The sequence below is a fragment of the Kitasatospora purpeofusca genome, assembly GCF_000718025.1.
Taxonomy (GTDB): domain Bacteria; phylum Actinomycetota; class Actinomycetes; order Streptomycetales; family Streptomycetaceae; genus Kitasatospora; species Kitasatospora purpeofusca.
This window is the reverse complement of the sequence record NZ_JODS01000038.1, coordinates 1-55,683: the sequence shown is the minus strand read 5'-3', so window position 1 is coordinate 55,683 and position 55,683 is coordinate 1. Positions and strand designations below refer to the sequence as shown.

At 74.0% G+C, this 55,683-nt stretch carries 52 protein-coding genes and 4 tRNA genes (1 of these 56 only partly in view); 24 read left to right on the top strand and 32 right to left on the bottom strand.

Annotated elements, in window-relative coordinates; translation table 11 throughout:
* The 5 genes from IF01_RS0135835 to IF01_RS0135815 form a co-directional block, all read right to left on the bottom strand.
* A protein-coding gene (locus IF01_RS0135835; protein WP_030397810.1) for a glycoside hydrolase family 65 protein crosses the window boundary here: on the bottom strand, positions 1 to 46 show its 5' end (the start). The gene continues 2,366 nt to the left of window position 1, outside the view; the window shows 46 of its 2,412 coding nt (coding positions 1-46); its start codon is at positions 44 to 46; its stop codon lies beyond the left edge, outside the window.
* On the bottom strand, positions 43 to 825 hold the full coding sequence (locus tag IF01_RS0135830) for an HAD family hydrolase (protein WP_037782434.1): 783 nt from the start codon (positions 823 to 825) through the stop codon (positions 43 to 45). Before IF01_RS0135830 ends, IF01_RS0135835 begins: the two co-directional genes overlap by 4 nt.
* A 153-nt stretch (positions 826 to 978) precedes the next feature.
* Positions 979 to 1,764, bottom strand: a complete 786-nt coding sequence (locus tag IF01_RS0135825; protein WP_030397808.1) for a VOC family protein — start codon at positions 1,762 to 1,764, stop codon at positions 979 to 981.
* A gap of 186 nt (positions 1,765 to 1,950) precedes the next feature.
* Positions 1,951 to 3,777 (bottom strand): LCP family protein, encoded by a 1,827-nt coding sequence (locus IF01_RS0135820; protein WP_078880598.1) that lies wholly within the window; start codon positions 3,775 to 3,777, stop codon positions 1,951 to 1,953.
* 307 nt (positions 3,778 to 4,084) lie between these two features.
* A tRNA-Lys gene (locus IF01_RS0135815) sits at positions 4,085 to 4,157 on the bottom strand.
* 422 nt (positions 4,158 to 4,579) lie between these two features.
* Here IF01_RS0135815 and IF01_RS0135810 point away from each other — a divergent pair.
* The 7 genes from IF01_RS0135810 to IF01_RS0135780 all read left to right on the top strand — a co-directional run bounded on the left by IF01_RS0135810 (position 4,580) and on the right by IF01_RS0135780 (position 12,292).
* Entirely contained in the window at positions 4,580 to 5,491 is a 912-nt protein-coding gene (locus IF01_RS0135810; protein WP_030397806.1) for an aromatic prenyltransferase, read from the top strand.
* Between the two features lie 162 nt (positions 5,492 to 5,653).
* Positions 5,654 to 6,691, top strand: coding sequence for a mevalonate kinase (gene mvk / locus IF01_RS0135805; protein WP_078880597.1), 1,038 nt, complete (start codon positions 5,654 to 5,656; stop codon positions 6,689 to 6,691).
* Entirely contained in the window at positions 6,681 to 7,742 is a 1,062-nt protein-coding gene (gene mvaD, locus IF01_RS0135800; protein WP_037782429.1) for a diphosphomevalonate decarboxylase, read from the top strand. The genes mvk and mvaD overlap by 11 nt, the downstream gene beginning before the upstream one ends.
* Positions 7,739 to 8,980, top strand: coding sequence for a phosphomevalonate kinase (locus tag IF01_RS0135795; RefSeq protein ID WP_063764386.1), 1,242 nt, complete (start codon positions 7,739 to 7,741; stop codon positions 8,978 to 8,980). Before mvaD ends, IF01_RS0135795 begins: the two co-directional genes overlap by 4 nt.
* Complete coding sequence (gene fni / locus IF01_RS0135790; protein ID WP_037782427.1) at positions 8,977 to 10,059, top strand: type 2 isopentenyl-diphosphate Delta-isomerase; 1,083 nt, start codon at positions 8,977 to 8,979, stop codon at positions 10,057 to 10,059. Before IF01_RS0135795 ends, fni begins: the two co-directional genes overlap by 4 nt.
* Entirely contained in the window at positions 10,056 to 11,114 is a 1,059-nt protein-coding gene (locus IF01_RS0135785) for a hydroxymethylglutaryl-coenzyme A reductase family protein (protein ID WP_030397801.1), read from the top strand. The genes fni and IF01_RS0135785 overlap by 4 nt, the downstream gene beginning before the upstream one ends.
* A gap of 2 nt (positions 11,115 to 11,116) precedes the next feature.
* On the top strand, positions 11,117 to 12,292 hold the full coding sequence (locus IF01_RS0135780; protein WP_030397800.1) for a hydroxymethylglutaryl-CoA synthase: 1,176 nt from the start codon (positions 11,117 to 11,119) through the stop codon (positions 12,290 to 12,292).
* Positions 12,293 to 12,465: 173 nt separating this feature from the next.
* Here IF01_RS0135780 and IF01_RS48695 read toward each other — a convergent pair whose 3' ends face one another.
* The 12 genes from IF01_RS48695 to IF01_RS0135720 form a co-directional block, all read right to left on the bottom strand.
* Positions 12,466 to 12,621 (bottom strand): hypothetical protein, encoded by a 156-nt coding sequence (locus IF01_RS48695; protein WP_157855447.1) that lies wholly within the window; start codon positions 12,619 to 12,621, stop codon positions 12,466 to 12,468.
* Positions 12,622 to 12,644: 23 nt separating this feature from the next.
* Positions 12,645 to 13,181, bottom strand: coding sequence for a hypothetical protein (locus IF01_RS0135770; RefSeq protein WP_233290090.1), 537 nt, complete (start codon positions 13,179 to 13,181; stop codon positions 12,645 to 12,647).
* 137 nt (positions 13,182 to 13,318) lie between these two features.
* Entirely contained in the window at positions 13,319 to 13,801 is a 483-nt protein-coding gene (locus IF01_RS0135765; protein ID WP_030397798.1) for a PhzA/PhzB family protein, read from the bottom strand.
* Between the two features lie 55 nt (positions 13,802 to 13,856).
* The gene (gene phzG / locus IF01_RS0135760; protein WP_078880596.1) at positions 13,857 to 14,561 is read right to left on the bottom strand and encodes a phenazine biosynthesis FMN-dependent oxidase PhzG; all 705 of its coding nucleotides are present in this window, start codon (positions 14,559 to 14,561) and stop codon (positions 13,857 to 13,859) included.
* Positions 14,554 to 15,390 carry a PhzF family protein gene (locus tag IF01_RS0135755; RefSeq protein ID WP_030397796.1) on the bottom strand — a complete coding sequence of 279 codons (837 nt, stop codon included), beginning with the start codon at positions 15,388 to 15,390 and terminating at the stop codon, positions 14,554 to 14,556. Before IF01_RS0135755 ends, phzG begins: the two co-directional genes overlap by 8 nt.
* Before the next feature lie 275 nt (positions 15,391 to 15,665).
* Positions 15,666 to 17,666 (bottom strand): anthranilate synthase family protein, encoded by a 2,001-nt coding sequence (locus tag IF01_RS0135750; RefSeq protein ID WP_078880595.1) that lies wholly within the window; start codon positions 17,664 to 17,666, stop codon positions 15,666 to 15,668.
* Positions 17,663 to 18,286, bottom strand: a complete 624-nt coding sequence (locus IF01_RS0135745) for an isochorismatase family protein (protein WP_030397794.1) — start codon at positions 18,284 to 18,286, stop codon at positions 17,663 to 17,665. The genes IF01_RS0135750 and IF01_RS0135745 overlap by 4 nt, the downstream gene beginning before the upstream one ends.
* Before the next feature lie 92 nt (positions 18,287 to 18,378).
* The gene (locus tag IF01_RS0135740) at positions 18,379 to 19,554 is read right to left on the bottom strand and encodes a 3-deoxy-7-phosphoheptulonate synthase (RefSeq protein WP_030397793.1); all 1,176 of its coding nucleotides are present in this window, start codon (positions 19,552 to 19,554) and stop codon (positions 18,379 to 18,381) included.
* 36 nt (positions 19,555 to 19,590) lie between these two features.
* Positions 19,591 to 20,079: a PhzA/PhzB family protein gene (locus IF01_RS0135735; RefSeq protein WP_030397792.1), complete on the bottom strand. Its 489-nt coding sequence runs from the start codon at positions 20,077 to 20,079 to the stop codon at positions 19,591 to 19,593.
* Between the two features lie 332 nt (positions 20,080 to 20,411).
* Positions 20,412 to 21,677: an NAD(P)/FAD-dependent oxidoreductase gene (locus IF01_RS0135730; protein WP_030397791.1), complete on the bottom strand. Its 1,266-nt coding sequence runs from the start codon at positions 21,675 to 21,677 to the stop codon at positions 20,412 to 20,414.
* Complete coding sequence (locus tag IF01_RS0135725) at positions 21,677 to 22,000, bottom strand: 2Fe-2S iron-sulfur cluster-binding protein (RefSeq protein ID WP_030397790.1); 324 nt, start codon at positions 21,998 to 22,000, stop codon at positions 21,677 to 21,679. Before IF01_RS0135725 ends, IF01_RS0135730 begins: the two co-directional genes overlap by 1 nt.
* A 249-nt stretch (positions 22,001 to 22,249) precedes the next feature.
* Positions 22,250 to 23,173, bottom strand: coding sequence for a LysR family transcriptional regulator (locus IF01_RS0135720; RefSeq protein WP_030397789.1), 924 nt, complete (start codon positions 23,171 to 23,173; stop codon positions 22,250 to 22,252).
* A gap of 248 nt (positions 23,174 to 23,421) precedes the next feature.
* Here IF01_RS0135720 and IF01_RS0135715 point away from each other — a divergent pair, with 248 nt between their 5' ends.
* The 4 genes from IF01_RS0135715 to cydC all read left to right on the top strand — a co-directional run bounded on the left by IF01_RS0135715 (position 23,422) and on the right by cydC (position 29,538).
* Positions 23,422 to 24,717: a cytochrome ubiquinol oxidase subunit I gene (locus IF01_RS0135715; protein ID WP_030397788.1), complete on the top strand. Its 1,296-nt coding sequence runs from the start codon at positions 23,422 to 23,424 to the stop codon at positions 24,715 to 24,717.
* Positions 24,718 to 24,777: 60 nt separating this feature from the next.
* Positions 24,778 to 25,860, top strand: coding sequence for a cytochrome d ubiquinol oxidase subunit II (locus tag IF01_RS0135710; protein ID WP_030397787.1), 1,083 nt, complete (start codon positions 24,778 to 24,780; stop codon positions 25,858 to 25,860).
* An 82-nt stretch (positions 25,861 to 25,942) separates the two neighbouring features.
* Positions 25,943 to 27,739: a thiol reductant ABC exporter subunit CydD gene (gene cydD, locus IF01_RS0135705; RefSeq protein WP_037782424.1), complete on the top strand. Its 1,797-nt coding sequence runs from the start codon at positions 25,943 to 25,945 to the stop codon at positions 27,737 to 27,739.
* An 89-nt stretch (positions 27,740 to 27,828) separates the two neighbouring features.
* Positions 27,829 to 29,538, top strand: coding sequence for a thiol reductant ABC exporter subunit CydC (gene cydC, locus IF01_RS0135700; protein ID WP_037782455.1), 1,710 nt, complete (start codon positions 27,829 to 27,831; stop codon positions 29,536 to 29,538).
* 102 nt (positions 29,539 to 29,640) lie between these two features.
* Here cydC and IF01_RS0135695 read toward each other — a convergent pair whose 3' ends face one another.
* Positions 29,641 to 30,300: a DUF4097 family beta strand repeat-containing protein gene (locus IF01_RS0135695; RefSeq protein ID WP_030397784.1), complete on the bottom strand. Its 660-nt coding sequence runs from the start codon at positions 30,298 to 30,300 to the stop codon at positions 29,641 to 29,643.
* 240 nt (positions 30,301 to 30,540) lie between these two features.
* On the opposite strand from IF01_RS0135695, the gene IF01_RS0135690 reads away from it, so the two are divergent.
* The 3 genes from IF01_RS0135690 to IF01_RS0135680 all read left to right on the top strand — a co-directional run bounded on the left by IF01_RS0135690 (position 30,541) and on the right by IF01_RS0135680 (position 34,722).
* Positions 30,541 to 31,341 carry a MarR family transcriptional regulator gene (locus tag IF01_RS0135690; protein ID WP_051756869.1) on the top strand — a complete coding sequence of 267 codons (801 nt, stop codon included), beginning with the start codon at positions 30,541 to 30,543 and terminating at the stop codon, positions 31,339 to 31,341.
* Between the two features lie 82 nt (positions 31,342 to 31,423).
* Positions 31,424 to 34,018 carry a DUF11 domain-containing protein gene (locus tag IF01_RS0135685; RefSeq protein ID WP_030397782.1) on the top strand — a complete coding sequence of 865 codons (2,595 nt, stop codon included), beginning with the start codon at positions 31,424 to 31,426 and terminating at the stop codon, positions 34,016 to 34,018.
* Positions 34,003 to 34,722, top strand: coding sequence for an SdrD B-like domain-containing protein (locus IF01_RS0135680; protein WP_030397781.1), 720 nt, complete (start codon positions 34,003 to 34,005; stop codon positions 34,720 to 34,722). Before IF01_RS0135685 ends, IF01_RS0135680 begins: the two co-directional genes overlap by 16 nt.
* A gap of 291 nt (positions 34,723 to 35,013) precedes the next feature.
* Here the strand turns inward: IF01_RS0135680 and IF01_RS0135675 are convergent, their stop codons facing one another.
* Positions 35,014 to 36,351 carry an AfsR/SARP family transcriptional regulator gene (locus IF01_RS0135675; protein ID WP_030397780.1) on the bottom strand — a complete coding sequence of 446 codons (1,338 nt, stop codon included), beginning with the start codon at positions 36,349 to 36,351 and terminating at the stop codon, positions 35,014 to 35,016.
* Between the two features lie 152 nt (positions 36,352 to 36,503).
* Here IF01_RS0135675 and IF01_RS0135670 point away from each other — a divergent pair, with 152 nt between their 5' ends.
* A complete protein-coding gene (locus tag IF01_RS0135670; RefSeq protein WP_030397779.1) occupies positions 36,504 to 37,361 on the top strand; it encodes a macro domain-containing protein in 858 nt (285 codons plus the stop codon).
* 107 nt (positions 37,362 to 37,468) lie between these two features.
* Here the strand turns inward: IF01_RS0135670 and IF01_RS0135665 are convergent, their stop codons facing one another.
* The 4 genes from IF01_RS0135665 to IF01_RS0135650 form a co-directional block, all read right to left on the bottom strand.
* Entirely contained in the window at positions 37,469 to 38,170 is a 702-nt protein-coding gene (locus IF01_RS0135665; protein WP_030397778.1) for a TIR domain-containing protein, read from the bottom strand.
* 73 nt (positions 38,171 to 38,243) lie between these two features.
* Positions 38,244 to 39,842: an AbeC-like domain-containing protein gene (locus IF01_RS0135660; RefSeq protein WP_051756863.1), complete on the bottom strand. Its 1,599-nt coding sequence runs from the start codon at positions 39,840 to 39,842 to the stop codon at positions 38,244 to 38,246.
* A gap of 89 nt (positions 39,843 to 39,931) precedes the next feature.
* Complete coding sequence (locus IF01_RS48690) at positions 39,932 to 40,717, bottom strand: hypothetical protein (protein ID WP_157855446.1); 786 nt, start codon at positions 40,715 to 40,717, stop codon at positions 39,932 to 39,934.
* Between the two features lie 310 nt (positions 40,718 to 41,027).
* The gene (locus IF01_RS0135650; protein WP_051756858.1) at positions 41,028 to 41,759 is read right to left on the bottom strand and encodes a nucleotidyltransferase domain-containing protein; all 732 of its coding nucleotides are present in this window, start codon (positions 41,757 to 41,759) and stop codon (positions 41,028 to 41,030) included.
* Positions 41,760 to 41,863: 104 nt separating this feature from the next.
* Between IF01_RS0135650 and IF01_RS0135645 the strand changes: the two genes are divergently transcribed.
* From IF01_RS0135645 to IF01_RS0135635, 3 genes are all read left to right on the top strand, one after another.
* Positions 41,864 to 43,114: a DNA glycosylase AlkZ-like family protein gene (locus tag IF01_RS0135645; RefSeq protein WP_063764385.1), complete on the top strand. Its 1,251-nt coding sequence runs from the start codon at positions 41,864 to 41,866 to the stop codon at positions 43,112 to 43,114.
* Between the two features lie 10 nt (positions 43,115 to 43,124).
* The gene (locus IF01_RS0135640; RefSeq protein WP_051756856.1) at positions 43,125 to 43,913 is read left to right on the top strand and encodes an SDR family oxidoreductase; all 789 of its coding nucleotides are present in this window, start codon (positions 43,125 to 43,127) and stop codon (positions 43,911 to 43,913) included.
* Positions 43,914 to 44,056: 143 nt separating this feature from the next.
* Positions 44,057 to 44,785: a tyrosine-protein phosphatase gene (locus tag IF01_RS0135635; protein ID WP_051740628.1), complete on the top strand. Its 729-nt coding sequence runs from the start codon at positions 44,057 to 44,059 to the stop codon at positions 44,783 to 44,785.
* A gap of 59 nt (positions 44,786 to 44,844) precedes the next feature.
* Here the strand turns inward: IF01_RS0135635 and IF01_RS0135630 are convergent, their stop codons facing one another.
* Together IF01_RS0135630 and IF01_RS0135625 are read right to left on the bottom strand one after the other, a co-directional pair.
* Entirely contained in the window at positions 44,845 to 45,309 is a 465-nt protein-coding gene (locus IF01_RS0135630) for an RICIN domain-containing protein (protein WP_051740626.1), read from the bottom strand.
* Positions 45,306 to 46,511 (bottom strand): low temperature requirement protein A, encoded by a 1,206-nt coding sequence (locus tag IF01_RS0135625; RefSeq protein WP_051740625.1) that lies wholly within the window; start codon positions 46,509 to 46,511, stop codon positions 45,306 to 45,308. Before IF01_RS0135625 ends, IF01_RS0135630 begins: the two co-directional genes overlap by 4 nt.
* Before the next feature lie 245 nt (positions 46,512 to 46,756).
* On the opposite strand from IF01_RS0135625, the gene IF01_RS42815 reads away from it, so the two are divergent.
* Both IF01_RS42815 and IF01_RS0135615 read left to right on the top strand, forming a co-directional pair.
* On the top strand, positions 46,757 to 47,977 hold the full coding sequence (locus IF01_RS42815) for a hypothetical protein (RefSeq protein WP_063764389.1): 1,221 nt from the start codon (positions 46,757 to 46,759) through the stop codon (positions 47,975 to 47,977).
* 178 nt (positions 47,978 to 48,155) lie between these two features.
* Positions 48,156 to 48,491: a hypothetical protein gene (locus IF01_RS0135615; protein WP_051756851.1), complete on the top strand. Its 336-nt coding sequence runs from the start codon at positions 48,156 to 48,158 to the stop codon at positions 48,489 to 48,491.
* Between the two features lie 46 nt (positions 48,492 to 48,537).
* On the opposite strand, the gene IF01_RS0135610 is transcribed toward IF01_RS0135615, so the two are convergent.
* The 6 genes from IF01_RS0135610 to crcB (IF01_RS0135585) all read right to left on the bottom strand — a co-directional run bounded on the left by IF01_RS0135610 (position 48,538) and on the right by crcB (IF01_RS0135585) (position 54,420).
* Positions 48,538 to 49,380: a TIGR02452 family protein gene (locus IF01_RS0135610; protein ID WP_030397767.1), complete on the bottom strand. Its 843-nt coding sequence runs from the start codon at positions 49,378 to 49,380 to the stop codon at positions 48,538 to 48,540.
* A gap of 169 nt (positions 49,381 to 49,549) precedes the next feature.
* Complete coding sequence (locus IF01_RS0135605; protein WP_030397766.1) at positions 49,550 to 51,907, bottom strand: DEAD/DEAH box helicase; 2,358 nt, start codon at positions 51,905 to 51,907, stop codon at positions 49,550 to 49,552.
* A 209-nt stretch (positions 51,908 to 52,116) separates the two neighbouring features.
* Positions 52,117 to 52,950, bottom strand: coding sequence for a hypothetical protein (locus IF01_RS51230; RefSeq protein WP_157855445.1), 834 nt, complete (start codon positions 52,948 to 52,950; stop codon positions 52,117 to 52,119).
* Positions 52,951 to 53,144: 194 nt separating this feature from the next.
* Positions 53,145 to 53,519, bottom strand: a complete 375-nt coding sequence (gene crcB, locus IF01_RS0135595) for a fluoride efflux transporter CrcB (protein ID WP_030397764.1) — start codon at positions 53,517 to 53,519, stop codon at positions 53,145 to 53,147.
* Complete coding sequence (locus IF01_RS0135590; RefSeq protein WP_051756849.1) at positions 53,516 to 53,944, bottom strand: DUF190 domain-containing protein; 429 nt, start codon at positions 53,942 to 53,944, stop codon at positions 53,516 to 53,518. Before IF01_RS0135590 ends, crcB (IF01_RS0135595) begins: the two co-directional genes overlap by 4 nt.
* A complete protein-coding gene (gene crcB / locus IF01_RS0135585) occupies positions 53,941 to 54,420 on the bottom strand; it encodes a fluoride efflux transporter CrcB (protein WP_078880589.1) in 480 nt (159 codons plus the stop codon). Before crcB (IF01_RS0135585) ends, IF01_RS0135590 begins: the two co-directional genes overlap by 4 nt.
* 80 nt (positions 54,421 to 54,500) lie before the next feature.
* Between crcB (IF01_RS0135585) and IF01_RS0135580 the strand changes: the two genes are divergently transcribed.
* The 4 genes from IF01_RS0135580 (at position 54,501) to IF01_RS0135565 (ending at position 55,321) form a co-directional block, all read left to right on the top strand.
* Positions 54,501 to 54,842 (top strand): metallopeptidase family protein, encoded by a 342-nt coding sequence (locus IF01_RS0135580; protein WP_030397761.1) that lies wholly within the window; start codon positions 54,501 to 54,503, stop codon positions 54,840 to 54,842.
* 166 nt (positions 54,843 to 55,008) lie between these two features.
* A tRNA-Glu gene (locus tag IF01_RS0135575) sits at positions 55,009 to 55,081 on the top strand.
* 65 nt (positions 55,082 to 55,146) lie between these two features.
* A tRNA-Asp gene (locus IF01_RS0135570) sits at positions 55,147 to 55,220 on the top strand.
* Between the two features lie 27 nt (positions 55,221 to 55,247).
* Positions 55,248 to 55,321: transfer RNA gene (locus IF01_RS0135565), tRNA-Phe, on the top strand.
* A 241-nt stretch (positions 55,322 to 55,562) separates the two neighbouring features.
* Here IF01_RS0135565 and IF01_RS0135560 read toward each other — a convergent pair.
* On the bottom strand, positions 55,563 to 55,683 hold a 121-nt coding region (locus tag IF01_RS0135560; protein WP_030397760.1), incomplete at its 5' end, for a cold shock domain-containing protein.

Here is a 55,683-nt window from a genome sequence, read left to right as displayed (position 1 = left end):
CGACCTGCCACGGGTCGACGACGAAGGGCTGCTCCTGGCCGCTCATGCCGGTGTCTCCTCGGGCTTGCCGGGGGCCTGCGGCCCGGGGTCGGGGATCAGTTCGGCGAGGTCCTGGACCACCACGGTGGCGCCGTCGCGGCGCAGTTCGGCGGCCTGGCCGACCCGGTCCACCCCGACCACCGCGCCGAAGCCGCCGGCCCGGCCGGAGGCGACCCCGGCCAGCGCGTCCTCGAACACGGCGGCGTGCGCGGGCTCGACGCCCAGGGCCCGGGCGGCGGCCAGGTAGGTGTCCGGCGCGGGCTTGCCCGGCAGTCCGTCCCGGGTGGCGACGAGGCCGTCCACGATCACGTCGAAGTAGCCCTCGATGCCCGCGGCGCGCAGCACGTCCCGGCAGTTGGCGCTGGACGAGACCACGGCGGTGGGCAGGCCGAGCGCGCGCAGCCGGCGCACGTAGTCGACCGAGCCCCGGTACGGGGCGACGCCCTGCTCGCGGATCATCCGCAGCACGGTGTCGTTCTTGGCCCGGCTGATGCCCTGCACGGTGCGGGTGCCCGGCGGGTCGGTGTCGGTGCCCTCGGGCAGCTCGATCCCCCGGCTGTCGAGGAAGGCGCGGGTGCCGTCGAGTCTGGGCCGCCCGTCCACGTACGCGTCGTAGTCGGCGACGGCGTCGAAGGGGGTGAACGGCCCGCCGGTGCGCGCGGCTTCGGCGCGCAGGAAGTTGTCGAAGGTGTCCTTCCAGGCCGCGGCGTGCACCGTGGCGGTCTGGGTGAGCACCCCGTCGAGGTCGAACAGGAAAGCGCGGATGTCGTCCGGTAGCCCCAGCATGGGTGCAGTCTTACCCCGCAGAGCGCGTTCGACCGCCCATTCCCGGCGGCGCGTCGCGGGAACGGGCGGCCGGGGCGGCACGGGCGGGACGCCCGTGGCCCGGGAGGCGTCCGGGGCCCAGGAGATGTCCGGGCCCCGGGGGGAGCGTGGGGCTCAGGGTGAGTCCGGGGTGGAGGTGAGCGCGAAGACCGCGCCCTGCGGGTCCCGCACCACCGCCATCCGCCCGGCCTGCATGTCGAACGGCGGCTGGACCACCGAGCCGCCGGCCTTCACCAGGGCGTCCACCGTGGAGTCGGTGTCGTCCACCGAGAAGTAGGTCATCCAGTGCGAGGGGGTGCCCGGCGGCAGGTACTCGGCGACCGGCTGCATGCCGCCCACCGTGTGGTCGCCGACGTTGAGCGAGTAGAAGCCGTCCATGCCCTGGACCGTGGCGGGGCGCAGGCCGAGCGCCTGCTGGTAGAACCGGCCGGCCGCCCCGGTGTCGGTGGTGTTGAGCTCGTTCCAGACCAGCGCTCCGGGCTCGTTGACGACGCCCGCGCCGATGAACTCCAGCTTCTGCCAGACGCCGAAGACCGCACCGGTCGGGTCCGCCGCGACCAGCATCCGGCCGGTGTCGCCCACGTCCATCACCGGGTAGAGGATGGTGCCGCCGGCGCCGGAGATGGCCTGCCCGGCCGCGTCGGCGTCGTCGGCGGCGAGGTAGGTGGTCCAGGAGACCGGGGGCAGCGGCTGCCCCTCCGGGCCGGAGCGGGCCATGATCCCGGCGACCGGCCTGCCGTTGAGCGAGCACACGGCGTAGCCGCCGAACTCGGGCGGGCCGACTTCGCCCTGCCAGCCGAACAGGTCGCGGTAGAAGTCGAGCGCGGCCTGCTGGTCGCTCGCCATCAGGTCCACCCAGCACGGGGTGCCGGGCTTGTACGGTGCGGTGACTACGGGCATTCCTGGGCCTCCAAGCGATGGTCCTCCGCCGGACGGGCCACCGGGCGCAGGCCCGCTCGGGCCGCGCGGCCGGACGGCCGTACACCGCCCACGATCGCCGTGCCTCCGCGATCCCGCCACCGGACGGCGTCCCACCGCCTCCCGCCGCCGCCTCCGGCCCCGCCGCGGGGCCGGGGCCGGGGCGGGTCAGCCGCCGGAGCCGTAGGTGGTGTTGTCGCAGATGTTGTCGTCCGCCGAGCGGGCGTCGGCGACGATGCTGCTGGGCAGCGGCTGCGGCACGGCGGGGGCGGACGGGCCCGTCGCCGGGGCGCTGCCGGAGGCACCCGGGGTGGTGGCGCCGTTGGCCGCCGCGAAGTCCTGGCCGACGATCACGGTGATCCCGGCCGAGGTGCTGGGCTCGACCACCGCGCCGGGGAACACCGCGGCGACCTTCTCCGCGTTCGCCTTCTGCCCGGAGCCGTACTGGACCATCGTGGTCGTGTACTTGAGGTTGTCGGCCCGGCCGACGGCGGTGGCGGTGAACTTGGCCGCCTTCAGCTGCTCGGCCGCCTTGCCGGCCATGCCGGTGGCGCTGGTGCCGGTGTAGACCGACACCTTGATGTTCTTGGTGTCGGCGAGCGGGGAGCCGGCCGCGGCGGCGTGGGCCGCGGCCGCCGGGGTGGTCGCGGTGGTCGCCGCCACGGCCGGCGGGGCGGTCGGGGACGGGGCCTCCGCCGGCTGTTCGCCGGTGGCGTTCTGGCCGTCGATGGTCTGGTCGGCCTTGAGGGTGGCCCAGAGCTTCTTGGCGTCCGCGTCGACGATGTCGATGTTCTTGTCCACGGTGCGGTAGCGCCAGGGCAGGGTGACGAACTTGAGGTCGTGCAGGTCGATGTTGCGCAGCGAGAGGCCGAAGGACATCAGCTTGTCGGCGCTGTCGAGCCCCGGGTCCACGGTGAGCGAGCTGGTGGCGGCGTTGGCGAGCGGCAGCAGGGTGGTCGGGTTGAGCCCCTGCTTCTTGATCTTGGCCGCCAGCGAGCTGATGAAGGCCTGCTGGCGCTTCATCCGGCCGATGTCGGAGCCGTCGCCGATGCCGTGCCGCAGCCGCACGTAGTCGAGCGCCTGCTGACCCTCCACCTTCTGCGGACCCTTCTTCAGGACCACGGCGCCCTTGGCGGGCAGCTTGTCGTTGAGGTCCTTCTCGTGGATGTCCTCGGGCAGGCAGATGTCCACGCCGTCGACCGCCTTGGTCATCGCCGCGAAGCCCTGGAAGTCCACCACCATGGTGTGGTCGACCCGGATCCCGGTGAGCTTCTCCACGGTGTTCTGGGTGCAGGCGGGGTTGCCCTCGTCGGTGCCGCCGACGGAGAAGGCCGCGTTGAACAGGTCGCTGTTCGAACCCTTGGTCCACTTGCCGTTGGGCAGCTTGCAGGACGGTATCGCCACCATCGCGTTGCGCGGTATCGAGATGCCCACGGCGTGCTTGTGGTCGGCGTAGACGTGCAGCAGGATCGTGGTGTCCGAGCGGGCGCCACCGTCCTCGCCGCCGCCGAGGTCGGAGTTGTTCTTGCCCCGGCTGTCGGAGCCGATCAGCAGCAGGTTGACGGGCTTGTTGCCGTCCGCGTCGGCCTGCGCCTCCGGCGGGCGGTCCTTGGCTATCGCGTCCGCGTCGAAGGACTTGATGTTGCCGTTGAGTTGGTAGTAGATCAGCCCGCCGGCACCCGCCAGCAGCACCAGCACGCCGGCGGCGGACCAGGCGACGATCTTCTTGACGTCCCGCTTCGGCTTGCGGGCGGCGGCCCTGGCCGCGGCCCGTCCGCCGCCACCGGCCGCGGCCGCACCGGCCTGGGCCGGACCCGCCTTGGCCGGCCCCGGCTTGCCCTGGGCGGCCCGTCGGGCCTCGGCGCGGCCGCCGGGCCTGGGCCCGGGCACCGGGGCACCGGGTGCCCCGGACGCACCGCCGCCGGCACCGTCGGCCGTGAGCGCACCGGGCGCGTCGTCACCGCGAGCCGGACCCTCGCCCCACTGACCTGACATGCCTGAACCTTTCACCGGCGGACGCTGCGCCCTCTACGGCCGGACGCACTGCACACAGAGAGACGGTCGAGACCGCTCCCGGGTTGCACGTACGACGGTCGCAATAACCGACGAACACCCCCGGCTGCGCCGTCCGCGGCCCTCCGTGCGGGTCCGATGTCCCCCAACGGACCCGGCTTGGATCATACAAACCGATCGTCAGAACGCATCGTTCGCATGCTCTGCGTCACCGGCCGCGCCCCGTTCGGCGCCGGTGGAACGACGAAGGCCCGGGTCGGAGGTCTCCGGCCCGGGCCTTTCGCGTCGGTGGGGCGCCAGGGGCTCGAACCCTGAACCTACGGATTAAAAGTCCGCTGCTCTACCCATTGAGCTAGCACCCCGACACCGGGGACATCATGCCAGACCGGGCCGTCCCGTGCCGCCGAATACCACCCCGCGTCCGGGGCCCCGGGGCCGGGCGGGGGGAGCGTGACCCAGGTCACTTTCCGGGGGCCTTGGCCGGCGGGCGGGGCGCGTGTCACTATTTCTGCACGCCCACCCTGCCCAAAACCCGTTCCGGGGGCGGGTGTTGAGTGCCAGAACCGCCGGTCCGCGCAGGTCGGACCAGGTCTTCGGTCGGCACGGCAGTGATTCCCCTCGGTTCGTCCGTCACCCGCGTGTGCCTCGGCGTACGCACCCGCCCGGTGTCCGGTGCGGGTGTCCGGCCCGCGGCTGACGGCTGTGCGACGTCGCGGCGTGCACGACCCCCGCGACGAACCCCCCAGATCCACGCAGACGCCACGATTGGACAGGTGGAAGAAGAATGTCGGAAAGCGCCTTCCTGGAGAACTTCTACGCGGCCGTCGAGGGAACCGCCCGTGTGGTGGACGTGCCCTTCGAGCGCGAGACGGTGTGGCCGATCCTGACCGCCTACCAGGACGTGCTGCCGGAGTCGGTGATCTCCTTCCGGGTGCAGAACAGCCCACTCGGTGCCGATGACCTCGACTGCCGGTTCACCATGCTCCCCCGGGGCCTCGACCCCTACGCCGTCGCGCTGGCGAACGGCCTGGCCGAGAAGACCGACCACCCGGTCGGCAAGCTGCTGGCCGAGGTCCACGGCGAGCTCCCGATCGACAGCTGCGGCGTCGACTTCGGTGTCCGGGCCGGGTTCACCAAGACCTGGTCCTTCCCCACCATCGAGCGGCTGCTGACGGTCCGCGAGGTCGCCGCGCTGCCGTCGGCACCGGAGGGCATCACCGCCAACCTGGAGCTGTTCGACCGCTACGGCCTGTCGGACATCGTCAGCACCGTCGGCATCGACTACGGCAGCCGGACCGTCAACCTCTACTTCGGCGGCGGGGCCTCCGGCCGGGTGCCGCGGGAGACCTTCGCGCCCGAGGGCGTCCGCTCGCTGCTCGCCGAACTGGGCCTGCCGGCCCCGAGCGAGGAGCTGCTGACCTTCAACGAGAAGGCGTTCGTCATGTACGCCACGCTGAGCTGGGACTCCCCGAAGATCTCGCGGATCACCTACTCGGTCATGACGCCCGAGCCGCTGGCACTGCCGGTGACCGTCGCCCCGCAGATCGTCCGGCTGGTCCAGGACGCCCCGTACAGCACCGAGGGCCGCAACTTCGTCTACGGCGTGACGGTCACACCCAAGGGCGAGTACCACAAGATCCAGTCGTACTACCAGTGGCGCCGACCGGTCGAGAAGATGCTCGTCGCCGAGTCGTAACCCGTCGCGGAGTCGCAACCCGCGGCACCCGCGGCACCCGCACCACCTGCGGCACCAGCACCACCCCGGGCCTGCCGGGGACCCGAACAGGGTCCCCGGCGGGCCCTTTTCCGTCCCGCCACCGGATTCCTTCCTTCCGAGAACTCTGGATGAGCGATCTCCATGCAGAAACGAAACGGGGAGCTGAGTTCGTTGTCCCTACCCGCCGCACCCGAGGGGTTGTCGGAGAACCGCGGCGCCCGGCCGGTCGGCACCGGCCGGGCCCGGGCCAAGGCGATCGTGCTGGGTGAGCACGCGGTCGTCTACGGAGCCCCGGCGCTCGCCCTCCCGCTCCCGCAGCTGGGCGTCACCGCCACCGCCGGGTACTCCGCGCAGTCCCCGGCCGACCCGGACGACTTCTCCCTCACCATGACCGGCTCCGAGTCCCGGCCCAAGCCCGCCCAGGCCTCCGACGGACTGCACCGGCTGACCGCCGAGTTCCGGGCCGCCATGGGCGTGCCCGACAGCCTGCACCTCGATGTGATCATCGACTGCGCGATCCCGGTCGGCCGCGGCCTCGGCTCCAGCGCCGCCTGCGCGCGGGCCGTGGTGCACGCGCTGGCCGACCTGTTCGAGCGCGAGGTCACCCCGCAGCTGGCGTTCGACCTGGTGCAGACCGCCGAGAACGTGGCGCACGGCCGGGCCAGCGGCGTCGACGCGATGGCCGTCGGCGCGACCGCGCCGCTGCTGTTCCGGGCCGGTCGGGCGGAGGAGCTGCCGATCGGCTGCGACGGCCTGTTCATCGTCGCCGACAGCGGCGTGGCGGGCCGGACCAAGGACGCCGTCGAGCTGCTCCGCGAGGGCTTCCGGCAGCGGCCGGGCACCCAGGAGGCCTTCCTGCGCCGGGCCTCCGAGCTGACCGGGACCGCCCGGACGGCACTCGCCGAGGGCCGGCCCGAGCAGCTCGGCGCCCAGCTCACCGACTACCACGAGCTGCTCCGCGCGGGCGGCCTGAGCACCGACCGGATCGACGGGATGGTCTCGGCCGCGCTGGCCGCCGGCGGCCTCGGGGCCAAGATCACCGGCGGCGGCATGGGCGGCTGCGTGATCGCCCTGGCCGCCGAGGAGTCGGCCGCGGAGGTCACCCGCGCGCTGCTCGCCGCCGGCGCCGTCCAGACCTGGTCCGTACCGCTGAGGGAGTACCCCGGCCATGGCCGCTGAGCAGCCGACCGCCACCACCCGCCCGCGTCCCGCCCCCGGCAGCGCCGCCGGGGACGCCACCGCGGTCGCCCATCCGAACATCGCGCTGGTCAAGTACTGGGGCAAGCGGGACGAGCAGCTCGTCCTGCCCTGGACCGACAGCCTCTCGATGACGCTGGACGTGTTCCCGACCACCACCCGGGTCCGGCTCGACCCCGGGGCCGGCGAGGACACCGTGACGCTGGACGGCGCCCCCCTGGAGGGCGAGCCGCGCCGCCGGGTGACCGCCTTCCTCGACCTGGTCAGGGAGCGCGCCGGAAGCCCGCTGCGGGCCGTCGTGGACACCCGCAACACCGTCCCCACCGGCGCCGGACTGGCCTCCTCCGCGAGCGGCTTCGCCGCGCTGGCGACCGCCGCCGACGCCGCGTACGGACTCGGCCTGGACGCCACCGGACTGTCCCGGCTGGCCCGGCGCGGCTCCGGCTCGGCCTCGCGCTCCGTCTTCGGCGGCTTCGCGATCTGGCACGCCGGGCAGCCGGACCGCGGCGGCGACCCCGACCTCGGCTCCTACGCCGAGCCCGTCCCGGTGCCGGTGGCCGCGCTGGACCCGGCGCTGGTGGTCGCGGTGGTCGACGCCGGGCCGAAGGCGGTGTCCAGCCGCGAGGCCATGCGGCGCACCGTCGCCACCTCGCCGCTGTACCGGCCGTGGGCCGCCTCCAGCCAGGCCGACCTGGCCGAGATGCGGGAGGCGCTGCGGCGGGCCGACCTGGACGCGGTGGGCGAGGTCGCCGAGCGGAACGCGCTCGGGATGCACGCCACCATGCTGGCGGCCCGTCCGGCGGTGCGCTACCTGTCCGCGGCCACCCTGACCGTGCTGGACGCGGTGCTGGAGCTGCGCCGCGCCGGGGTGTCGGCCTGGGCGACCATGGACGCCGGACCCAACGTCAAGGTGCTCTGCCGGCGGTCCGAGGCGGACCGGGTGGCCGGGGTGGTCCGCGAGGCCGTCCGCGGCGGTTCGGTGCACATCGCCGGCCCCGGACCTGCCGCCCGGCTGCGGGACGCGGACGCGTGACCACCGGCCGCCCGCCGGTGGTCCGGCGCGCGCCGGGCAAGCTGTTCGTCGCGGGCGAGTACGCGGTGGTGGAGCCGGGCAACCCGGCGATCCTGGTGGCGGTCGACCGCCGGGTCACCGCGACCGTCACCGAGCCCTCCGGGGACGGGACGCTGGTCTCCTCCGACCTGCTCGCGGCGCCGGTGCGCTGGCTCCGCCGGGGCGACCGGCTCGACCCGGTCGGGGTCGAGGACGCCGACCGGGCCCGCCGGGAGCTGGCCCATGTGCTCGCCGCGCTCCGGACCGTCACCCGGCTGCTGGCCGAACACGGCCGTCCGGCACCGGAGCTGGACATCGCCATCAGCAGCGAACTGCACCGGGACGGGGTCAAGTTCGGCCTCGGGTCCAGCGGTGCGGTGACCGTGGCGACCGTCGCGGCCGTGGCCGCCCACTGCGGTCTGGCGCTGTCGGCCGAGGAGCGGTACCGGCTGGCGCTGCTGGCCTCGGCCGAACTCGACCCCAAGGGCTCCGGCGGCGACCTGGCCGCCAGCACCTGGGGCGGCTGGATCGCCTACCGGTCGCCCGACCGGGCCGCCGTGCTCGACCTGGTCCGCCGGCGTGGCGTGGCCGGGGCGCTGGCGGAGCCCTGGCCGGGCTTCGAGGTGCGCCGGCTGCCGCCGCCCGCGGGGGTGGCGCTGGAGGTCGGCTGGACCGGCACCCCCGCCTCCACCACGGAGCTGGTGTCCGGGCTGCACCGCCGGGCCTGGCGCGGCACCCCGCCGCACCGCCGGTTCGTGGCCGCCAGCGCCGACCTGGTGCGGGCCGCCGCCGACGCGATCGAACACGGCGACCGGGCCGCGCTGCTGGACGGCGTCCGGCGCGCCCGCCGGGAGCTGGCCCGGCTCGACGAGGAGGCCGGGCTCGGCGTCTTCACGCCCGCCCTGACGGCGCTGTGCGACGCCGCCGAGGCCGTCGGCGGCGCGGCCAAGCCCTCCGGCGCGGGGGGCGGTGACTGCGGCATCGCCCTGCTGGAGCTGCCGGACACCCGCGCCCGCCCCGACACCCCGGACGTCGCCGACGCCGCCGACGCCCCCGACGCCGCGGACACCCGGACCGCCCCGGGCACCGCGCCGTCCAGCAACTCCCGGGCCGGGGCCACCGCCGCCCCGCCGGACATCGACCACCTACGCGAACGGTGGACCGCGGCCGGGGTGCGACCCCTGGACCTGCGACCCGCCACCGAAGGGAACGAGGAATGATCTCTCAACGCAAGGACGACCACGTCCGGCTCGCGGTCGAGCAGCAGCACGGCCACGTCGGACGCAACCAGTTCGACGAGGTGACGTTCGTCCACCACGCCCTGGCCGGGATCGACCGTCCGGACGTGTCGCTGGCCACGGAGTTCGCCGGCTTCTCCTGGCCGGTCCCGCTGTACATCAACGCCATGACCGGCGGCAGCGAGATGACCGGCAGAATCAACCGCGACCTCGCGATCGCCGCCCGGGAGACCGGGGTGCCGATCGCCTCCGGCTCGATGAGCGCCTACTTCAAGGACGAGTCCTGCGCCGGCACCTTCAGCGTGCTGCGCGAGGAGAACCCCGACGGCTTCGTCCTGGCCAACGTCAACGCCACCGCCTCGGTCGACAAGGCGCGCCGCGCCGTCGACCTGCTGAAGGCCGACGCGCTGCAGATCCACATCAACACCGTCCAGGAGACGGTGATGCCGGAGGGCGACCGCTCCTTCTCCGCCTGGGTGCCGCAGATCGGCCGGATCGTGGAGGGCGTGGGTGTCCCGGTCATCGTCAAGGAGGTCGGTTTCGGCCTCAGCGGGGACACCGTCCGGGTCCTGCGCGACCTGGGCGTCCGGGTGGCCGACCTCGGCGGCCGGGGCGGCACCGACTTCGCCCGGATCGAGAACGGCCGGCGCGACCTGCGCGACTACACCTTCCTGGAGGGCTGGGGCCTCTCCACGGCCGCCTGTCTGCTGGACAGCCGGGACGTGGGCCTGCCGGTGCTGGCCTCCGGCGGTGTGCGCCACCCGCTGGACGTGGCCCGCGCCCTGGCGCTCGGCGCCCACGGCGTCGGGGCGTCCGGCACCTTCCTGCGCACCCTGATGGACGAGGGCGTGGAGGCGCTGGTCACCCAGCTGTCCAGCTGGCTGGACCAGTTGGCGGCGCTGATGACCATGCTCGGCGCGGCCACCCCGGCCGCGCTGACCGGCCGGGACCTGCTGATCCAGGGCACCCTGCGCGAGTTCTGCGCCGACCGCGGCATCGACACCGCGCAGTTCGCCCGGCGCTCCGCCGCCGCGCCCACCACCACCGGAGGCATCCGATGACCGAGGACCACGCCATCGCCGGCGTCCCGATGCGCTGGGTGGGTCCGGTGCGCATCTCGGGCAACGTCACCACCACCGAGACCCATGTCCCGCTGGCCACCTACGAGTCGCCGCTGTGGCCCTCGGTGGGCCGGGGCGCCAAGGTCTCGATGCTCGCCGAGCAGGGCATCGTCGCCACCCTGGTGGACGAGCGGATGACCCGCTCGGTGCTGGTCGAGGCGACCGACGCGGGGACGGCGCTGGCCGCCGCCCGGAGCATCCGGGACCGCTTCGCGGAGCTGCAGGAGGTGGTGCGCGGCTGCAGCCGGTTCGCCGAACTCGTCGGCGTCCGGCACGAGATCAACGCCAACCTGCTGTTCGTCCGGTTCGAGTTCACCACCGGCGACGCCTCCGGGCACAACATGGCCACCCTCGCCTCCGACGTGCTGCTGCAGCACCTGCTGCAGACCGTCCCCGGCATCTCCTACGGATCGATCTCGGGCAACTACTGCACCGACAAGAAGGCCACCGCGGTCAACGGCATCCTCGGCCGGGGCAAGAACGTGGTGACCGAGCTGCTGGTGCCGCGCGAGGTCGTCACCGGGGTGCTGCACACCACCGCGGCGAAGATCGTCCAGCTGAACATCCGCAAGAACATGCTCGGCACCCTGCTCGCCGGCGGCATCCGCTCGGCGAACGCCCACTTCGCGAACATGCTGCTCGGCTTCTACCTGGCCACCGGCCAGGACGCGGCCAACATCGTCGAGGGCTCGCAGGGCGTCGTGATGGCCGAGGACCGCGACGGCGACCTGTACTTCGCCTGCACCCTGCCGAACCTGATCGTCGGCACGGTCGGCAACGGCAAGGGGCTCGCCTTCGTGGAGACCAACCTGGCCCGGCTGGGCTGCCGGGCCGACCGCGAGCCCGGCGAGAACGCCCGCCGGCTCGCCGTGATCGCGGCGGCGACCGTGCTCTGCGGCGAGCTGTCGCTGCTCGCGGCGCAGACCAACCCGGGCGAGCTGATGCGCGCCCACGTCCACCTGGAACGCGGCAACACGGAGAAGGTCGGAGTATAGGTATGTCCAACGGGGCCACTGTCGGAATCCACGATCTGTCGTTCGCGACCACCGAGTTCGTGCTGCCGCACACCGCGCTCGCGGAGTACAACGGCACCCCGGTCGGCAAGTACCACACGGGCATCGGCCAGCGGTCGATGAGCGTGCCGGCCGCCGACGAGGACATCGTCACCCTGGGCGCGACGGCCGCCGCGCCGATCGTCGCCCGGCACGGCACGGACGGGATCCGGACCCTGGTGTTCGCCACCGAGTCCTCGATCGACCAGGCGAAGGCCGCCGGCGTGTACGTGCACTCGCTGCTCGGCCTGCCGTCGGCGACCCGGGTGGTCGAGCTCAAGCAGGCCTGCTACGGGGCCACCGCCGCCCTGCAGTTCGCCCTCGGCCTGATCCACCGCGACCCCACCCAGAAGGTCCTGGTGGTGGCGAGCGACGTCTCCAAGTACGAGCTGGACAGCCCCGGCGAGGCGACCCAGGGCGCGGCCGCCGTGGCGATGCTGGTCACCGCCGACCCGGCGCTGGTGCGGATCGAGGACCCCTCGGGCCTGTTCACCGCGGACGTGATGGACTTCTGGCGGCCGAACTACCGCGACGCGGCGCTGGTCGACGGCCAGGAGTCCATCGGTGCCTACCTCCAGGCGGTGCAGGGCACCTGGAAGGACTACTCCGAGCAGGGCGGCCGGCCGCTGGAGGACTTCGGCGCCTTCTGCTACCACCAGCCGTTCACGAGGATGGCCTACAAGGCGCACCGGCACCTGCTGAACTCCGCCGGGCGCGACACCGACGAGGCCGCCGTCGAGCGGGCCCTCGGGCGCACCACCGGGTACAACGCGGTGATCGGCAACAGCTACACCGCGTCGGTGTACCTGGGCCTGGCCGCGCTGCTCGACGGGGCGGAGGACCTCGACGGGCAGGCGGTGGGCTTCCTCAGCTACGGCTCGGGCAGCGTCGCGGAGTTCTTCGCCGGGACGGTGGTGCCCGGCTACCGGGAGCACCTGCGGACGGAGGCGCACCGGGAGGCGGTCGAGCGGCGGCAGCCGATCGGCTACGACCGCTACCGCGAGCTGCACGAGTGGGGCTTCCCGACCGACGGCGGCGACCACCCGACCCCGGCCGGGACCACCGGGCCGTTCCGGCTGGCGGGCATCGGCGGGCACAAGCGGATCTACGAGAAGCGCTGACAAGCGAAGGGGCCGGGGCTCTCCTGCTCGGAGAGCCCCGGCCCCTTCGCCGGCGCACCGGCCGCCGTGGCGGCCGGTACCGGAGCTCCCGCGGATCCGTTGACGGGCGGTGTTCCCGCCCGCCCGGCAATGGATCCGCGGGGTTGTCGCACCGGGTCGGCACCCGCGGCCGGTCAGGACCGGCGGCGCAGGGCGATCTCGGTGAGTTCCTGGATGTCGAACTCCGAGCGGCCCGGTGTGCCGTAGCGGGTGATCTTGCCGCGGCTGACCCACTTGCGGATGGTCGCCTCCGAGACGCCCGCGGCGAGCGCGGCCACGTTCGTCGGCACGAGCCGGTGTCTGGGCGGCCGGCTCAGACGGCCGCCGTTCGCGGTTGGTCCAAGAGGTGCCGTAGCGTGAGCCATTCGCGTATCCCCCATGAATGTCCGGACGAGCAGCCGACGCTGGTCCGTCCCCCGTTGTGGTGCTGCGGTGAGGCGTCGATCGTCCCGGGGCAGCCGTCCACCACGCAGGCCCGGGTGGGCACCGCGCGGTCGCCGGCCTCGGGGTCGATCGCGTTGAGCAGTTCGAGCCGCAGGTCCTCGATCTCGTCGGCGAAGTCGGCGGCCGGCGGCTGTGCGGTGAGCCAGTCCAGGTGGCGGTCGAGGAACCGGGTCAGGTGCGGCACCGAGCGGATCACCGCGGTGGTGCCGAGCCGCTCGGCGGCGAACCGCGACCAGGACTCCAGGATCGCCACGATGTTGTTGCGGGCGTCGATCGCGGACAGGTTCAGCCGGTCCCGGCGACGGCTCCCGGAGACCCGGGTCGGGTTGCGCCGCCGGGGCTCGGTCTGGATGTGGTGCAGGCACTCCTGGTGCAGCTCCGGGAGGGCCCGCAGGGTGTGTTCCAACTGCCTGATGCACGGGCCGCAGAGGACGGACCCCGCGGCCGCGGGGACCTCCCGTCCGTGGTTCCTGGGACACGAGTGGAACTCCATCGAATCTCCTTCGCGCGCGCGTCCGGCACCCGGACTCCCTGCCCGACGGGTCAGTCGGTGGGAATCCAGTCCCGCCTGATGTGCGGGGTCTCGATGCCGAGCGACTTCATGTGCTCGATCGGGTTGGTGTACTCGCGGCTGGCGGCGATGAGGCCGTCCCGGAGCGTGAATCCGTGGATGAAGTGGTTGCGGTAGTGGCCCTCCGGATAGCCGGGGAAGCGGATGGTGCCCTCGCCGTCGCACTCGACCATGACCTGGCCCGGGTCCTGGGTCTCGTACACGTGGACGTCGAACCACCGCCAGTCGGGCAGGACTTCGAGCGAGAGCTCGTTGTGCCGCTTGAGCTTCTCCCGGCCGGTGACGACGATCGGGCGGCCGATGTCGGTGTAGAAGAGCGCGGCGGTGCCGTCCTCGGTGTAGAGGGTGTAGCGGCGCAGCCGGGCCTCCGGGCCGGTCTCCAGGTACTGCTCGACGGCCCGGCGGTTGCGGGCGCGCAGGTCGTGGTGGTCGGTGAAGATCTGTGGCGAGGTCATGACATCTCCTCGGGAGGTAGGGCCGGTCGGGGTGCGCGGCGGGCCGTGCGGGGGGTCAGGGCTGGAGCCGGCTGATCCCCCAGCCGTCGGCGGTGCGGTCGTAGCGCAGCCGCTCGTGCAGCCGGTCGGTGCCGTCGGCCCAGAACTCCAGGGCGTCGGGGACGAGTTCGAAGGCCACGTAGGACTCGGGGCGCGGCAGCGGCTGCCGCGGCCGGCCCAGCTCCAGCGCCTTCGCCCGCAGCTCCTCGAAGTGCTCGAGGTCCTCCACCGGCCGGCTCTGCCGGGACACCGTGGTCATCGGGTGGGTGAACACCGCCCTGGCCGCCCACAGCTCCTCCGCCGTGGCGTCGGGCAGCTGGCGCACCGGCCCGGCCAGCACGATCTGCTGGCTGGTCTCGCGCCAGTACAGGACGCCGGACGCCCACGGGTTCTCCGCCAGCTCCCGGCCCTTCTGGCTGTCGGCGTGGGTGGCGAAGACGATCCCGGTCTCGGTGATCCGGTTGATCACCAGGATCCGGGACGAGCTGCGGCCCCGGGCGTCGGCGGTGGCCAGCGCGAGCGCGCGGGGCTCCCGCACGCCGTGCTCGGCCGCGGCCGCCAGCCAGGAGTTCAGCAGGCCCATCGGCTCGGCCGGCGGGGTGCGGAACTCCGGGAAGTCGAGCGCGACGGTGCCGGTCAGCGACTCGGACCGCTTCCGCTCGGCCGGCGCGGGCTGTACCGGCCGTACCGGCTGGTCGGACTGGTCGGACTGGTCAGACATGCAGCACTCCTTCGATGGTGACGACACCGTGGCCCGAGACCTCGACGCTGTCGACGCGGTCGCCCTCGCCGTGCACCAGCGCGCCCATCGGCGAGGGGCGGCCGATCTCGACGCCCTGGGTGATCTCGATGCGGCGCCCGTAGGCGCCCAGGCCGTGCCGGGCCAGGTGGATGGCGATGGGACCGGCGGCGGAGCCGGTCGCGGCGTCCTCCACGACCCCGTACGCGGGCGAGAACATGCGGTTGCGCCAGGTGGTCCCGGAGCCGGCGATGCAGTTGGTCGCCATGTCCGGGAAGCGGGCCAGCGCGCGGTGGTCCGGGTCCACCTTGGACAGCGCCTCGACGCTCTCGAAGCCGACCAGGACGTGCCGGGGGCCGTTGCGGTAGATCTCGACCGGCAGCGTCGAGGAGGTGACGCCGAGCGCCCACAGCAGCTCCTCGGCCCGCTCGAACGGCTCCCAGACCGGCACCGGCTGGCGCATGCTGGTGGCGACGGTCCGGCCGTCCACCCGCTCCAGGTCGAACGGGATGACGCCCATCGCGGTCTCGATCCGCAGCGTGTCGGCCTCGGTGTGCCCGCCCAGCGCGATCGCCGTACCGAGCAACGGGTGCCCCGCGAAGGGGAGTTCGTTCACCGGGGTGAAGATCCGGACATGGTGGTCCGCGCCCTGCTTGGGGGTGAGGACGAAGGTGGTCTCGGAGAGGTTCATCTCCCGGGCGATGCGCTGCATCTGCTCACCGGACAGGTCGTCGGCCCCGAAGAAGACCGCCACCGGATTGCCGGTGAGGGGCCGGCGCGCGAACGCGTCGACGACGACGTACTTGTGCATGGGTCCTCCCGCTCTCGTTCTCGTCATGGGGACTGCGGGCCGCGGCTCGGCGGCGGGGGTGTGCCGCACCCCGGCGCCGGGCACGCGGGTGCGGCCCGGCCGGAGCACGCGGGTGCGCCTCGTTCGGACGGCGCGGTGCGCCGGGCCGCGCGCCGGATCGCGACGCGGCCGCGGGCGGGCAGGGGGAGCCGGACCGGCACTCACGGGGGAGAGCGCCGGTCCGGCGGTCCCGGGGCGGCCCGGCCGCCCGGCGTCGGTGCCGGGCGGCGGGCGGCTCAGGCGGGGTCGGGGACCCGCGCCGGACCGAGCAGTCCTGACAGGGCGGTGGCCACGATCCGCGGCCCCTCCCTGGTGAGGACGGACTCGGGGTGGAACTGGAGCGAGGCGAAGCCGGGACCGCGCAGCGCGTGGACCTCTCCGCTCTCCGGGTCCCGGCTCACCAGGACCCGGCCCACGCCCTCGGCGGCGAACTCCTCCGCCTCGGCGACCAGGGCGAAGGTGTTGTAGAACCCGACCCGCTCGGCGCCGCCGAACAGGTCGATCTCCTTCTGCACACCCTGGTTGGGCACCGCGCGGCGGCGGATCGGCAGCCCGAGCCGCAGCCCGAGCAGCTGGTGGCTGAGGCACACCGCGAGGAACGGCCGGCGCTCGGCCAGCAGGGTGTCGAGCGCCGCCCGCAGATGGCGCATCTTGGGATGCGCGGCCTCCTGCGGATCACCCGGCCCCGGCCCCATCACGACCAGGTCGTGACCCTCGAAGGCGTACTCCTCGTCGAACCGGCGGACCGTGACCCGCAGGCCCAGGGAGCGCAGCTCCTGGTCGATCATCGAGGTGAAGGTGTCCTCCGCGTCGATCACCAGCACGCTGCGCCCGGCCAGTTCGGGCCGGGCGGAGGCCCGGGACGCGGTCTCGGCGAGCCAGAAGTCGGCGATGGAGTCGTTGCGCGACTCCAGCGCCCTGAGCACGCTCGGGTGGCCGGCGAAACGCTGCTGCTGCCCGCCGTCGAGCGCGGCGACCAGCCCGGCCGCCTTGGCCCGCGTCTCGGCCGCCTCCGACGCCGGGTCGGAGTGCCGCACGATGGTGGAGCCGACGGCGATGCCGATCCGCCCCTGTGCGGAGATGTCCGCGGTGCGGATCAGGATCGCGGTGTCCATGACCCGCTCCCCCGCCGAGTCCCGGCCGATCAGCGCGGCCACCCCGCTGTAGTAGCCGCGGCCGCCCGGCTCGTACCGGTGGATGATCCGACAGGCGCTCTCCACCGGGCTGCCCGTCACGGTGGGCGCGAACATCGTCTCGCGCAGGATGTCGCGCACATCGCGATCGGTCCGGCCCTCGATCAGGTACTCGGTGTGCGCGAGCCGGGCCATCTCCTTGAGGTAGGGACCCACCGCCCGGCCGCCGTCCGGACAGATCCGGGCCATCATCTTGAGTTCCTCGTCGAGCACCATGTAGAGCTCGTCGGTCTCCTTGCGGTCCGCCAGGAACTCCAGCACGCCGGCGAGGGTCGGCCCGGACGGCGGGTAGCGGTAGGTGCCGCTGATCGGGTTCATCACCGCGGTGCCGTCGCGGAGGCTGACGTGCCGCTCCGGCGAGGCGCCGACCAGGGTCCGTTCCCCGGTGTGCACCAGGAAGGTCCAGTAGGCGCCGCTCTCGTGCTCCAGCAGCCGGCGGAACAGCGCAGGCGCGCTCAGCGGCCCGAAGTCGGTGATGTCGGCGACGAAGGTGCGCTTGATGACGAAGTTGGCGCCCTCGCCGGTGCCGATCATCTCCTTGACGATGCGGCCCACGACCTCGCCGTAGGCCTCGTCGTCGACGTCGAAGGCACCGCCGGCCAGCGGGGTCGCCACGTCCGGGATCCGGGCCAGCGCCCGCTCCAGCGGCAGCCGCTGCTGGCCGGTGACGGTCATCGCCACCAGCGGGGTCCCGTCGTCGGCGGCCTCGAAGCCGCGCTCGGCGAGCTGCCGGTAGGGGACCACCACGAGCACCTCGTGCCGGTCCCCGACCACGGGTGCCGCGGCGGCGGCCTCCTCGGCGCCGGGCAGCGGGATGCCGGCCAGCGTGGCGGGCAGCGCGACCGAGCCGGTCAGCACCTCCACCACCGGACCGGTGTCCCCGGCCGCACCGGGCCGGTGCAGCAGCGCGAAGGCCTCCGGCCGGCCCGCCAGCACCTCGGCGAGCAGGTCGGGCCCCAGGTCGGGGCCGTTGTCGGGGCGGTTGTCGGGGCCGAGGTCGGAACCGCTGTCGGGCCCGGGGGTCCCGGGCAGGTCGCGGGTCATCCGAACAGCCCCTTGACGGTGGTGACCAGGGCGCACCGCTCGGCGGCGTACTTCAGCGCGGACCGGTGGTACTCGGCGGAGAAGTCCGCCGTGGCGTCGGCGACGAAGAACACCTGGATGTCGTTGGTGAAGGCCTCGATCGCGGTGGCCAGCACGCCGACATGGGCGTAGACGCCGCACAGCACCAGCTGGTCGCGGCGGGTGTCGCGCATCCGCTCCAGCAGGTCGGTCCGGAAGAAGGCGCTGTAGCGCCACTTGGTGAGCAGCCAGTCCTGCGGGGCCGGCGCCAGCGCGTCGACCACCTGGCGGTCCTCCGGGGCGGGGCGCATGCCGGGCCCCCAGAAGTCCTTGAGGAGGCCGCGCTGCTCGTCGGTCATGCCGCCCGGCTGGGCGGTGTAGGCGACCGGGACGCCCAGGGCGGCACAGCGGTCGCGCAAGAGCGCCGTGTTGCCGACGAGTTCGTTCCTGGTGCGCTCGGGGATGGACTCCAGGAAGTACCGCTGCATGTCGTGGACGAGGAGGACCGCGCGGTCCGCCTCGGCGGTCCAGGACACGGTGGCCGGCGGGAGCTCGCCCTCGGCCGGTAAGGGGTACGACTGAATGGGGGGTATGCCGGTCATGGCTCCGGTTCTTTGCTTGATGCGCGGGCGGGTGTGGGGCGCGCAGAGCGGTGCGGAGGATGTGGCGCGGTGACGGCCGACCGATCGGACGATCAGACGGTCCAGGCCGACACCACGGCGACGGCCTGGGCCGGGTTGAGCCGGGGGTCGCAGCACGAGGTGTACCGGTCGCCGACGGAGCCGAGGTCGGCCTCGGTCGAGGCGCACTCGGTCACGTCGTCCGGGGTGGTCTCCAGGTGCAGCCCGCCGGCCACGCCGCCCGCGCCGCGCACGGCCTCGACGAACCGCGACACCTCCAGGGACACCGTCTCCACCAGGCGCGTCTTGTACCCGCCGGGCGCCGTGACGGTGTTGCCGTGCACCGGGTCGCTGAGCCAGACCACGGGGTGGCCCGCGCCGCGGACCGCGTCGACGAGCTTCGGCAGCCGGTCGGCCACGTTCTCGGCGCCCATCCGCGCGATGAGCGTGAGCCGGCCCGGATCGCGCCACGGGTCGAGCTTCTCGCACAGCGCGAGCAGTTCGTCGGGCTCCATCCCGGGGCCGACCTTGCACGCGACCGGATTGGCCACCTGCGACAGCAGCGCGACGTGGGCGCCCTCGACCTGCCGGGTCCGCTCGCCGATCCACGGCCAGTGGGTGGAGCCGAGGAACAGCCGGCCCTTGTCGTCGACGCGCAGCATCGGCGTCTCGTAGTCGAGCAGCAGGGCCTCGTGGCTGGTCCACACGAGGGGTTCGACCACGTCGCGGCCGGCCGCGCGGTCGCGCCAGCCGAGGTGCTCGACGATGTCACCGGCCGCCATGTAGCCGGTGAGGATGCGCAGCGGATCGGGCCGGCGGATCTCCGGGTCCGGCTCCGGTCCATTCACCATGTGCCCGCGGAAAACCGGAAGTTCGACCCCGTCGATGACTTCGGTGGGCTTGGAACGGGGCTTGGCGAACTGCCCCGCGATACGGCCCGCGCGCAGGACCGGCTTTCCGGTCCGCAGACCGAGGGTCCCCGCGAGCAGATCGAGCAGCGCGGACTTCCGCGCCACATGTTGACGTGTGCACTCCTGCGGATCTTCGGCGCAGTCCCCGGACTGCAGCACGAGCGCTTCTCCGAGCGCGACTTTTCCCAGCAGGGTTCGCAAGGTCGCAAGGTCGTCCGGCTGGACCAGGGCGGGGCGAGAGGCCAGTGCCTCGCCCACCCGATTGACCTGGGGTAGGTCGCTCCATTCGGGTTGTTGCAACGCCCCGCGGATACGAATCTCCCGTATAACGTCTTCCACGACGTACTCCGATCCGGCGGTCTATTTATTGATTTCTCAGGTGGGTATACCGGTCCGCTTGATCTCGGGGACCGGAATGCCCAGGGCACGCAGCTGCTGGAACGGATTCATGAACTCCCGCTGCAGCGTTATCCGCCCGTTCTCCAGTTCGAACGAGTGGATGAAGTGGTTCTCGTACCAGCCTTCGGGATAGTCACCGAAGACGATCTTCCCGCGGCCGTCGCACTCGACCCAGAAGCGGTTCGGGTCCTGGGTCTCGAAGATCTCGACGTTGTACCACTCCCAGTCCGGGAAGCACTTGAGCGACCAGACGGCGTGCTCGCCGAGGCGGTCCCGGCCGTGCGTGGCCACCGGGGAACCGGTGTCGGTGGTCCACAGGCCGCCCACGCCGTCCTCGGTGAAGAGCTCGTGCCGGCTCAGCCGGTCCTGGCCGAGGGTCTTCATGTACCGCTCGACGACGGCCCGGTTGAGGCGGCGCAGCTCGGCCTCGTCGGTGAATCCCTGCGGGCTGACGGATTCAGGCACGGTGGTATCCCCTGTTTGTTATTCGGACGAGTGAATGAGCAAGCAAGCGATCTTGTTTGAATCCTGCCTCACCGGCAGATGTTTCCGCAACAGCGGCTTATGAACTAACTGTGAAGGTTCGGACCCGGCGGGCCCGCCCCGGGCATGGCCGAAAACCGTCCGGGGATAAAAAAACGGTTGTTCTTCGGCCGCACTTTTGAAAGCAGTGGGGCCAATGTTTTCGGAATCCTTTGTTCCGTTGCCGGGCGCCCGCGCCGCGGTGCGGCGGCGCGGGCGCGACAGAGGCGCAGGCCGGGCCCGGCCCGGCGAGTATCGGCCAACCGGACGTCCGGTCAGCCCACGGGCACGGCGGGCTCCCCCCGGTGGCTCGCGAGGTGCTCCCGGAGCGTGAAGCCGGGGGCGGCGGCCTCGGCCGGGTTCAGCGGAATCCCCCGGTCCAGCAGCTGCCGGGACGCCAGGTGGTCGGTGGGCCGGTTGACCGACTCCACCGCCTGCAGCTCGCCGCCGCGGAACAGCAGCACCGAGAACGCGTCCGGGTCCTCGCCGAGCACCACCTCGGTGTCGTGGCCCTCGTCCAGGCCGGCGATCTGCACGGTCGTCGCGAACTGGTCGCTCCAGAACCACGGCAGCTCGCGGTAGCCCCGGCTCTCGCCGGTCAGCCGCGCGGCGACCAGCTCGGCGTGCCCCACCGCGTTCTGCACGGACTCCAGCCGCAGCCGGTTGCCCGAGCGCACCTGCGGGAACGCCGCGCAGTCGCCGATCGCCGAGATGTGCGGATCGCTGGTCAGCAGACGGGCGTCGACGACGATGCCGCCGCTCACCCGCAGCCCGGCCGCGGCCGCGAGACCGGTGCGCGGGATCACCCCGATCCCCGCCAGCACCAGGTCGGCCGGCAGCCGGGCGCCGTCGGCCAGCTCCACCGCCGCGACCGCGCCCCGCTCGTCGCCGTGCAGGGCCGCGACCCCCTGGCCGAAGACCAGCCGGGAGCCCTCCCGCCGGTGCAGCCGGGTGAAGTGCTCGGCCGTGCGGGCCGAGACCACCCTGGCCAGCGGGCGGTCGAGGGCCTCGACCACCGTCACCTCGCAGCCCGCCCGGCGGGCCGCCGCGGCGAACTCCAGGCCGATGAACCCGGCCCCGACCACCACCGCGTGCCGGGCCGCACCGAGCGAGGTGCGCAGGGCGGCGGCGTCCTGCGCGGTGCGCAGGGTGTGCACGCCGCGCAGCCCGGCCCCCGGCACGCCGAGCGTGCGCGGGGTGGCCCCGGTGGCCAGCACCAGGTGGCCGTACTCGTACTCCGAGCCGTCGGCCAGCCGGACCGTGCGGGCGGCCGGGTCGACCGCCGTCACCGACCCGGCGACCAGTTCGATCGACTGCCGCGCGTAGTAGCCGACCGGCCGCAGCCAGAGCTGTGCCTCGTCCGCCTCCCCCTTGAGGTAGGCCTTGGACAGGGGCGGTTTTTCGTAGGGGAGTTCGTCCTCGGCGTCGATGAGGACGAGCCGTCCGCGGTAGCCGTGCTCACGCAGCGAGGCCGCCGTCTGGTAGCCGCCCTGGCCGGCGCCGACGATGACGACCGAGTCGGGGTGGGCTCCCTCGGCCATCACTTCTGCCGCTCGGGCAGGTGCACGATCAGGCCGTCCAGCGCCTCGGTCACCGTGAGCTGGCAGCTGAGGCGGCTGTTGGGACGGCGCGGGCAGGCGGTGAAGTCCAGCATCTCGTTCTCGTTCGGCTGGATCGGCTCCGGCTTGTCGAGCGTCGACTCGTCGACGTAGACGTGGCAGGTGGCGCACTGCAGATTCCCGCCGCACTGGGCGACGATGCCGTCGATGTCGTTGAAGACGGCCCCGCGCATGACGCTGGTGCCGGCCTGGACGTCGATCGTGCGCTCGGCCGCGTCCACGGCGACATACGTGATCTTGGGCATGACGGAACTCCTCGATGGCGCCCGGGCGCGCGCACAGGGGCACGCCGACACATGGCACCGGTCAAGTGGGTGAATGGAGGAAGGACGGCGCCGCCGGTGGTTGCCGCAGGAACGTCGATCCTGCCAACCCGCCATCTCATACCGGCCATTCGGACACGCGAAGCCCTCGGCCAGGACACGGCAGCGCTTTTGAGCGTAGCAAAGGAGTCCGGGGCACGCCAGGATCGATCTTCGGGGCGCCGGCGCGGCTCAGACCGACTCCCGGCCGAGCCTCGGATCCGGCCGACGGTGCGTCATGAGCGGCCTGCTGACCGTGAATTCGCGGAACCGGCGGGCCGCCTCGGACTGGTAGGCGTCCCGGTTCCAGACCAGGGTGAGCACCCGGTAGCAGTTCGGCGCGGCCACGTGCACCCAGGCCACCGGGACGTGCGAGTCGGTGCCCGCCAGCCGGGACATCGCCGGGATCAGGCCGATGCCCAGCCCGGTGCTGATCATGTCCTGGCTGGCCCCCGGCTCGTCGCCCTCGCAGGACAGCCTCGGGGTGAGCCCCTCGGTGGCGAACAGCCGCTCCAGCAGGGCGCGTTGCCAGTTGCCCCGACGGGTGGTGACGAACGGCTCGTCGGCGATCTCGGCGATCGTCACGCTCTCCCGGCCGTCCAGCCAGTGCCCGCGCGGGACGGCCAGCAGCACCTCCTCCCGCAGCAGTTCGACCGAGTCCAGGTTGGCGGCGGTCAGCGGCTGCGAGGCGACGCAGAAGTCCACCTCGCCGGCCCGCAGTTGCCGGTCCATCTCCTCCACGTTCGACTGGAAGAGCCGCACCTCGGCGCCCGGGAAGGCGGCCCGGAAGCTGCCCATCAGATGGGCGACGGTCAGCAGGGTCTCGGAGGCGACACCGACCCGGCCGAGCCCGGTCTCCCTGGCCTCGCGCAGCGCCCGGCGCCCGTCGTCCAGCTCGCTCAGCGCCCGGTCGACGTGGCGCAGGAACACCACGCCGTACTGGTTGAGCCGGATCCGCCGGCCCTGCCGGTCGAAGAGCGGCGAACCCAGCTCGGCCTCCAGCCGGGCGATGGTGCGGCTGAGCGAGGGCTGGGCGACGTTCAGCTCCTCGGCGGCCCGGCTGATGTGCTCGAAACGGGCGACGGCCTGGAAGTAGCGGAGTTGCAGCAAATCCACGGTTCACCTCTGCTCATGTCCGGAGGGTTATGCATACATAGCAAAACCGGTCTTGGAAGGCATAAGCAATCCTCGCCTAACGTCAGCGGCGGGGTTCGTCGCGCAGGTGGCGGGCAGCGATGCCCGCCACCTGCACACGCGAGCGAGGAACCCTCCCCTTCTCGGCGTCCGCTCCCCGCGTCCGCTTCCCCGACACCCTCATCCGTCCGCCGACCCGGAGGCCAACCGCCCCCCAGGAAGGTCGCATCATGAGCGCTGCGGATCTGGCCCGACTCCAGTTCGCGGCCACCACCAGCGTGCACTGGCTGTTCGTCATCCTCACCATGGGGCTGGTCCCCATCGTGGCGATCATGCACACCCGGGCCGCGTACACCCGCGACCTCGCCAAACGCGCGGTCCGGGAGCGCATGACTCGCTTCTGGGGCCAGCTCTACGTCATCAACTACGCGGTCGGCATCGTGACCGGCCTCGTCATGGAGTTCCAGTTCGGACTCAGCTGGAGCGGACTGAGCAAGTTCGCGGGCAATGTCTTCGGCGCACCGCTGGCCCTGGAGACCCTGATCGCCTTCTTCGCCGAGTCCACCTTCCTCGGCATGTGGATCTTCGGCTGGGGCCGGATGCGGCGCGGCATCCATGTCGTGCTGATCTGGCTGGTCGCGCTGACCGCCTACCTCTCGGCGTTCTGGATCCTGGTCGCCAACGGCTTCCTCCAGCACCCGGTGGGCTACGAGGTCCGCGACGGCGTCGCCTACCTGACCGACTTCTGGGCCCTGGTCACCAACGCCAACGCCCAGGTGGCGCTCGCCCACATCGCGCTCGCCGCGCTCACCACCGGCGGCATCTTCGTGGCCGGCATCAGCGCCTGGCACTTCGCCAAGGGCACCAGGGAGACCGAGCTCTTCCGGAGTTCGCTGCGCCTGGGCGTCTGGGTGAGCATGCTCTCCTCCTTCTTCGTCATCATCGTGGGCAACCTCCAGGTCCCGGTCATCGAGAAGACCCAGCCGATCAAGGCCGCGATCCTGAACGGCACCGACCTCGCCGCGGCGCAGGCCCAGGAGGTCGCCGCGCACGGTCCCGGGGACTACCTGCCCTGGACGTCCTGGGTGAAGAACTCGATGGACCTGATGACCATCCTCGGCAACACGGTCTCGACCATCACCTTCATCGCCGTCTTCCTGCTGCTGAAGGACCTGCTGGTGCGCAAGCGCTGGCTCGCCTACCTGATGACCGCGATCATTCCGCTGCCCTTCATCGCCTCCGTCGGCGGCTGGATGGTGCGCGAGATCGGCCGCCAACCGTGGCTCGTCTACGGCCAGTTGACCGTCGACGACGCCGTCTCGAACGTGAGCAAGGGCTCCCTGGTGGTGTCCTGCGCGGTGTTCATCGCCATCTTCCTCGCCCTCGCGGTGACCAACTGGACGCTGATCACCCGCTTCGCCCGCCGCGGCCCGGACGGCGCCCAGCTCGGCGCCGGCGACCCGCTCCCGGACGACCTGCCCGGTGCGGGCGGCGCCGACGAGAAGCAGCGGGTCCCGGCCTTCTGAGCGGGCCGAGCGCTCCCGCACCGCGATGAACTCCTCTGACGTGACGGAAGGTTGGGCTAAATGAGCCTGGAGACCCTCTGGCTGGCCCTCCTCGGCCTGCTGCTCGCCGGCTACTTCGTACTGGGCGGCTACGACTACGGCGCCCAGATGCTGTCCCCGTTCCTCGGCTCCGCCGACGCGGGTCCCCGGCCCGACGCCGGTCCGGCCGCCCGAGCGGGTGCCGGATCCGGCATCGGCACCGGCACCGGACCGGACGGGCGGAACGCCGCGCTCGACGCGATCGCGCCGTTCTTCCTCGGCAACGAGGTCTGGCTGGTCGCCTTCGCCGGCGTGATGTTCGGCGCCTTCCCGCACCTGGAGGGCAGCCTGCTGTCCGGCCTCTACCCGCTGATCGTGGCGATCCTGGCCGGCCTGGTGCTCGGCAACGCCGCGATCCAGCTGCGCGGCCGCTCCCGCGGAGCGCGGGCGGCCAAGGTGTGGAACGCCCTGGTGGTGCTCGGCGGCGCGCTGCCCGCCGTGTGCTGGGGCATCGTGGTCGGCCTGCTGCTGCACGGCGTGCCCCGCCGGGCCGACGGGTCCTTCCACGTCGGCGCCGGCGACGTGTTCGGGCCGTTCGCGCTGACCTGCGGGGTGGCCACCGCCCTGCTCTTCGCCGGACACGGCGCGGCCTTCGTCGCGCTCCGCTCGGAGCCCGGCACCGCCACCGCCGCCCGGCGCCTGGGCGCCACCCTGCTCGCCGCGGCGGGCGCCGCCGGAGCCCTGGCGCTGCTGCTCTCGGTGTTCGGGGCCGGTGCCTCGATGACCAGGACGGGGACCTCGGTGGTCCTGTTCGCCCTGGTCGTGGCGGCCCTCGCGGCCGGGTGGTGGTTCCTCGGCCGGAGCCGCGACACCCTCGCCTTCACCGCCACCTGCCTGGCGACCGCGCTGCCGGTGCTGCTGATCGGGGCCGGCCAGTACCCCTACCTGCTGTCGGCCTCCGCCGGCGGCGGGATCACCGTCGACGACGCCGTCGCCGACGGGGCCACGCTGAAGCTGCTGATCGGGTTCGGCGTGGTGGTCGTCCCGCTGATCCTGCTCTACCAGGGCTGGAGCTGGTGGGCGTTCCGCGGCCGCACCGGTCGGCGCCACCCCAGCTACTTCTGACCGACCGCCGTCGGCCGGCAGCCCACCGCGGCTGCCGGCCGGCGGCGTCCGACCGCCTGGCGGACCACGGAGGGACCACGGGATGAAGCCGGCCGAACGCCGCCTGCGGCGCGAGATCCCGGCGCTCCGGCGCCACTTGACCATGTCCACCGCACTCGCCCTGCTGGGCGCCGGGCTGGTGCTCGGCCAGGCCGAACTGCTGGCCGGCCTGCTCGCCGACGGCTTCGCCGGGCGCGGCCGGTGGACCGGCCCGCTGGTCGCGCTCGGCACCGTCCTCGCCCTGCGCGCCCTGCTGGCCTGGGCCCGGGGCGCCCTCGCCCAGCGCGCCGCCGCCGCGACCAAGCGGGACCTGCGCGACCGCCTCACCGCCCACCTGCGGGACACCGGCCCCCGGCGACTGGCCGCCGGCCGGCACGGCGAGACCGCCACCCTGCTCACCCGCGGCCTCGACGCCCTGGACCCCTATCTGACGGGCTACCTGCCCACCATGGCCGCCACCGCCGTCGTCCCGCTGGTGGTGGTCGTCCGGCTCGGCCTCGCCGACTGGACCTCCGCGCTGATCGTGGTGATCACCCTGCCGCTGATCCCGGTGTTCGGCGCGCTCGTCGGCCTGCACACCGCGCAGCGCACCGCCCGGCAGTGGCGGCTGCTGGCCCGGCTGGGCGGCCACTTCCTGGACGTCGTCGCCGGGCTGCCGACCCTGCGCGCGTTCGGCCGCGAGCGGCACCAGACCCGGGTGGTGCGGGAGATGGCCGACGCGCACCGGCGGGCCACCATGCGCACCCTGCGGGTCGCCTTCCTCTCCTCCCTCGTCCTGGAGACGGTCGCCACCCTGTCGGTGGCGCTGGTCGCCGTCCCGGTCGGCCTGCGGCTGCTGGACGGCGCGCTCGACCTGCGCACCGCCCTGGTCGTGCTCTTCCTCGCGCCGGAGGCCTACCTGCCGCTGCGGGCGGCGGGCGCGGCCTTCCACGACAGCGCCGAGGGCATCGCGGTGACCGAGCGGGTCTTCGCGCTCCTGGACGACGCGGACGACACCGGCGGCGCGAACGGCGCGGGCGACACGGACCGCGCGAACGGCGCGGGCGACCCGGACGACGCCGTCACCGCCCCGACCGCCCGGCTCCTGGTCAAGGACCCGGTCCCGGCCCCGGCCCCCGTCCCCGAGGCCCGCACCGCACGGCTGCGCCTCGAAGGCGTCACCGTCCACCACCCCGACCGCGCCGCACCCGCCCTCGCCGACGTCTCGCTCACCGTCCACCCCGGCGAGCACCTGGCCCTGGTCGGCCCGAGCGGCGCCGGCAAGTCCACCCTGCTCGCCCTCCTCCTCGGCTTCGTCACCCCCGGTGCGGGCCGGGTCCTGGTCGACGGCACCGACCTCGCCGCGCTCGACCCCGACGCCTGGCTCGCCCAGGTGGCGTGGGTCCCGCAGCGCCCGCACCTGTTCGCCACCTCGGTCGCCGACAACATCCGGCTCGGCCGCCCGGACGCCACCGACGCCGAGGTCCGGGCCGCCGCCCGGGCGGCCTGCGCCGACGGCTTCATAGCGGCACTGCCGCAGGGGTACGACACCGTCCTCGGCGAGCACGGCGCCGGGCTCTCCGCCGGCCAGCGCCAGCGCACCGCCCTGGCCCGGGCCTTCCTCAAGGACGCGCCCGTCCTGCTGCTCGACGAGCCCACCGCCCACCTCGACCCGGAGAGCGAGGCCGCCGTCACCGGGGCCACCGCCGAGCTGATGCGCGGGCGCACCGCGATCGTGGTCGCCCACCGGACCGGCCTGCTGCCGCACGCCGACCGGATCCTCACCGTGCGGGCCGGGACCGTCGGACCCGCCCCGTCCCGCCCGGCCGCCGCCGGCCTCACCGGGCTGGTCCGCTCATGACCCGCCCGACCGCCGCGGACGCCGTCCCCCCGGCCGCCGTCCCCCCGGGCGCCGCCCCCGCGCCCCGACCGCTCGCCCCCGGAGCTCCGATGCCCGACCGCACCGCCCCCGGCTCCCACCCCACCCTCCGACTGCTGCGGCAACTGCTGCCGCACTGGCGCCGGCTGCTGCCCGCCGTGCTCGCCGCCGCCGGCAGCGAACTCAGCGGCGCCGCGCTGATGGCCACCGCCGCCTGGCTGATCACCCGCGCCGCCGAACAGCCGCCGATCGCCGCCGTCGCCGTCGCGATCGTCGCCGTCCGCGCCCTGGCCCTCGGCCGCGGCACCCTGCGCTACGCCGACCGCCTGCTCGGGCACGACGGCGTGCTGCGCGCCGTGGCCGACTTCCGCGCCCGGGTGTACGAGGCGCTCGTCCCGCTCGCCCCGGCCGGCACCCCCGCCTTCCGCGGCGGCGACCTGCTGACCCGGCTGGTCGACGACGTCGACGCCGCGCAGGACCTGCTGCTGCGGGTGCTGATCCCGGTCACCGCCGCCGTCCTGGTCGCCGCGGCCGCCGCCGGCACCGCGCTGGTGCTGCTCCCGCCGGCCGGACTGCTGCTCGCGCTGCTGCTGGCCCTCGCCGGGCTCGTGGTGCCCGCCCTGGTACTCACGCTGTCCCGCCGGGACGGCCGCGCCGAGAAGTCCGCGCGCGCCGAACTCGCCGCGCTCACCGTCGACCTGACCCGGGGTGCGGCCGACCTCGCCGCGTACGGCGCCCGGGGCCGCGCCCACGCCCGGACCTCGGCGGCCACCGCCCGGATCGCCGCCCTGGAGGAGCGCCGGGCGCTCACCACCTCGCTGGCCTCCGCCGTGGTCCTGCTGCTCCAGGCCGCCGCCACGGTCGGGGTCACCTGGCTCGGCCTGCGCGCGCACGCCGACGGTGGGCTGCCCGCCGTCCAGCTCACCGTGCTCGCGGTGCTCGCCCTGGTCTCCTTCGACGCCCTCGCCGGGCTGCCCACCGCCGCCCGCCGACTGGCCGACGTCTGGGCCTCGGCCCGCCGGCTCGCCGACCTGATGGACACCCCGGCCCCGGTCACCGACCCGGCCGACCCGGCCCCGCTCCCCCTCGACGGACCGCTCGGCGTGGAGATCAGCGGCCTGCGGGTGCGTCACCGCCCCGACGGCCCGGCCGTGCTGGACGGTGTGAGCCTGCGGCTGCCGCCCGGCCGCCGGGTGGCGCTGGTCGGCGCCAGCGGCTCCGGCAAGTCCACCCTGATCGCGGCGATGATGCGGTTCCTCCCCTACGAGGGCGGCAGCATCCGCGTCGGCGGGCGGGAACTGCGGGACTGCGCGGGCGCCGACGTCCGCCGGGCGATCACCGGCATGACCCAGGACGCCCATGTCTTCCACACCACCATCCGCGCCAATCTGCGGCTGGCCCGCCCCGACGCCACCGACGAGGAGCTCCGCGACGCGGCCCGCCGGGCCCGGCTGCTCGACTGGATCGACTCCCTGCCCGAGGGCTGGGAGACCATGCTCGGCGGGGACGGCGCCACCGTCTCCGGCGGTCAGCGACGGCGGCTGCTGCTCGCCCGCGCGCTGCTCGCGGACCCGCCGGTGCTGGTCCTGGACGAGCCGACCGAGGGCCTCGACCCGGACACCGCCGCCGCCGTCCTCGCCGACGTGCTCGACGCGACCCGCGGCCGCACCACGCTGCTGGTCACCCACGACCACGCCGCCCTGGACGCCGTCGACGAGGTGCTGACCCTGTGCGCCGGCCGGCTGGTGCCGGGCGCCGCACCGGCCGCGGCCGCGTCCTGACCCGCCCCGCCCGCCGGGGGGCGGGTGGGGTGCCGCGGGCGGCACCCGGCTCCCGCGCGCACCCGGGGCCGGTCGCGCCCTCCCCGGTCGCACCCGCGCCGGTCACAGGCTCCGGGCGGCGATGTCGCCGTAGGAGGTGGTGGCGCGGATGTCGAGGGCCGTGGCGCCGTCGTTGCGCAGGCTGTTGCTGATCCGGCCGTGGCCGGTACCGGCGTCCAGGGCGGCGGAGACCCCGGCCGCGGCGGCCACCTCGATGTCGCCGGACTCGGTGCGGAGCACCACCGCGCCGCGCACCGCCTCGGCGATCCGGATGGCGCCCCGGGAGGTGCTGATCTCGGCCGGGCCGTTGAGCCGGCCGACCTCGACGTCGCCGTCGACCGCGGTCAGCCGCACGCTGTCGGCCTCGTCGATCTTGATCCGGCGGTAGGCGCCCTGGACGACGACGTCACCGAGGCGGCCGACGGCCCGGAGCTCGGTGCTCTCGGAGGTCACCTCGATCCGGGACCCGGCCGGCACCTGGAGGGTGACCTCGACGGCGCCGGCGCCGACCAGCCGGCCGCCGGGCACGGTGTCGATCCGCAGGACACCGTCCTGGAAGCCGACGGCGGTCTGCTCGGCGGTGCGGACGTCGCGGCCGCGGCCGGCCTCGGCCGGCCGCACCTCGACGGTGGCGTCGGCGCGGTCGGCGGCGATCACCTGGACCCGGCCGGCCGGCAGGTCGACGACGGCGGTGATCGGGGCGGTGGTGGCGAACTTCTCCATGATGCTGCTCTCCTGCGTGGTCACTGTGTTCGTGCTGCTTTCTGACATCACGAACGCTACGTTGCATTCGCACATTCATCAATAGCCTTGTTGCGTAAAACTGCCATTGCCGCAGGCCAGAGAGTGAATATCGTTGCAACGAATCCCATTTCAACGCAACGTCAGCACGATGGATCGTTGCATTGACGGTGCATGAACGCTATGCTGCGGAGGCCGGGGACCACACGAAGGGAGACCGCGGTGCCGGGAGGCAGACTCACCCAGCAGGAACGCCAGCAGATCGCACTCGGCGTGGCCGACGGCCTCGCCTACGCGGAGATCGCCAGGCGCCTCGACCGCCCCACCTCGACGGTCACCCGCGAGGTGATGCGCAACGGCGGCCCCACCGCCTACCGCGCCGACGTGGCCCACCGCGCCACCGAGCGCCGCGCCCACCGGAGCCGGCAGGCCGCCCCCCGCGGGCCGCAGCCGCCCGAGCCGGCCGCGCACGGGCGCGACCCGGAGGCCGTGCGCGCGTACGAGGAGGTGTTCACCACCCTGGTGATGCAGCAGGGCCTGCCCAGGATGATGGCCCGCGTCCTGACCTGCGTGTTCACCACCGACGAGGGCAGCGTCACCGCGGCCGAACTCGTCCGGCGCCTCCAGGTGAGCCCGGCGTCCGTCTCCAAGGCGGTCGCGTTCCTGGAGGCCCACGGCCTCGTCCGCCGCGAACGCGACGAGCGCCGCCGCGAGCGCTACGTCGTCGACGGCGACGTCTGGTACCAGTCGATGGTCGCCGCCGCCCAGGCCCACGCCCGGTTCGCCGAGACCGCCCGGGAGGGCGTCGGCGTCCTCGGCACCGGCACCCCGGCGGCCGTGCGCCTGGAGAACATCGCGCGCTTCATGGACTTCGTCGGCGAGAGCATCAGCCGCTCCGCCGAACAGGCCCGCGACGTCCTCCACACGGGTGCGAACCCGGCCCCGGCCGCCGCCCCGCTCCCGGCCCCGGTCGCCGCCTCGGCCCCGGCCTCGAAAGCGCCCGACACGGACGATGGGATTTGACGCTCGTCTGACAAGGTGAAACGCCGTCACCCGCCCTCGCGTCGCCCGGCCGTGTGACGAACGGTCGGATCAACTGTCCGGTATGCGTATTCCCTTCCGGACCGGGCGGATCGTCTCGGTTCTCGCCCTCCTAGGAGGAACCCTCCTGGGCAGCGGCCTGATCGCCCCACCGGCGCAGGCCGCCATCTCCTTCACCAAGAGCGTGGACAAGGCGACCGTCTCCCCGGGGGAGAACGTCACCTACACCCTCCGGTACACCTGCTCGATCAACGAGTGCACCGGCGGTCAGATCCTCGACACCCTGCCGTCGAACATGCAGTTCGTCGGCTGGACCCCCGACCCCTCCTCGGTCGACCAGGCCGCCTCCACCGTGCCCGCGACGGGCGCGATGGGCGGCACGATGGACATCAAGCTGCAGAACCTCAGCCCCGGCACCACCGCCACCATCACGGTGGTCATGAAGTACCCCAACTTCTCCACCGCCAACGGCACCACCTCCACCAACTCGGCCACCATGAGCGCCACCGGTGAGACCTCGCAGAACGCGAGCGCCAACACCAAGGCCGAGGTCCAGCCGCAGTACACGGTGACCAAGGGCATCCAGACCAGCAGCCAGGACGGGCGCACCGTCACCTACCAGTTCAGCCCGTGCGCCACCGACAACGTGCCCAACGTCGACCTGGACACCAGCCGCCTGCTCGACACCCTGCCGCCCGGCGCGGTGGTCGACACCGGCCGCTCGCCCGGCTGGACCCAGGTCGCCCCCGGCCCCAACACCTGGGGCTACGACATCGGCCCGTTCGTCTCCGGCAACGGCCGCGGCGGCTGCCGCAACCCCGGCGCGCTGGTGGTGTACTACCCGGAGGCCGACTTCCCCAGCGGCACCACCTCCACCAACAACGTGGACCTGCTGGGCGACCCGCTCGGCGCCGACCCCGAGACCACGCTGGACTCCGCCTCCGCCACCACCGGCCAGTTCCAGCCCCCGGCCACCGGTGTCGCGGTGACCGCCAGCAAGGTGTGGCGCGACACCGTCGTCTCCGGCGACCTCAACAGCTTCAGCCTGTCGGCCACCAACACCTCGGGCCCGGCCACCAGCCTGACCATCACCGACCCGGGCGCCGGCACCACCGAGGGCCTCTACAACTGGATCTTCCCCCAGTCGCTCCAGCTGGAGCCGTGGAACCCCACCAGCATCCAGCTGACCTTCCAGTACCGGCTCAACGGTGACCCGACCTGGCTGACCTTCAGCCCCGGCACCCCGTTCAACGGCGCCGCCAACCGCCGGATCACCTTCGCGGAGGGCGCCGGCGACCCCGCGAACGACGTCCTCGGCATCCCCGCCGGCCGCTGGCTCGACGGCCTCCAGTTCGTCTGGAACGGCCCCATCCCCACCGGCTGGAGCCCGGGCAACGCGGTGCAGCTGGTCACCCAGGTCGCCACCCCCGGCCACGACGGGCGCGCCGCCCCCGTCCCGCTGACCAACTGCGTCGACACCTCCGCGACCGACGGCACCAACAACGCCAACGCCAACTCCTGCGCCAGCACCACCATCACGCAGGCCACCAACCTCGGCGCGGCCAAGACCACCGTCTCCGGCGAGCTGTCCGCCCCCGGCGGCACGGCCACCTTCCAGGTCATCCCCTACAACCGCAGCGCCCGCGACCTGGACCGCCCGCTCGTCCTGCTCGACCTGCTGCCGCCCGGCGTCGTCTACATCGACGGCTCCGCCCGCCCGGACCCGAACTACCCGGACGCCAAGGCCCCCGAGTCGATCACCGTCACCCCCGGCCCCGACGGCCGCCAGCTGCTGCGGATGCAGTGGCCGGCCGGCGCGCCCGACTCCACCTACCTGCACGACCCGCTGGCCTACCGGATGCTCTTCGACGTCCAGGTCGCCAGCAGCATCCGCTCCGGTGAGCTGACCAACGACGTCTACGTCACTGTTGATCAGCCGACCAACCCGGTCTCCTGCATGTTCTCCGGCTCCGACAGCGGCAGCACCCCGGACGTGCTCGACCTCAACGGCAACGGCAACACCACCGAGCTGCTCTGCCACGCCTCCTCCAAGATCCAGGTGGACGTGCCGAGCGTGCTGCGCTCGTTCAAGGAGGTGAAGGGCGACCTCGACTCCGACTACCTGAGCATCGGCACCGCCACCCCCGGCGGTCACATCTCCTACCGGATGACCGTGCGCAACGACTCGCCGGACCCGGTCACCGACTTCATCGCCTACGACAAGCTGCCCGCCCCCGGCGACAACTACGTCCTCACCCAGGACGCCCAGCGCGGCAGCACCTGGATGCCGTCGCTGAGCGAGCCGATCGTCAGCAGCGACCCGACCGTGGTGATCGAGTACACCACCGACCCCAACCCCTGCGTCGAGAGCGTGCTCGTCGACAGGACCGGCTGCAACACGAACGCGGTCTGGAGCGCCACATTCCCCGCCCCGGGAACGGCGACCTGGTTCCGCGTCCACCGCGCCGGCGCCATGGCCTCGGGCGAGTCGTTCACCCTCACCTGGCCGATGGTCACCCCGTTCGACGCGCCGGACACCGAGTACGCGTGGAACAGCTTCGCCTTCACCGCCACCGACAACGAGGGCCGGCAGCTGCTGCCCGCCGAGCCGGCCAAGGTCGGCGTCGCGGTCAAGCCTACCAGGTGCAGTTCGACCTGACCACGCTGCCGCAGGGCGCCAAGGTCACCACCCGCGGCGCCGGCACCGACCCCACCAAGGACTCCGACGCCGACCCCACGACGGGCCTGACCCAGGCCGTCACCGTCTCCGGTGGTCAGCGCTACCTCGACCTCGACATGGGCATCGTCCTGCCGCCGCCGCCCGCGAACAACTACCAGGTGCAGTTCGACCTGACCACGCTGCCGCAGGGCGCCAAGGTCACCACCCGCGGCGCCGGCACCGACCCCACCAAGGACTCCGACGCCGACCCGACGACGGGTCTGACCCAGTCGGTCACCCTCTCCGGTGGTCAGCGCTACCTCGACCTCGACATGGGCGTCGTCCTCCAGACCTCGTCCCCGTCGCCGTCGCCGTCGCCGTCGCCGTCCCCGACGTCCTCGCCGTCGCCGACCTCGTCGCCGTCCCCGACTGCCTCGCCGTCGCCCACCTCGTCGCCGAGCCCGACCGCCTCGCCGTCGCCGACCGCGTCCCCGACGTCCTCGTCCCCGTCCGCCACGACCACGACCACCGCGTCCACGGTCCCGACCCACAGTCCGACCCACCACAGGCCGACCGGCGAGCCGCTGCCGAACACCGGCAGCTCCGCCGCGGACGGCCTGATCGCGGCACTCGGCGGCCTCGCCGTCCTCGGCGGCCTGCTCCTGTGCCTGGTCGCCTACCGCCGCCCGGGACGGCACAGCTGATCCACCGGTGAACAACTGAAGAGCAGGACCACCACCAGTGGCGTCGCCCCCTCGGGCGGCGCCACTGGCGCGTCCGCCCGGGCCCGGAACGGTGGCGGGGCACCGGTCGGAAGCGGGCCGGAAGCGGCGGTGTCTTTCGCCGGAAGCGACCGGACTGGTGTGCTGTCACCCGGAGGCGGGGCGGACCGCGGCGCACGGGGGACGGCAAGGTCCGCTCCCGCCCACCACCACGGCGGGAGGAGCAGCATGCGAAGGCGCGGGCCGCGGAACGCCGCCGTACCGGCCCGGTCGTCACCCCCGCCCGTACGGGTCCCGCAGGAAGCGCTCCAGCTCCAGCAGGTCCGTGCGGCGCAGATCGTCCGGGTGCACGACGAGCCGCAGCTCGGGCGCGACCGGGGTGCCGTCCGCACAGGCCCGGACGAAGGACTCCACGATCATCCTGGCGAGCCGGCCGCGGTCGAGGTCCACGATCCGCGCGAGGCCGGAGCCGAGCATCGGCACCGCGACCGGGCGGTACCGCCCGTGCAGGGCGACCGCCTCCCAGAGCCGCTCCAGGGCCGACGCGAGGTGCTCCGGACGCGACCGGGCCACCATGTCGTTGCCCAGCCGCGAGTACGCGGTCGCGAAGACCTGCCGACGGCCGTGCGGCACCGCCACCGTCGTCCCGATCGGATAGCGCAGCCGGCGCCCGCGGGGCTTGTCCCGGCTCCGCTCCCGCTCGACCACCGACACCGGCCGCAGCGCCCGTTCCAGCTCGGCGTCCAGTTGCTCGTTGCGGCCGTCGAACAGCCGTTCTACGAGCTGCCCCTGGATGCTCGAGCGGCTGATCACGACATCCTGGTCGATCTCGGTGTCGAAGGTGTCGGTGAAGCCCGCGACCAGGTTCGCGTCCTCCTGGTCGAAGAGGTCGCCGCAGACCACCACCACCTCGACCGCCCGGTCGGGCAGTGCGGCGCGCAGCAGTTCGTCGTCCCAGCGGCCGCGCAGCCTGGTGCGCAGCCGGCCGAGCTCGGAAGCCCAGGACGGGTCGTCCGGACGTTCCCGGACCGCCGCCTCGGCGACCGGGAGCGCGAGCTCCGGTCGACCGAGTCTGACCCGGCAGGAGATCAGCTCCCGGCGGGCGGTGTCCTGGAGGCCGGTCAGTCGGCGGATCAGCGGTTCGGCGAACTCCTCGCCGGCGGCCTCTGCCAGCGGTCTGCCCCGGACCAGGCCCAGTGCCTCCTCCAGGCGCCAGGCCGCCATCGCCGGTCCGACCCGGAAGGACTCGTTGACCAGTTCGGTGAAGCGGGTGCAGTCGAGCTCCGCCGACGCGAGGCTGAGCCGGTAGGCGGTCTCCGAACCGCGTGCGGTCGACAGCTGCTCGGTGTGCAGGAGCCGCGCGCCGGAGACCGGGTCGCCCCCGCCGAACGCGCGCCGCAGTTCGACCACCCTCTTGTGCACCTCGTTGCGCCCCCGGGCGCCCTGCCCCGGGAGGTCCGCCTGCCGGCCCCACACGTCCCGGCGCAGCCGGTGGACCGGCACCGCCTCGCCGTCCGCCGCCACCAGCCGGACCAGCAACCGCCTGGTCAGCGGGGTGAGCCGGACCGGCACCCCGTCGGACTCCACCCGCACCGGTCCCAGCACGCTCACCCGGACACCCGTCATCGGAACCCCCAGCTGCCTCGGCCCCGGCCGGAAGCCGCCTCCCCCGGAGCACCGAGCAGGATAGCAACTGCCTTGTTGAGCAGGCCGGTTGATGATCGGCGTGTCGTATGATCCGACGGCTTCCGGGTGCTGCGAGAGTGCCCCGGCGCACCACGGGCGCATTCCTGCGCCACACCGCGACCGCCTTCGGCGGGGTGGCGGTGGCGGGCCAGCTCGCCGGACCGCTCTTCCCCCACGGTCTGCCCGCGCCGGGCTGGGTGACCGCGGGTTCGGCCGGGGTCTGCGTGCTCTGGGGCGCGTACCGGGCGCGTCCGGTCCCGGTGGTGCGCCAGGAGTTCCGGCGTCCCGACACCACCGTGGTGGTGGAGGCCGGTGACCTCTTCGCCGCTCCGGGGCACCTCGTGGTCGGCTTCTGCGACACCTTCGACACCGCTCCGGCGGACGGGCGGCTGATCCACGAGGACAGTGTGCAGGCCCAGTTGCTGCGGCGGCACTACGGCGGGGACCTCGACCGGCTGGACGCCGAACTCGCCGCCGCCCTGGCCCCGGTCGCCCCGCAGTCCCGCGAGCTCAGGGCGGACAAGCCGCTCGGCAAGCTCGACCGCTACCCGCTCGGCACCGTGGCCGTCCTCGGCGCCCCGCCCCGGCTGGTCTTCGCCACCGCCTACAGCAGGCTCGGCCGCGACCTGGTGGCGTCCTCCGGCGTGGAGGACCTCTGGTTCGGCCTCAACCGGCTCTGGGACGCCGTCGACCGGCGGGCCCGGACCGACTCGGTGGCGATGCCGCTGGTGGGGTCCGGGCTGGCGAGGATGGACTACCTGGACCAGGACAGCCTGCTGCGGCTGATCCTGATGTCGTTCGTCGCACGGTCCCGGGAGGGCGCGGTCTGCCGGGAGCTGCGGATCGTCCTGCGCCCGGCGGACCTGGCGAACGTCTCCGTGCCGGAGGTCCGGGCGTTCCTGCGGAGCATGGCCGAGGGCCTGGCCGGGCGGTGACAGCGGCGGTGACGGTGCCGGTGACAGCGCCGGTGCCGGTGGGGCACGGCACGGGCCCGCGCCGCGGTACTGCACCGCGGCGCGGGCCGGTCCCTCCCCCTGCCGGGTCAGCCCCGGCGGCGGTAGGCCCCGAGGTCCCGGAACGGCTCGGTGTCCAGCCAGTCGTTGCCCCGGTCGTCCACCGGGCAGCCGGCCACCTCCAACCGCTGCGCCACCTTCCGCAGTGCGAAGACGGGGTTCCCCTCCGCGGTGAACCGGATCACGTTGCGGCCCGCCAGGTCGGAGGCCGGCCGGACGTCCCCGAACTCGACGATCACGGTCCGCTCCGGATAGGCCATCAGCACCATGCCCAGCTCGATCAGCACGTTCTGGCGCGGCTGGCCGGAGGGGGTCCGCTCGTGCGGCGGCTCGGCGGGCCCCTTCAGGTCGTCGTGGAGCACGGCGACGTCGTCCGGGGTGAGCAGCACGAGCGCGGCCCCGGCCACCGAGGGCGCGTGGGCCACCACCTCGCCGATGAACGGGGAGGCCAGGCCGGTCGCCCCGACCAGGTGCTCCCACTCCAGGGGGTTCAGCCCCAGTCTGCGCAGCAGACCGAACATCTCGCGCCGGACCTGTTCGTCGCGGCCGTGGACCACGAACACGTTGCGGCTCGGTTCGGGCCCGACCGTCGCCCGCGCGCCCGTCGCCCCCTCGGTGGCCTGCCGGGCACCGCCCCGGTTGACGGTCTTGCCGGTGGAGAGGTCGATGTTCCCGTTGCCGAAGTGGTTGCCGTAGAGGGCCGCGTCGCGGCCTGTTCCCTGGTCCGTCATGGGGTCGGATGTCCTTGTCCTCGGTGTTCGTGCGGGGGCCGTCGTCGCGGCCGGCCAGGCGGCGGCGCGGGGATCAGTTGTGGTTGACCTGCTTGTTGCGCGAGAGGTCGATGTCACCGGTACCGAAGTGGTTGCCGGTCAGGACGTTGGTCTGGTTGCGCCGGTGGTCCGCCAGGTCCACCTGGTGCTCGCGCAGGAAGCGCTCGACGAGGTGCAGCAGCCGACGTTCCACGATCCGGGTGTACTTGTCGGCGTCCGACTCCTGGAAGTAGTGGTGGTACTCGTTGCTGCAGGCCAGTTCGCGGATGCTGGTGCGCGCGCCGCGGTTCACCGCGAGCGTCGCGTACCGGCCGAGGCGGAACTCGCTGCTGTCCGCGACCCCGACGAGCTCGACCTCGAAGCGCCGGCCCTCCCGGTAGTGCCGCCGCAGCCGGGCGAACGCCGCGACCAGCGGGCCCAGGGGCAGCAGGACCTGCCAGGACCGGCCCAGCACATGGCGCAGGGAGTCCCGGGCCGCCCGCAGCAGCAGCCGCCCGTCCAGCCGCTCCGGCAGCCGGTCGACCAGGTGGAACTCGGAGATCACCGGGGTCAGCACATGGCTGTGGAACTCGGTGTGCAGGGTGTTCCCGCGGATGTCGAACCCCACGAACAGCGAGGTGACCAACTCCTCGTCCCAGGAGCCGATCCGGGCGCACAGGTACTCGCGGGACGCGCCGTAGCCCTCCGCCCAGTGCTCGCCCCCGGCCGCGCCGATCGCGGGCAGCGCGGTCCAGCCCTCCCCCGCGGACCGGTCGTGCACGGTGACCGCCCGGGCGTAGCTGCGGCGTTCCACGGTGAGCGTCGCGATCCGCTCGGACTCCCTCGCCTCGTCCCGCAGTTCGGCGGCGATGTGGTGCTGGACGAAGGCGGCCAGATCCGCGACGTCGAACGGTACGACGGGCCGGCGCCTGGTGACGACCGGAACGAGGGGCTCCTTGGGTCCGACCGGGTCCGTCCGGCCGGCGAGCCTGGAGACCAGTTCCGCCAGGTCGTCCCCGTCCTCCGGGGCGCCGAGCAGCAACTGCGCGTTCGACCACCGGCGCAGCCGCGCACCCGCCCCGACGAAGGGCCGGTAGCCACCGAAGTAGGCGAGGCCGTCCCGGGCCGACTGCTCGCGGTCGATCTTCTCGACGAGTTCGTCGTCGAGGAGGGCAACCGACGGACGGCCGCCCTCGAACCCGCCCGGCCCGCCACCCGGCCCGCGCTCCTTGAGCCGGGTGATCAGGGTGTGCAGCGTGGCCACCCGCCGCAGGTAGTCGGCCGACCACCACAGCCAGAGGACGAGCAGGAGGAAGGAGGCGAAGTCGATCACGCCGGTGCCGGCGAGGACGAACAGAAGGGCGGCCCCGGCCCCGGTGTACACCCAGGCGTTGCGCTGCAGCGCGCGGGCCGCCAGCGCGTGCGCGAGCACCGGAACGGCGTCGTAGCCGAACGAGGGGGCCACTGCCCTGGCCCGGTTGGTCAGCAGCTCCCTGATCACCGCGCGGCGGTAGTCCGGGGAGAGGTAGGTGCCCGCCGCGAGCAGCCGGGTGGCCCGGCTGCGGGCGTCCACCCCCGGAGGTCCGGCGGGCCCGTCCTGGCCCGGGGACGGGGGTGGCGGCGGTGCGGCGAGGGAGGCGCCGTGGATGGTCATCCGTCGTTCAGAGCTCCTGTCGTGGAGGGTCCGGTCCTGCCCCGGCCGTCGGGCGGCCGGGGCGTCTTCGCGCCCGTGCCGACCCACCGTCATCCCGTCCGGGTGACGGTCGCCCTGGTGATGGCACCGTCGGTGACGGTGTAGACGCCGCGGAAGTGCCGGACCGTGCCGTCCGTCTGCCGGGCCTCCAGCGTCGCGGTGACCGCGGCACCGTCGACCGAGAGCACGGTCACGATGGTGGAGGTGGTCTCGTCGAAGCCGGCGACGAAGGTGTCGTAGTCGCCGGCGAGGTTGCGCCCGCCGAGCTGCCAGGCCGTGCGGAAGGCACCGGTGTTGACCGCCGTGAAGTAGGCGCTCAGCACCGCGTCGGGGCGGGTGGGCCCGGTGGTCGTGGGTGTGGCCGTGGGCGTAGCTGTCGCCGTCGTTGTCGCCGTCGCGGATCCGGACCGCGAAGGTGACGGTGACGGTTCCCCGTCGAACCAGGACGACGACGGCGAGACCGAGGACGAGACCGAGGGCGTCCGGGTGATCGTGGCCGTGGGCGTGGCCGAGGGCGTGCGGGTGCGGGTGGCTGAGGGAACCGTGCGCGAGGGCGTCGGCGGCTCGTCCCACCACCCGGACCCCCCGGCCGGAGCACCGGTGAGCCGGCTCCCGTCGATGCCGCCCCCGTCGTCCGTCCCGAACGAGATGCCGCCGCCCAGCCCGATCAGCAGGACGAGCACCGCCAGCGAACCTCCCGCGACGGCCAGCACCCCCGTGCGGATGTTCCCGGGCGGGGGCAGCAGCGACGGCGGCGGGTGAACGGGCCGGGCCGCCCCCGGGACCCGGATCCGTGCGTCCGCCGGGAGAGGCGGCTCCGGGATCTTGTCGTTCAACGCGGACCTCCTGTGCGGTCACCGACGGATCGGGGTACGGGACCCGGCACGTCCTGCCGTGCGCCCCGGCCGTCCTGCCCTCGACCCGGGCCCGCGGACCCACCGGTCACCGCCCCCGGGTCGATCCGACCAGGCACCCTGCTTCCGCGGCCACAACCGGAGCTCTTCCGATCCGCTTCCGATGCGCTGGTGGACCCGGTGACGGGTGCGGCGGCGGATGCGGCGCCGCACTCCCCCGACGACGCCCGCGCACGACGAAGGGGCCCGCGCCGGCGTGTGCCGACGAGGACCCCCGGGGTGTGGCGCGGTGCTACTCGGTGGAGTCCGGTGCGGGTGTCCAGTGGGTGGCGCGGACGCGGTGCAGCCAGGCTTCGGCGGGGCGCTCGTCGGGGTGGTCGGGGAGGACGCCGGGGAGGTCGAGGCGGTCGGTGGCGGCGGCGAGCAGGCATTCGGCGTGGGCGGGGTCGTCGGCGATCCGCTCGCCGAGGGCGCGGACGCGCTCCGGATCGGGCAGCCGGACCAGGTTGTGGCCGGACTCGTGCAGGTGGACGGCCTGTTCGAGCAGCCGGACCAGGTGCCGGGCGTGCTTGGCGGCCCGGGCCCGGGTGACCGGGTCGGAGGTGTCGCGGGTCAGCAGCTTGCGGAACTGCTGGGTGGCGTAGCCGAGATAGGCGTTGCGGACGCCCCGGGCGCTCAGGAAGGAGCGGCGGATCGCTATCAGCTCCTCGCCGAGCGGGCCGCGCACCTCGTAGAGCTCGTCGGGCAGCCAGACCAGCTCGGTGGCGGTGGGATTGCAGCTGAGCGCGAGGCGGCACCACTTGGCGGCCTCGTGCAGGGTGCGGTCCGGCTTGGTGGAGACGTGCGACTCCGCGGGGCGGTGCAGGCCGTGGAAGCCATCGGTCGGGGCGGCGAACAGGCCGAGCCGGTCGATGTCGGAACCGGCGTGCGCCAGTCCGTAGGCGGTCGAGCCGACGATGCCGGACAGCAGCACGGTGCCGGGCAGCTGGACCGTGCCGGGCGGGGAGTCGGGCCGGGTGGTCATCGGGGCTCCTCTCGTCGGCCGGTCCGCAGGAGTCTGCCGGGTCGGGCCGCGCCGGGCCAGCGAATTCCGGGGCCGAGCGGGCCCGCGGGCCGATACTGGGCCGCATGGCGAGGGCGAACGGCGGTCCGGCGGCGGGGCCGGGCATCGACACGGCGAAGCTGCGGGCCTGGTGGTCGCACCGGCAGTGGCTGGACGGCACGCACCCGGAGGCGTCGGCCGCGGAGGTGCTGGCGGCCACCGGGTGGGCCAGGTCGGTGGGCGGGGCGGCGCCCTACCTGGGCCTGTTCGCCCGGGCCGGGCTGGGCCGGGCGGCCGTGGACGCGGCGGTGGCCCGGCTGGAGGTGCACGAGCTGCCCGCCGCGCGCGGCTGCACCTACATCGTCCCGGCCGAGGACTTCGCGCTCGCCCTGGCGGCCGGGGCGGCGGTGCCCGAGGGCGAGGTGGCGGCGGCCGCGAAGCACCTGGGGGTGACCGCGGGCGAGGTCGAGCGGCTCTGCCTGGCGGTGGACCGCGCGCTCGCCGAGGCGCCGGGGCCGCTGGACCCGGCGGCGATCCGGGTGGCGGTCGGCGAGGCGGTCCGGTCGCTGGGCGAGCCGGGGCGCAAGCGCGGGCTGTCCACCACCCTGCCGCTGGCCCTCGGGCTGATGCAGTCGCGCGGGCAACTGCGCCGGGTCCCGGCCAACGGCCGGCTGGACCAGCAGCGGTACGGCTACGCGCGGTGGGACCAGCCGGTCGGCGGCGGTACGGCGGACCTGGCCCGGCGCTACCTGTCCTGGGCCGGTCCGGCCTCGCTGAAGCACTTCCGGTGGTTCTCCGGTTTCGGCGCCGCCACCGCCCGGCAGGCGTTCGCGGAGGCGGGCGCGGTGCCCGTGGCACCCGGTGCGGAGCTGCTGATGCTGCCCGAACTCGTGGACGCCTTCGCCGCGTTCACGGTGCCGGCCGAGCCGCACTACACGCTGCTGGCCGGGATCGACGGCATCCACCTGCTGCACCGCGAGCTGGCCCGGCTGGTCGACCCGGTCGACGCGGCCCGCCCGCTGCCGGCCGGCCGGGCCGGGCGCAGCTTCGGCACCGAGGCCGACCCGCAGACGCACATCGTGCTGGACCGGGGGCGGATCGTCGGCTTCTGGGAGTACGACACCGAGCGCGCCGAGATCGTCCACCTGTCCTTCGTGCCGTCGAACGCCGAGCTGCGGTCGGCGGTGGCCCGGACGGAGGAGTTCGTCCGGGCGGAGCTGGGGGACGCGCGCGGCTTCAGCCTCGACTCGCCGAGGAGCCGGGTGCCCAAGATCGAGGCATTGCGGGCGAGTTCGGGCGAACAGGCGTCCCGGCCGGACCGCCGGGGGTCGGCATAGAGTACGAACCATGTCGACTTCGAACGAGTTCGCCCAGCCGCACGGGTCCGACCCGGCCGGTGTACTGCTGATCACCGGCGCCGGTCGCGGCATCGGCGCCGCGACCGCCCTGCTGGCCGGACGGCGGGGGTACCGGGTCTGCGTCAACTACCGCTCCGACGAGGCCGCCGCCGCCTCGGTGGTGGACGCCGTCCGGGCCGAGGGCGGGGTCGCGCTCGCCGTCCGCGCCGATGTCACCCGCGGTGCCGAGGTGGCCCGGCTGTTCACCACCGTCGACGCCGAACTGGGGCCGCTGACCGGGCTGGTGAACAACGCCGGGACGCTGGAGCGGCAGGGCCGGCTGGAGGACATCGACGAGGAGCGGCTCAACCGGATCTGGGCCGCCAACATCACCGGACCGTTCCTGTGCGCCGCGCAGGCCGTCCGCCGGATGTCCACCCGGCACGGCGGGCGGGGCGGCGCGATCGTCAACGTCTCCTCCGCCGCCTCCCGGCTGGGCTCGCCCAACGAGTACGTGGACTACGCGGCGGCGAAAGGGGCCGTCGACTCGATGACCCGGGGGCTGGCCCTGGAGGTCGCCGACGAGGGCATCCGGGTCAACGCCGTCCGACCCGGCCTGATCCACACCGGCATCCACGCCCTGGGCGGGGAGCCCGGGCGGGTCGACCGGGTCGCGCCGAACCTGCCGATGAAGCGCGGCGGGCAGCCGGAGGAGGTCGCGGAGGCGATCCTCTTCCTGCTGTCGCCGGCCTCCTCGTACACCACGGGCGCCTTCCTGGACGTCGCCGGCGGGCGCTGACCCGGGCGGGCGCCGGTCCGGCGGGCGCCGGTCGGGCGGGTCGGTGGCGCCGGCGGTCGCGGGTCGGTGGCGTCGGCGGTCGCGGGTCGGGCGGAATGCGGGATTCCTTCCCCTGGCCCGGTCCGCGACCTTACGGTGGGGCCATGACCGACGACCTGCCGGACCGTGAAGCCGACCTGCCGTCCTCTTTCATCGACATCCCCGGAGTGCGCAACTTCCGCGACGCCGGCGGCGTCGGTGCGCTCCGCCGGGGCGTGCTGTTCCGCTCCGGCTCCTTCCACACCCTCGCCCCGGAGGGCGCCCAGCGGCTGAAGGCCCTGGGCCTGCGCACCGTGATCGACCTGCGCAGCCCGGTCGAGATCGAGGTCTGGCCGGACCTGCGGCACGGCCTGGACCACGAGGCGCTCAGCCTCCCCACCCTGCCCGCCGACCGGGAGGACACCGACCGGCCGTGGCCCGCGGGCCAGGAGGAGCTGTACCCGTTCATGGCCTCCACGGCCGGCCCGTCACTGGTCGCCGCGATCCGCCGGCTCGGCACCCCGGGCGCCCTGCCGGCGGTCGTCCACTGCGCCGTCGGCAAGGACCGCACCGGTCTCACCATCGCGGTCGTGCAGACCCTGCTGGGCGCCTCCGAGGACGACATCACCGCCGACTACCTGCTCTCCAACGCCGGCCTCGGCCTGCTGGACGGCCCGGCCCCGTACATCGACGAGACCGGTGCCGAGCGGATCTCCCGCCCGATCTCGGAGGAACTGCTCGCCTCCTCCTTCGCCTGGATCCGGGACCACCACGGCACCGTCCCCGCCTACCTGCGCGCCCACGGCAGCACCGACGAGGACCTCGCCGCCCTCCGGGCCAACCTCTCCGCATAGGGCGAGCCCCTCGGCCCCCTCGGCCCCGGACGGCACGCGGCGACGCGGCCGGCCGGGGCCTACTGGCGTTCCAGGTGCCACCACTGGGTCGGGGAGTCGGTGTCCTCCCACTGGTGGACGGGGTCCGGCGGGGCGGCCGGGTCGGACGGGGGCGGCGGGGCGGTGAGGGCCTTGCCGCTGACGAAGCTGGTGAGGGTGCAGGTGCCCGGGGCGTCGAGATGGTGCTCGACCAGCCACTCCTGCGCGCCGAAGGCGTTGGCGGACCACTGCTGCACGGGCACGCCGTTGTCGGTCGCGGCGCCGGTGACGTCCAGCCGCTTGCCGCCGGCGACGTTCTCGAGGTGGAACAGCGCACCGCCCGGATGGACGGCGGTCAGGCTCCAGAGCTGGGCGTCCGAGCCGTCCTCGGGGGCGAGCAGGACTTTGACGCCGCTGCGGCGGCTGCCGCCGGGGACCTCCAGCAGCAGGCCGGTCGCGACGTTCCGGATCCGGTAGCGGCCGTCGGTGATCTTGTGCTCGGTCACCCGTGGAGTGTCCCACCGGGCACCGACAGTCCCGCCCGCCGCGCCGAGGTCCGCTGCTCCCAGCCGAAGGCCGCGCCCAGGGCCAGCACCACCGCCGCCACCTCCGCCAGGGCCGAGACCGTGGTGCCGAGCAGGGTGCCGGCCGCGACCGCGGCGGCGGCGAGCAGCCGCGGCAGGTTGGGCCCGAGGGAGAAGGTGCGGCGGACGGCGGTGTTGACGGCCAGGAAGACCGCCACGCCCCCGGCCAGGGCGGCCGCCTGGGCGGCGGTGATCGGCGACCCCGGATGCGCGACCGCCGACTTCACCCCGGCGGCGAACAGCAGCACCCCGAGCAGCAGCCCGTAGTGGCCCAGGTTGTAGACGCTGACGGCGAGCCGGTTGCGCCGGTCGGAGGGCAGCGAGGCCATGTGGTGCTCGGCGCGGGCGTCGTCGTCGTGCCCGAAGTACGCCCACCAGAGCCCCACGCAGACGGCCAGGCTCAGCAGGGCGACACCGATCAGGGGGGCACTCGGCTCGGCGGTGCCCGCGCCGACGCCGATCGCGATCACCGACTCGCCGAACGCGATGATCACCACCAGCCCGTGCCGCTCGACGAAGTGGTCCGCGCGCAGCTGGAAGCTGGGCAGGTCGACCAGCCGGGGTATCGCGAACTGCAGGGCGAAGGCGGCCGCCCAGAAGGTCAGCTGGACCGAGCCCGTGAGGTAGCCGCCGGCCACCACCAGCCCGGTGTTGAGCAGATTGAGCCCGCCCATCCGGAGCACCGACCGCAGCGGCACCCCCGACATCGCGAACATGCCCGTGTGCACGGCCACCACCAGCAGGTACGCCCAGCCGAAGGCGACACCGCTGCCCTCGAAGGCGTGCGGCACGGAGAGCGAGATCACCAGGAAGCCGGCCATCGCGAGCATCAGCAGGAAGCGTCGGCCGTGGGTGCTCGGCGGCATGGCGTTGGTCAGCCAGATGAAGGCGTCGTACATCCACCAGATCACCGCCAGCATCACCAGCACCTGGGTGAGGCCGCCAGGGGTGAGGTGGTGGGCCAGGCTGCCGGTCAGCTGGGTGACGGTGAAGACGAACACGAGATCGAGGAAGAGCTCCAACGGCGCCGCCCGGAGCGAGGGCTCGGCGGTCGCGTCGAGGAGAACGGGCGCGGGAGTGGGGGCGGTGGCTCCGCCGGCGGCGGAGGTACTGGTCGCGATCACCCGCGCGAGTATGGGGGACGACGGCCCGTTCCCGCCGGGGTTTCCGCCGGCCGGGCGGCGATCCGACGCCCGGCCGACACCGGCCGGACGCCGCCCGGCCACCGGTGCGCGCGGGAGGCGGTGCGCGCGGGAGGCGGTGCGCGCGGGAGGCGGTGCGCGCGGGAGGCGGTGGTGGGCAGCGGCGGGTGTCGGTGGGCGCCGACCCGGGCGGGGCCGGGGGACGGCGGGCGCCTATGCTGCCGCGAATGGTGTTCGACCCTCATTCCGCGCAGGACGGCCGCCCCACCGGGCCGTCGGACCGTCAGCAGTCCGCCCTCCTCGGGGCGGTGGCCGCCCTGGAGGCCGCCGTGGCCGGACTGACCGAGAATCCGGACGGCGGTGGTGAGCGCTTCGACACGGCGCTGCGCCGGCTGGGCGGACTGCTCGGGCCCGCCGGGGAGGCGGAGTCGGCCGCCGTAGGCCCCCGGCTGGCCGCGCTGCTGCTGGACACCCCGCTGTTCCCCCGGGCGCACCTGGCGATGATGGTCGGCGCCTGTGTGGAGCGCGGGGCCGACCCGGTGGCCTGCGCCGACGGCGTCCTCGCCGGGTTGCGCGAGGCCCTGAGCGGCGCCCTGCTGCTGATCGAGCGGTGGGCGGAGACCGGGGCGGACGCGGACCGGAGCGCCGTGCGGGACGGCGGTGACGTGCGGGACGGCGGTGACGAGGACCAGGACCAGGACCAGGACGCCCTGCCGGATCCGGACCGGGAGGACCCCGGCCGCGCCCGGGCGCGGATCACCGAACCGGGGCGGACGGACGGATGGCACGCCCACCGGGCCGTGGCCGGCTGGTGGACGCTCCAGCTGTGGCAGCAGGCCGCGTTCGCGCTCTGCACGCACGCCGCCGTACGCCGGGCCGCCCGCGACTCCGGCGTGGGCGGCGTGCTCACCGAGCTGATCGACCGGTACCGCGAGCGGTCCGACCGGCACGACCTCAAGGGCCTGCGGTACCTGGCCGCCGCCCTCGACGACGAGCCGCTGCTCGTCCTGCACCGCGCGAGCGGGACCGGCTATCTGCTCCGGATGGACGGTCTGACCGACAACTTCCAGTTGCACACGCTGCTGATCGAGGTCCTGGTCGGCGGCGGCCACCTGCCGGGCACCCGGCCGGACCCCGAGGTGGTCGCGCTCAGCCGGACCCGGTGGCTGGACGGTCGCCGGTTCATCGCGACGGGCGCGTTCAACCTGGTGGCGCCGGACGGCGGATGGATCTGGAACGAGGGCATGCCGGAGGACATCCCGGTGGTGGACGGCGTGCGGACGCTCGTCCTGGACCCGCAGCCGTACGAACGGAGCTGGGCCGCCGGGCGGTTCGTCGAGCAGGTACCCGGTGACCTGCGGCTGGAGCGGGTGCTGGAGCCGGCCGAGGCGGCGGCCCGGCTGGCGGCGGCCGCGCCCGCGCTCCCCTTCGAGCAGGCGGTGCGGTAGCGGGCGGTGCGGTAGCGGGCGGTGCGGTAGCGGGCGGTGCGGCAGCCGCCGGTGGGCCACCGGGGCGCCGGGTTATGGTCGGAGCTCCGGGGAATCCGGGGCCGGGCGCCCCGCGGTCCCGAGGAATCCGCCGCGGGTCCGCACCGGATCCGCCTGGAGTCGAGGAGTGGAACCGACGATGGCGAGGATCCCGAACACGCTCACGGCCACCGCACCCGCCGCACTGACGGCGGCGGGTGGTCTGGTCGGCGGCTACGGCGTCGCCCGGTGGAGCGGCAAGCGGCAGCTCGGCGGTGCCGTGCTGGCCGTGGCCGGCGCGGGCGCCGCCGCACAGTGGCACCGCCGCTCGGGCGCGCCCGCCGCGGCCGCCCTGACCGGGCTCTATGTGGCAGCCTTCGGCGGCTCGCACCCGCTGGCGAAGCGGATCGGCGCCTGGCCCGCCGTCCTCGCCGTCACCGGGGTGGTCACCGCCGCCTCGGCCGCCACCACGGTGCTCGTCACCCGGAAGAGCTGAGCGGCACCACCTCACCCCGCTCCCCTCACCCCTCACCGCACTGCCCTCACCCCTCTCCCCCGCCGCCGAACCGGGCCTCGAACGCGGCCCGGTTCGGCGAGACCGGCGTCCGGTCCCAGACCGCGAAGACCACCCGGTCGAAGGCCGCCCCGTACCGGGCCAGCGCCAGCTCGAAGGCCTCCGCGACCTCGGCCGGGTCGTTGCGGAACACCCCGCAGCCCCACGCCCCCAGCACCAGCGCGCGGATCCCGTGCCGCGCCGCCGCCGCGAGCACGCGCTCGGCCCGCTCCGCGAGCACACCCCGGACGTCCACCCGGCCGCCCTCGGCCCGCAGCGCGAGCTGGCCGGCGTTCGGCGCGGGCGAGGTCAGGAACGTCACCGGGTACGGCCGTGCCAGCAGCCCGCCGTCCTCGCCCCGGATCACCGGCACCCCGGGGGAGACGATCACCCGGTGGCTGTACCGGAGGTCGCCGGAGGCGCGGTGCGCCTCGTAGTAGTCCGGTGCCTCCACCAGGGAGGTGTAGAGGAGCGCGCTGCGGCAGAGATCCTCCTCCTGGGCCCGGGCTCCGCGCAGATAGCCGCCGCCGGGGTTCCGCGCGGAGGCGAAGTTCAGCACCCCGACCGGCCCCGCCCCCGCCTCGAACAGCCGACGGGCCGCCTGGACGCTGCCCTCGGCCGTGACCTCGACCGTGCCGGACGCCGCTGTCGGCCCCGGGCCGCCCGCCGCGACCAGCGCGTCGAGACCGGCCGGGTCGTACGACACCGTCCCGGCCCTGGCCGCCGCCAGGCGCTCGGCCAGATCCACGGGCTCGCCCCCGGACGCGCGGTAGCTCCCCCGCTCGGCGATGCCCTCGTTCACCGCCGCCACATCACGCAGTCTGCTGCTCATGCGGCCGACCGTAGGCGACGGGGCACGCACCGCGCCACTGGTTATTCTCAGCAATAGAACAACGGTCGCGGGGACTCCGGCGCACGGGAACGCCGAACGGCCACGGGCCCGCTCCGATGGTGCGGAGCGGGCCCGTGGCCGTGGTGCGATGCGCGAGTACTAGCCGGCGTCAGTTCTTCCAGCGCGGCTTGCGGTCGTCGCGGTTGAAGCCGGCGTTGTAGCCACCGGAGGAACGGCCACCGCGCTCGTCGCCGCGGTCGCGGTTGAAGCCGCCACCGGCCTGCGGGCGGCCACCGGAGCGGTGGTCGTCACGGCGGGCGAACGGACGGTTGTTGCTGCCGCCGCGCTCGTCGCGGTCACGGCCACCGAAGGCCGGACGGTCGCCGAAGGAACGGGCCGGACGGTCACCGAAGGAACGGCCACCGCGGTCGTCGCGGTCACGGTTGAAGCCGCCACCCTGGCCACGGTCACGGTCACCGAAGGAACGGCCGCCACGGTCGTCACGGTCACGGTTGAAGCCGCCACCCTGGCCACGGTCACGGTCACCGAAGGAACGGGCCGGACGGTCGTCGCGGTTGAAGCCGCCGCCGCGGTTGAAGCCGCCACCCTGGCCGCGGTCACGGTCACCGAAGGAACGGCCACCGCGGTCGTCACGGTCACGGTTGAAGCCACCGCCCTGGCCGCGGTCACGGTCACGGTCACTGAAGGAACGGCCACCGCGGTCGTCACGGTCACGGTTGAAGCCACCGCGCTCGCCGCGGTCACGGTCACCGAAGGAACGGCCACCGCGGTCGTCACGGTCACGGCCGGAACCGCCGCGCTCGCCGCGGTCACGGTCGCGGTTGAACGCCGGTCGCTCGGTGCGCGCCTCGCGGTACGACGGCGTGCGCTCCTCGGTCGGCTCGGCGGCGGCCGCCGGCTCGGTCACGGTCGCGGCGGCGGTCTCCTCGCCCTCGGCGGCCGGGGCCTCGTCCACGATGCCCAGCTCGGCCCGCTCGCGCGCGGCCCGCGAGGCCAGCCGGTCGGCCTCCTCGCGCAGCTCGGTGGCGCGGCGCTGCGCGCGCTCCAGCTGACGGGTCATGTCGGCGATCTCGCGCTCGGCGGCGCCGGCGATGTTCGCCGCGCTCTCGGCCTGGACCTCGACCAGCGAGCGGGCACCGGTGATCCGGGCCACCTCGGCGTCGAAGGCGTGGTCGAGGATGTGGCGGCCGGCGTCGACGCCCGCGTCCTCCATCAGGCGGAAGACGCTGCGGCGCTGGTGCGGCAGCACCAGGGTGACGACGGTGCCGGAACGGCCGGCCCGGGCGGTGCGGCCGGAGCGGTGCAGGTAGTCCTTGTGGTCGCCGGCCGGGTCGACGTTCAGCACCAGGTCGATGCCGTCGACGTGGATGCCGCGGGCGGCGACGTCGGTCGCGACGACGACGTTGACGTAGCCGTCCTTGAAGTCGCCGAGCACCCGGGTACGGGCGCCCTGGGTCATGCCGCCGTGCAGCGCGTCGGCCTTCACACCGGCCTCGAGCAGCTGCTCGGCGACGCGGTCGGCACCCATCTGGGTGCGGACGAAGATGATCGTGCGGCCCTTGCGGGCGGCGATCGCGTTGGTGATCGGCGCCTTGTCCTTGGGCTTCACCACGAGGATGTGGTGGGTCATGGTGGTCACGGCGCCGGCCGACGGGTCGACCTCGTGGGTGACCGGGTTGTTCAGGTAGCGCTTGACCAGGGTGTCGATCTCGTTCTCCAGGGTGGCGGAGAACAGCAGGCGCTGGCCGCCGGCCGGGACCTGGTCGAGGATCTCGGTGACCTCGGGCAGGAAGCCCATGTCGGCCATCTGGTCGGCCTCGTCGAGGACGGCGACCTGGACGTCGTCGAGCTTGGCGGAACCGCGGTTGATCAGGTCGCGCAGACGGCCGGGGGTGGCCACCAGGACGTCGACGCCGCGCTCCAGCGCGTAGATCTGGTTCGACATCGAGGTACCGCCGCAGACGACCTTGAGGCGCAGGCCGAGCACCGAGCCGAAGGGCTCCAGGGCGTCGGCGACCTGCATCGCCAGCTCGCGGGTCGGGACCAGGATCAGACCGCGCGGGGACTTGGCGCGGGTGCGCTCGCCGGCGGCGAGGCGGGTCAGCAGCGGCAGGCCGAAGCTGAGGGTCTTGCCGGAGCCGGTACGGCCGCGGCCCAGCACGTCCTTGCCGGCCAGGGCGTCCGGGATGGTCGCGGCCTGGATCGGGAACGGGGTGGTGACGCCGCGCTTGGCGAGGGCGCGGACGATGTCGTCCGGCAGGCCCAGGTCGCCGAAGGTGAGGGTCGGCTCGGCCTCGGCGGCCTCGTCGTCGCCCTCGGCGGCGTCGGTGGAGTCGGTGGTGTCGTCGGCCTCGGCGGCGTCGTCCGCGACGGCCTCGGTGGTGGCGTCCTCGACGGCGTCGACGGCGGCGATCAGCTCGGCGTCGGCCTCGGGGGCGGTGGTGGTGACATCGGCGGCGGACTCGCTCGCGGGCATGGCGAAGCGGGCGTCGTCAACGAGAGACATGCAAAACCTTCCGGAAGTGGCACGCGCCAAAGTCCGGGGTTCTGTTTCACAACCGCCTCTATGCGGTCAGCCACGGATCGCCGGAACGCGCCAAGGGCGCCAGATGGATGTAGGGCGCCAGACAAATGAATCAAACGAACGATCTACCACCATAGACGAGCCTGGGGATCGGAGGCAAATGCCGAGGCCAGGCTGTGATTCAAGTCCCTTCAGTGTGCGCCCGGTCCGGCGCTGGGGGCCGCCGTGGCACTGGGGGCGACCGTCGGCTCCGGGGCCGGGGTGGCGGTCGGGGCGGGTGTGGTGTGGCCGGGCTCCGGCGTGCTCGGGTGGCCGGAGGGGCTGGCGGCCGGGGCGGAGGCCGTGGCCCCGCCGGAGCGGCCGTCGCCGGTGCCGGTGCCGGTGGTGGCCCCCGTGCCGCCCGTGGGGTGCCCGGTGCCGCCGGCGGCGGCGCCCGTGCCCGCCGTGCCCCCTGCCGCCCCGCCCGCGGCGGCGGTGCCGCCCGGACGAGGTGCGGGGCTGGCGCTCGCGCCCCCCGCGGTGCCGCTCGCGCCGGGCACGGGCTCACCGGGGGCCGCCGCCGGTACGGGTTCCGCGACTGCGGGCGCGCCGTTGACGCCGCCCGCGCCGTTCCCGCCCCCGGCACCCGCCGCGCCGTTCGCGCCGACGGCCGGCTCCCCGGGGGCCGCGTTCATGCCGCCGGCCGAGGCGCTCTGGGCCTGCGCGCCCCCCGCCCGCTCCGAGCGCCCGACCGCGCCGCCCTGGTGTCCGCCACCGCTGGGCGAGGCCGAGACGGTCGGCCCCGGCCTGGCCGGCGTCCCGGCCTGGCCGACCGGCGCCGTGCGGTGCTTCTCGTCCGCGCCCGGCCCGACCGACATGCACCCCGTCAGCCCCAGCCCGGCCACCGCCAGGACCGCCACCGCCCGGGCCGCCCCGGACCGGACCACCCGCGTCCGCTCCGCTCCGGCCCGCTCGGCTCCGGCCCGCTCGGGTCCGCCTCGGTCCACCGCCGTCTCCCGCTCCGCCACCGCACGCATCGCACGCATCGCCGCCACCGAGCTCCCTCTCCCGCCCCGCCCGGGCCGCCCACCACGCGCGCACGGCCACCCTTGCGGGTGCCCAACGCGCGCCCCCGGCGCACGGACACGGGTGGACGCACCGGGAGCACTCGAACGAGCGCCTGGCGGGCCCCCTTCGCTCGGGGGTTCGACGAAGAACCGACGAGCCGTGCGGCCCCGGGTCAGCCCCAGAGGGCCCCGGCCAGCCCGGCGCCCGCGTACACCGCCGCCAGGCCCGCCACGACGCTGCCCAGGACGTTCACCAGGGCGTACCGCCCGGCCCCGCCCTCGACCAGCCGCAGCGTCTCGTACGAGAACGTCGAGTACGTGGTCAGCGCGCCGCACAGCCCCGTCCCCAGCAGCAGCTGGACCTGCGAGGACGCGGCACCGGCCGCCACCGCCCCGGTCACCAGGCCGAGGACCAGGCAGCCGGCCACGTTCACGGTGAAGGTCCCCCAGGGGAAGACCGAGTCGTGCCGGGACTGCACGGCCCGGTCGGTCAGGTACCGCAGCGGCGCGCCGACCGTCGCCCCGAGCACCACCAGCAGCCAGTTCACGCCCCGCCCTGCCCTTCGGTGCCGGTCCCGTCGGAGCCGGCGGGCGGCCCCGCGTACCGGAGCACCTCGCACCGCTCCAGGGTCACCAGCCCCGCCGGCCGCAGCCCGTCCAGCTCGGGCAGGAAGGCCCGCACCCGCTCCTCGGTGTCCACGATCACCACCGCCACCGGCAGGTCCTCGCTCAGCGACAGCAGCCGCGCCGTGTGCACCAGCGAGGACGCGCCGAAGCCCTCGATCCCCCGGAACACGCTCGCCCCGGCCAGCCCGGCGGCCCGCGCCCGGTGCACGATCTCGCTGTACAGCGGGCGGTGGTGCCAGCGGTCGTTCTCGCCGACCAGCACGGTCAGCCGCAGCGCGGGCCCGCCCAGCCGGGGCGCCCCGGCCTCCCCGGACTCCCCGGACGTTGCAGGCGCTCCGGCCGTCATGCCCGCACCCCGGTCCGCCGCAGCAGCCCGCGCGTCACCGCGGCCGCCGCCCAGACCGCCGCCAGCGCCGCCAGCAGCGTCAACGCCAGGTACCCCGCCGCCGGGCCGGGCCGCCCCTCCGCCACCAGCCGGCGGAAGTCCGCCGCGTACGTCGAGAAGGTCGTGAACCCGCCCAGCACACCGGTCCCGAAGAACGGCCGCACCAGCGGACGGACCGGACGCCCCTCGGTGATCACCACCAGGAAGACCCCGATCACGGCGCACCCCGCCACGTTCACCAGCAGGGTCGTCCACGGGAAGGCCGACGGGCCGGTCGGCCACAGCCGCCCCGCCCCGTACCTGGCCACCGCCCCCAGGGCCCCGCCGACCGCGACCACCGCCACCGCCGGCCCCTGCCCGCGCAGCACCGGCGGGCGTCGCCGCGCCCCCGGGCCGGGCACGGCACCGTCCGCCACCAAGTCCTCCGAAGTCGCCACAGCCCCATCAAACACCGGCGAACGACAGCGCCGACCGCCTGGCACACCGTCACCGCAGACCCGACAATGATCCGGTGGAGATGACCCCGGAAGACTTCGAGGTACTGGTCGCGGACGCGCTCGACCTGATCCCGCCGCAGCTCGCCGCGATGATGGACAACGTCGCCGTCTTCGTCGAGGACGAGCCCGACCCGGCCGACCCGGAACTCCTCGGCCTCTACGAGGGCACCCCGCTCACCGAGCGCGGCGAGTGGTACGCGGGCGTCCTCCCCGACCGGATCACCGTCTACCGGGGCCCGACCCTGCGCCTGTGCGAGGACCGCGAGCAGGTCGTCGAGGAGGTCCGCACCACGGTGATCCACGAGGTCGCCCACCACTTCGGCTTCGACGACCACGAGCTCGACGAGCTCGGCTGGTCCTGAGGCCCCGCCCCGGACCCCCGCCCCGGACCCCCGTCCCGGACCCCCGTCCCGAACCCCCCGGACGACCCGCCCGCCCACCTGGCCGAAACCCGTTTTGGCGATCGGCCCGACATCCCATATGCTTCTCGACGTCCCCGAACGCCGGAAACGGCGGGACAGGCCGCAAGCCCTCATCGTCTAGTGGCCCAGGACGCCGCCCTTTCAAGGCGGTAGCACGGGTTCGAATCCCGTTGGGGGCACGCAGTACCGTAGTACAGTGCAGTGAAGCAAGACCCAGTAAGACCTGGGTGGTTCGCCACCTTTAGGTCCCGTGGAGCAGTTGGTTAGCTCGCCACCCTGTCAAGGTGGAGGTCGCGGGTTCAAGTCCCGTCGGGATCGCTCGTCTCGCAAGAGACGGTGCAGTACGGCCAGGTAGCTCAGTTGGTACGAGCGTCCGCCTGAAAAGCGGAAGGTCGCCGGTTCGACCCCGGCCCTGGCCACAACCAGGAGGCCCTCGCAGCGAATTCGCTGCGGGGGCCTTTTCGTGTCGTCAGTTGCCAATGGGCACAGCGGACGCGGTCGGTCCCTCACGCCGCCACCGACGGGCCTCCGAGCCTCGGAGCACCGGAGCCTCGGAGCCTCGGAGCACCGGCCGATCGCCGCGGGAAAACCGAAAGGCCCGCACCGCGCGTGCGCGGTGCGGGCCCGGGGCCGACCGGCGGGGCCGGTCAGCGGGAAGTACTAGAGCGGACGAATGTTCTCCGCCTGCGGGCCCTTCTGGCCCTGCGTGACGTCGAACTCGACCTTCTGGCCCTCGAGCAGCTCGCGGAAGCCGTTGGCGTTGATGTTCGAGTAGTGGGCG

What these genes read in the sequence shown, in the direction of transcription:
- IF01_RS0135830 (WP_037782434.1), bottom strand. Translation starts at nt 825, where the DNA reads ATGCTGGGGCTACCGGACGACATCCGCGCTTTCCTGTTCGACCTCGAC.
- IF01_RS0135825 (WP_030397808.1), bottom strand. Translation starts at nt 1,764, where the DNA reads ATGCCCGTAGTCACCGCACCGTACAAGCCCGGCACCCCGTGCTGGGTG.
- IF01_RS0135820 (WP_078880598.1), bottom strand. Translation starts at nt 3,777, where the DNA reads ATGTCAGGTCAGTGGGGCGAGGGTCCGGCTCGCGGTGACGACGCGCCC.
- IF01_RS0135810 (WP_030397806.1), top strand. Translation starts at nt 4,580, where the DNA reads ATGTCGGAAAGCGCCTTCCTGGAGAACTTCTACGCGGCCGTCGAGGGA.
- mvk (WP_078880597.1), top strand. Translation starts at nt 5,654, where the DNA reads ATGCAGAAACGAAACGGGGAGCTGAGTTCGTTGTCCCTACCCGCCGCA.
- mvaD (WP_037782429.1), top strand. Translation starts at nt 6,681, where the DNA reads ATGGCCGCTGAGCAGCCGACCGCCACCACCCGCCCGCGTCCCGCCCCC.
- fni (WP_037782427.1), top strand. Translation starts at nt 8,977, where the DNA reads ATGATCTCTCAACGCAAGGACGACCACGTCCGGCTCGCGGTCGAGCAG.
- IF01_RS0135785 (WP_030397801.1), top strand. Translation starts at nt 10,056, where the DNA reads ATGACCGAGGACCACGCCATCGCCGGCGTCCCGATGCGCTGGGTGGGT.
- IF01_RS0135780 (WP_030397800.1), top strand. Translation starts at nt 11,117, where the DNA reads ATGTCCAACGGGGCCACTGTCGGAATCCACGATCTGTCGTTCGCGACC.
- IF01_RS0135765 (WP_030397798.1), bottom strand. Translation starts at nt 13,801, where the DNA reads ATGACCTCGCCACAGATCTTCACCGACCACCACGACCTGCGCGCCCGC.
- phzG (WP_078880596.1), bottom strand. Translation starts at nt 14,561, where the DNA reads ATGTCTGACCAGTCCGACCAGTCCGACCAGCCGGTACGGCCGGTACAG.
- IF01_RS0135755 (WP_030397796.1), bottom strand. Translation starts at nt 15,390, where the DNA reads ATGCACAAGTACGTCGTCGTCGACGCGTTCGCGCGCCGGCCCCTCACC.
- IF01_RS0135750 (WP_078880595.1), bottom strand. Translation starts at nt 17,666, where the DNA reads ATGACCCGCGACCTGCCCGGGACCCCCGGGCCCGACAGCGGTTCCGAC.
- IF01_RS0135745 (WP_030397794.1), bottom strand. Translation starts at nt 18,286, where the DNA reads ATGACCGGCATACCCCCCATTCAGTCGTACCCCTTACCGGCCGAGGGC.
- IF01_RS0135730 (WP_030397791.1), bottom strand. Translation starts at nt 21,677, where the DNA reads ATGGCCGAGGGAGCCCACCCCGACTCGGTCGTCATCGTCGGCGCCGGC.
- IF01_RS0135725 (WP_030397790.1), bottom strand. Translation starts at nt 22,000, where the DNA reads ATGCCCAAGATCACGTATGTCGCCGTGGACGCGGCCGAGCGCACGATC.
- IF01_RS0135715 (WP_030397788.1), top strand. Translation starts at nt 23,422, where the DNA reads ATGAGCGCTGCGGATCTGGCCCGACTCCAGTTCGCGGCCACCACCAGC.
- IF01_RS0135710 (WP_030397787.1), top strand. Translation starts at nt 24,778, where the DNA reads ATGAGCCTGGAGACCCTCTGGCTGGCCCTCCTCGGCCTGCTGCTCGCC.
- cydD (WP_037782424.1), top strand. Translation starts at nt 25,943, where the DNA reads ATGAAGCCGGCCGAACGCCGCCTGCGGCGCGAGATCCCGGCGCTCCGG.
- cydC (WP_037782455.1), top strand. Translation starts at nt 27,829, where the DNA reads ATGCCCGACCGCACCGCCCCCGGCTCCCACCCCACCCTCCGACTGCTG.
- IF01_RS0135695 (WP_030397784.1), bottom strand. Translation starts at nt 30,300, where the DNA reads ATGGAGAAGTTCGCCACCACCGCCCCGATCACCGCCGTCGTCGACCTG.
- IF01_RS0135685 (WP_030397782.1), top strand. Translation starts at nt 31,424, where the DNA reads ATGCGTATTCCCTTCCGGACCGGGCGGATCGTCTCGGTTCTCGCCCTC.
- IF01_RS0135665 (WP_030397778.1), bottom strand. Translation starts at nt 38,170, where the DNA reads ATGACGGACCAGGGAACAGGCCGCGACGCGGCCCTCTACGGCAACCAC.
- IF01_RS0135660 (WP_051756863.1), bottom strand. Translation starts at nt 39,842, where the DNA reads ATGACCATCCACGGCGCCTCCCTCGCCGCACCGCCGCCACCCCCGTCC.
- IF01_RS0135650 (WP_051756858.1), bottom strand. Translation starts at nt 41,759, where the DNA reads ATGACCACCCGGCCCGACTCCCCGCCCGGCACGGTCCAGCTGCCCGGC.
- IF01_RS0135645 (WP_063764385.1), top strand. Translation starts at nt 41,864, where the DNA reads ATGGCGAGGGCGAACGGCGGTCCGGCGGCGGGGCCGGGCATCGACACG.
- IF01_RS0135640 (WP_051756856.1), top strand. Translation starts at nt 43,125, where the DNA reads ATGTCGACTTCGAACGAGTTCGCCCAGCCGCACGGGTCCGACCCGGCC.
- IF01_RS0135635 (WP_051740628.1), top strand. Translation starts at nt 44,057, where the DNA reads ATGACCGACGACCTGCCGGACCGTGAAGCCGACCTGCCGTCCTCTTTC.
- IF01_RS42815 (WP_063764389.1), top strand. Translation starts at nt 46,757, where the DNA reads ATGGTGTTCGACCCTCATTCCGCGCAGGACGGCCGCCCCACCGGGCCG.
- IF01_RS0135615 (WP_051756851.1), top strand. Translation starts at nt 48,156, where the DNA reads ATGGCGAGGATCCCGAACACGCTCACGGCCACCGCACCCGCCGCACTG.
- IF01_RS0135610 (WP_030397767.1), bottom strand. Translation starts at nt 49,380, where the DNA reads ATGAGCAGCAGACTGCGTGATGTGGCGGCGGTGAACGAGGGCATCGCC.
- IF01_RS0135605 (WP_030397766.1), bottom strand. Translation starts at nt 51,907, where the DNA reads ATGTCTCTCGTTGACGACGCCCGCTTCGCCATGCCCGCGAGCGAGTCC.
- IF01_RS51230 (WP_157855445.1), bottom strand. Translation starts at nt 52,950, where the DNA reads ATGCGTGCGATGCGTGCGGTGGCGGAGCGGGAGACGGCGGTGGACCGA.
- IF01_RS0135590 (WP_051756849.1), bottom strand. Translation starts at nt 53,944, where the DNA reads ATGACGGCCGGAGCGCCTGCAACGTCCGGGGAGTCCGGGGAGGCCGGG.
- IF01_RS0135580 (WP_030397761.1), top strand. Translation starts at nt 54,501, where the DNA reads ATGACCCCGGAAGACTTCGAGGTACTGGTCGCGGACGCGCTCGACCTG.